The sequence below is a fragment of the Planococcus sp. SE5232 genome, from assembly GCF_050686535.1.
Classification (GTDB): domain Bacteria; phylum Bacillota; class Bacilli; order Bacillales_A; family Planococcaceae; genus Planococcus.
Map to the genome: position 1 here is coordinate 169,520 of NZ_JBOGCP010000005.1, position 56,819 is coordinate 226,338.

Annotated in this window: 65 protein-coding genes and 1 riboswitch (2 of these 66 running past the window's edge); of the genes, 50 read left to right on the top strand and 15 right to left on the bottom strand. The window is 44.1% G+C overall.

Features of this window, described 5'->3' with window-relative positions; all coding sequences use genetic code 11:
* The 27 genes from ACRC6Q_RS16720 to ACRC6Q_RS16850 form a co-directional block, all read left to right on the top strand.
* Positions 1-47, top strand: partial view of a hypothetical protein gene (locus ACRC6Q_RS16720; protein ID WP_431467085.1) — the 3' end only. It extends 409 nt beyond the left edge of the window; 47 of the gene's 456 nt are visible here — the last part of the coding sequence; its start codon lies beyond the left edge, outside the window; it ends in the stop codon at positions 45-47.
* Positions 48-696: 649 nt separating this feature from the next.
* Positions 697-873, top strand: a complete 177-nt coding sequence (locus ACRC6Q_RS16725; protein ID WP_431467086.1) for a hypothetical protein — start codon at positions 697-699, stop codon at positions 871-873.
* 380 nt (positions 874-1,253) lie between these two features.
* Positions 1,254-1,508 carry an HNH endonuclease gene (locus tag ACRC6Q_RS16730; RefSeq protein WP_431467087.1) on the top strand — a complete coding sequence of 85 codons (255 nt, stop codon included), beginning with the start codon at positions 1,254-1,256 and terminating at the stop codon, positions 1,506-1,508.
* Positions 1,509-1,656: 148 nt separating this feature from the next.
* On the top strand, positions 1,657-2,007 hold the full coding sequence (locus ACRC6Q_RS16735) for a hypothetical protein (protein WP_431467088.1): 351 nt from the start codon (positions 1,657-1,659) through the stop codon (positions 2,005-2,007).
* Positions 2,004-3,638, top strand: coding sequence for a terminase TerL endonuclease subunit (locus tag ACRC6Q_RS16740; protein WP_431467089.1), 1,635 nt, complete (start codon positions 2,004-2,006; stop codon positions 3,636-3,638). The genes ACRC6Q_RS16735 and ACRC6Q_RS16740 overlap by 4 nt, the downstream gene beginning before the upstream one ends.
* Positions 3,639-3,661: 23 nt before the next feature.
* Entirely contained in the window at positions 3,662-4,795 is a 1,134-nt protein-coding gene (locus ACRC6Q_RS16745; RefSeq protein WP_431467090.1) for a phage portal protein, read from the top strand.
* Positions 4,796-4,847: 52 nt separating this feature from the next.
* Positions 4,848-5,618, top strand: coding sequence for a head maturation protease, ClpP-related (locus tag ACRC6Q_RS16750; protein ID WP_431467091.1), 771 nt, complete (start codon positions 4,848-4,850; stop codon positions 5,616-5,618).
* Positions 5,619-5,631: 13 nt separating this feature from the next.
* The gene (locus tag ACRC6Q_RS16755) at positions 5,632-6,771 is read left to right on the top strand and encodes a phage major capsid protein (protein ID WP_431467092.1); all 1,140 of its coding nucleotides are present in this window, start codon (positions 5,632-5,634) and stop codon (positions 6,769-6,771) included.
* A gap of 17 nt (positions 6,772-6,788) precedes the next feature.
* On the top strand, positions 6,789-7,085 hold the full coding sequence (locus tag ACRC6Q_RS16760; protein ID WP_431467093.1) for a phage gp6-like head-tail connector protein: 297 nt from the start codon (positions 6,789-6,791) through the stop codon (positions 7,083-7,085).
* Complete coding sequence (locus tag ACRC6Q_RS16765; protein ID WP_431467094.1) at positions 7,082-7,450, top strand: phage head-tail adapter protein; 369 nt, start codon at positions 7,082-7,084, stop codon at positions 7,448-7,450. The genes ACRC6Q_RS16760 and ACRC6Q_RS16765 overlap by 4 nt, the downstream gene beginning before the upstream one ends.
* On the top strand, positions 7,447-7,839 hold the full coding sequence (locus ACRC6Q_RS16770; protein ID WP_431467095.1) for a hypothetical protein: 393 nt from the start codon (positions 7,447-7,449) through the stop codon (positions 7,837-7,839). The genes ACRC6Q_RS16765 and ACRC6Q_RS16770 overlap by 4 nt, the downstream gene beginning before the upstream one ends.
* Complete coding sequence (gp17, locus tag ACRC6Q_RS16775; protein ID WP_431467096.1) at positions 7,840-8,232, top strand: tail completion protein gp17; 393 nt, start codon at positions 7,840-7,842, stop codon at positions 8,230-8,232.
* 42 nt (positions 8,233-8,274) lie between these two features.
* On the top strand, positions 8,275-8,886 hold the full coding sequence (locus tag ACRC6Q_RS16780) for a major tail protein (protein WP_431467097.1): 612 nt from the start codon (positions 8,275-8,277) through the stop codon (positions 8,884-8,886).
* A gap of 3 nt (positions 8,887-8,889) precedes the next feature.
* Positions 8,890-9,111 (top strand): hypothetical protein, encoded by a 222-nt coding sequence (locus ACRC6Q_RS16785; protein WP_431467098.1) that lies wholly within the window; start codon positions 8,890-8,892, stop codon positions 9,109-9,111.
* Between the two features lie 55 nt (positions 9,112-9,166).
* Positions 9,167-9,490, top strand: a complete 324-nt coding sequence (gene gpG, locus ACRC6Q_RS16790; RefSeq protein ID WP_431467099.1) for a phage tail assembly chaperone G — start codon at positions 9,167-9,169, stop codon at positions 9,488-9,490.
* Positions 9,491-9,537: 47 nt separating this feature from the next.
* Positions 9,538-9,681 (top strand): phage tail assembly chaperone GT, encoded by a 144-nt coding sequence (gpGT, locus tag ACRC6Q_RS16795; protein WP_431467100.1) that lies wholly within the window; start codon positions 9,538-9,540, stop codon positions 9,679-9,681.
* Between the two features lie 40 nt (positions 9,682-9,721).
* Complete coding sequence (locus ACRC6Q_RS16800; RefSeq protein WP_431467101.1) at positions 9,722-13,792, top strand: phage tail tape measure protein; 4,071 nt, start codon at positions 9,722-9,724, stop codon at positions 13,790-13,792.
* Positions 13,792-14,610, top strand: coding sequence for a phage tail domain-containing protein (locus ACRC6Q_RS16805; RefSeq protein ID WP_431467102.1), 819 nt, complete (start codon positions 13,792-13,794; stop codon positions 14,608-14,610). The genes ACRC6Q_RS16800 and ACRC6Q_RS16805 overlap by 1 nt, the downstream gene beginning before the upstream one ends.
* A 12-nt stretch (positions 14,611-14,622) precedes the next feature.
* Positions 14,623-16,476, top strand: coding sequence for a polysaccharide deacetylase family protein (locus ACRC6Q_RS16810; RefSeq protein ID WP_431467103.1), 1,854 nt, complete (start codon positions 14,623-14,625; stop codon positions 16,474-16,476).
* Between the two features lie 135 nt (positions 16,477-16,611).
* Positions 16,612-17,730 carry an EpsG family protein gene (locus tag ACRC6Q_RS16815; RefSeq protein WP_431467104.1) on the top strand — a complete coding sequence of 373 codons (1,119 nt, stop codon included), beginning with the start codon at positions 16,612-16,614 and terminating at the stop codon, positions 17,728-17,730.
* A 315-nt stretch (positions 17,731-18,045) separates the two neighbouring features.
* Positions 18,046-19,911: a prophage endopeptidase tail family protein gene (locus ACRC6Q_RS16820; protein ID WP_431467105.1), complete on the top strand. Its 1,866-nt coding sequence runs from the start codon at positions 18,046-18,048 to the stop codon at positions 19,909-19,911.
* Positions 19,912-19,913: 2 nt separating this feature from the next.
* Positions 19,914-20,105, top strand: coding sequence for a hypothetical protein (locus tag ACRC6Q_RS16825; RefSeq protein ID WP_431467106.1), 192 nt, complete (start codon positions 19,914-19,916; stop codon positions 20,103-20,105).
* Positions 20,106-20,146: 41 nt separating this feature from the next.
* The gene (locus ACRC6Q_RS16830) at positions 20,147-20,548 is read left to right on the top strand and encodes a hypothetical protein (protein ID WP_431467107.1); all 402 of its coding nucleotides are present in this window, start codon (positions 20,147-20,149) and stop codon (positions 20,546-20,548) included.
* Complete coding sequence (locus tag ACRC6Q_RS16835) at positions 20,538-20,915, top strand: hypothetical protein (RefSeq protein ID WP_431467108.1); 378 nt, start codon at positions 20,538-20,540, stop codon at positions 20,913-20,915. The genes ACRC6Q_RS16830 and ACRC6Q_RS16835 overlap by 11 nt, the downstream gene beginning before the upstream one ends.
* 11 nt (positions 20,916-20,926) lie before the next feature.
* On the top strand, positions 20,927-21,193 hold the full coding sequence (locus ACRC6Q_RS16840; protein WP_431467109.1) for a phage holin: 267 nt from the start codon (positions 20,927-20,929) through the stop codon (positions 21,191-21,193).
* Positions 21,193-22,227, top strand: a complete 1,035-nt coding sequence (locus ACRC6Q_RS16845; protein ID WP_431467110.1) for a M15 family metallopeptidase — start codon at positions 21,193-21,195, stop codon at positions 22,225-22,227. Before ACRC6Q_RS16840 ends, ACRC6Q_RS16845 begins: the two co-directional genes overlap by 1 nt.
* A 694-nt stretch (positions 22,228-22,921) precedes the next feature.
* Positions 22,922-23,110, top strand: coding sequence for a hypothetical protein (locus ACRC6Q_RS16850; protein WP_223641890.1), 189 nt, complete (start codon positions 22,922-22,924; stop codon positions 23,108-23,110).
* Between the two features lie 216 nt (positions 23,111-23,326).
* Here ACRC6Q_RS16850 and ACRC6Q_RS16855 read toward each other — a convergent pair whose 3' ends face one another.
* Entirely contained in the window at positions 23,327-24,004 is a 678-nt protein-coding gene (locus tag ACRC6Q_RS16855; protein ID WP_431467111.1) for a DNA alkylation repair protein, read from the bottom strand.
* A gap of 221 nt (positions 24,005-24,225) precedes the next feature.
* On the opposite strand from ACRC6Q_RS16855, the gene ACRC6Q_RS16860 reads away from it, so the two are divergent.
* The 10 genes from ACRC6Q_RS16860 to ACRC6Q_RS16905 all read left to right on the top strand — a co-directional run bounded on the left by ACRC6Q_RS16860 (position 24,226) and on the right by ACRC6Q_RS16905 (position 33,778).
* Positions 24,226-25,086, top strand: coding sequence for a DUF72 domain-containing protein (locus ACRC6Q_RS16860; protein WP_223641894.1), 861 nt, complete (start codon positions 24,226-24,228; stop codon positions 25,084-25,086).
* Complete coding sequence (locus ACRC6Q_RS16865) at positions 25,086-25,913, top strand: sulfite exporter TauE/SafE family protein (RefSeq protein ID WP_431467112.1); 828 nt, start codon at positions 25,086-25,088, stop codon at positions 25,911-25,913. The genes ACRC6Q_RS16860 and ACRC6Q_RS16865 overlap by 1 nt, the downstream gene beginning before the upstream one ends.
* A gap of 12 nt (positions 25,914-25,925) precedes the next feature.
* Positions 25,926-27,269: a bifunctional metallophosphatase/5'-nucleotidase gene (locus ACRC6Q_RS16870; protein WP_431467113.1), complete on the top strand. Its 1,344-nt coding sequence runs from the start codon at positions 25,926-25,928 to the stop codon at positions 27,267-27,269.
* Between the two features lie 71 nt (positions 27,270-27,340).
* Positions 27,341-27,522, top strand: a riboswitch (Lysine riboswitch).
* 107 nt (positions 27,523-27,629) lie between these two features.
* Positions 27,630-29,204 (top strand): Na+/H+ antiporter NhaC family protein, encoded by a 1,575-nt coding sequence (locus ACRC6Q_RS16875; protein WP_431467114.1) that lies wholly within the window; start codon positions 27,630-27,632, stop codon positions 29,202-29,204.
* A 196-nt stretch (positions 29,205-29,400) separates the two neighbouring features.
* Positions 29,401-30,921: a sodium-dependent transporter gene (locus tag ACRC6Q_RS16880; protein ID WP_223641909.1), complete on the top strand. Its 1,521-nt coding sequence runs from the start codon at positions 29,401-29,403 to the stop codon at positions 30,919-30,921.
* A 15-nt stretch (positions 30,922-30,936) separates the two neighbouring features.
* On the top strand, positions 30,937-31,068 hold the full coding sequence (locus tag ACRC6Q_RS16885) for a methionine/alanine import family NSS transporter small subunit (RefSeq protein WP_223641911.1): 132 nt from the start codon (positions 30,937-30,939) through the stop codon (positions 31,066-31,068).
* Between the two features lie 143 nt (positions 31,069-31,211).
* A complete protein-coding gene (gene lipA / locus ACRC6Q_RS16890; protein ID WP_223641927.1) occupies positions 31,212-32,135 on the top strand; it encodes a lipoyl synthase in 924 nt (307 codons plus the stop codon).
* A gap of 15 nt (positions 32,136-32,150) precedes the next feature.
* On the top strand, positions 32,151-32,477 hold the full coding sequence (locus tag ACRC6Q_RS16895) for a YutD family protein (protein ID WP_223641929.1): 327 nt from the start codon (positions 32,151-32,153) through the stop codon (positions 32,475-32,477).
* 82 nt (positions 32,478-32,559) lie between these two features.
* On the top strand, positions 32,560-33,015 hold the full coding sequence (locus ACRC6Q_RS16900) for a DUF86 domain-containing protein (RefSeq protein ID WP_223641932.1): 456 nt from the start codon (positions 32,560-32,562) through the stop codon (positions 33,013-33,015).
* Complete coding sequence (locus ACRC6Q_RS16905; protein ID WP_223641934.1) at positions 33,005-33,778, top strand: TIGR01457 family HAD-type hydrolase; 774 nt, start codon at positions 33,005-33,007, stop codon at positions 33,776-33,778. The genes ACRC6Q_RS16900 and ACRC6Q_RS16905 overlap by 11 nt, the downstream gene beginning before the upstream one ends.
* Positions 33,779-33,908: 130 nt before the next feature.
* On the opposite strand, the gene ACRC6Q_RS16910 is transcribed toward ACRC6Q_RS16905, so the two are convergent.
* The gene (locus ACRC6Q_RS16910) at positions 33,909-34,145 is read right to left on the bottom strand and encodes a YuzB family protein (protein ID WP_223641936.1); all 237 of its coding nucleotides are present in this window, start codon (positions 34,143-34,145) and stop codon (positions 33,909-33,911) included.
* 152 nt (positions 34,146-34,297) lie between these two features.
* Here ACRC6Q_RS16910 and ACRC6Q_RS16915 point away from each other — a divergent pair, with 152 nt between their 5' ends.
* Complete coding sequence (locus tag ACRC6Q_RS16915; RefSeq protein WP_223641938.1) at positions 34,298-35,365, top strand: NAD(P)/FAD-dependent oxidoreductase; 1,068 nt, start codon at positions 34,298-34,300, stop codon at positions 35,363-35,365.
* Positions 35,366-35,398: 33 nt separating this feature from the next.
* Here ACRC6Q_RS16915 and ACRC6Q_RS16920 read toward each other — a convergent pair whose 3' ends face one another.
* Positions 35,399-35,725 carry a YuzD family protein gene (locus tag ACRC6Q_RS16920; protein WP_223641940.1) on the bottom strand — a complete coding sequence of 109 codons (327 nt, stop codon included), beginning with the start codon at positions 35,723-35,725 and terminating at the stop codon, positions 35,399-35,401.
* An 83-nt stretch (positions 35,726-35,808) separates the two neighbouring features.
* Here ACRC6Q_RS16920 and ACRC6Q_RS16925 point away from each other — a divergent pair, with 83 nt between their 5' ends.
* From ACRC6Q_RS16925 to ACRC6Q_RS16950, 6 genes are all read left to right on the top strand, one after another.
* Complete coding sequence (locus ACRC6Q_RS16925) at positions 35,809-36,045, top strand: NifU family protein (RefSeq protein ID WP_142828952.1); 237 nt, start codon at positions 35,809-35,811, stop codon at positions 36,043-36,045.
* 199 nt (positions 36,046-36,244) lie between these two features.
* A complete protein-coding gene (locus ACRC6Q_RS16930) occupies positions 36,245-36,607 on the top strand; it encodes a HesB/IscA family protein (protein WP_223641942.1) in 363 nt (120 codons plus the stop codon).
* 176 nt (positions 36,608-36,783) lie between these two features.
* A complete protein-coding gene (locus ACRC6Q_RS16935) occupies positions 36,784-37,998 on the top strand; it encodes an NAD(P)/FAD-dependent oxidoreductase (RefSeq protein ID WP_431467121.1) in 1,215 nt (404 codons plus the stop codon).
* Positions 37,999-38,136: 138 nt separating this feature from the next.
* Entirely contained in the window at positions 38,137-38,634 is a 498-nt protein-coding gene (locus tag ACRC6Q_RS16940) for an NUDIX domain-containing protein (RefSeq protein ID WP_223641944.1), read from the top strand.
* Between the two features lie 141 nt (positions 38,635-38,775).
* Positions 38,776-38,901, top strand: a complete 126-nt coding sequence (locus tag ACRC6Q_RS16945; RefSeq protein WP_223641946.1) for a YuiA family protein — start codon at positions 38,776-38,778, stop codon at positions 38,899-38,901.
* 281 nt (positions 38,902-39,182) lie between these two features.
* The gene (locus ACRC6Q_RS16950; protein ID WP_223641948.1) at positions 39,183-39,512 is read left to right on the top strand and encodes a YuiB family protein; all 330 of its coding nucleotides are present in this window, start codon (positions 39,183-39,185) and stop codon (positions 39,510-39,512) included.
* A 51-nt stretch (positions 39,513-39,563) separates the two neighbouring features.
* On the opposite strand, the gene ACRC6Q_RS16955 is transcribed toward ACRC6Q_RS16950, so the two are convergent.
* A complete protein-coding gene (locus ACRC6Q_RS16955) occupies positions 39,564-40,040 on the bottom strand; it encodes a divergent PAP2 family protein (protein ID WP_223641950.1) in 477 nt (158 codons plus the stop codon).
* 151 nt (positions 40,041-40,191) lie between these two features.
* On the opposite strand from ACRC6Q_RS16955, the gene ACRC6Q_RS16960 reads away from it, so the two are divergent.
* Complete coding sequence (locus tag ACRC6Q_RS16960; RefSeq protein ID WP_431467115.1) at positions 40,192-41,685, top strand: leucyl aminopeptidase; 1,494 nt, start codon at positions 40,192-40,194, stop codon at positions 41,683-41,685.
* 39 nt (positions 41,686-41,724) lie between these two features.
* Here ACRC6Q_RS16960 and mnhG read toward each other — a convergent pair whose 3' ends face one another.
* The 8 genes from mnhG to ACRC6Q_RS17000 form a co-directional block, all read right to left on the bottom strand.
* On the bottom strand, positions 41,725-42,144 hold the full coding sequence (gene mnhG / locus ACRC6Q_RS16965) for a monovalent cation/H(+) antiporter subunit G (protein ID WP_223641955.1): 420 nt from the start codon (positions 42,142-42,144) through the stop codon (positions 41,725-41,727).
* Entirely contained in the window at positions 42,092-42,373 is a 282-nt protein-coding gene (locus ACRC6Q_RS16970) for a Na(+)/H(+) antiporter subunit F1 (protein ID WP_223641957.1), read from the bottom strand. Before ACRC6Q_RS16970 ends, mnhG begins: the two co-directional genes overlap by 53 nt.
* Positions 42,370-42,849 (bottom strand): Na+/H+ antiporter subunit E, encoded by a 480-nt coding sequence (locus tag ACRC6Q_RS16975; protein WP_223641959.1) that lies wholly within the window; start codon positions 42,847-42,849, stop codon positions 42,370-42,372. The genes ACRC6Q_RS16970 and ACRC6Q_RS16975 overlap by 4 nt, the downstream gene beginning before the upstream one ends.
* Positions 42,850-42,856: 7 nt before the next feature.
* Complete coding sequence (locus tag ACRC6Q_RS16980) at positions 42,857-44,338, bottom strand: Na+/H+ antiporter subunit D (RefSeq protein WP_223641961.1); 1,482 nt, start codon at positions 44,336-44,338, stop codon at positions 42,857-42,859.
* Positions 44,331-44,678 (bottom strand): Na(+)/H(+) antiporter subunit C, encoded by a 348-nt coding sequence (locus ACRC6Q_RS16985; RefSeq protein WP_223641964.1) that lies wholly within the window; start codon positions 44,676-44,678, stop codon positions 44,331-44,333. Before ACRC6Q_RS16985 ends, ACRC6Q_RS16980 begins: the two co-directional genes overlap by 8 nt.
* Positions 44,678-45,100, bottom strand: a complete 423-nt coding sequence (locus ACRC6Q_RS16990) for a Na(+)/H(+) antiporter subunit B (protein ID WP_223641966.1) — start codon at positions 45,098-45,100, stop codon at positions 44,678-44,680. Before ACRC6Q_RS16990 ends, ACRC6Q_RS16985 begins: the two co-directional genes overlap by 1 nt.
* Complete coding sequence (locus tag ACRC6Q_RS16995; RefSeq protein WP_431467116.1) at positions 45,087-47,501, bottom strand: Na+/H+ antiporter subunit A; 2,415 nt, start codon at positions 47,499-47,501, stop codon at positions 45,087-45,089. The genes ACRC6Q_RS16990 and ACRC6Q_RS16995 overlap by 14 nt, the downstream gene beginning before the upstream one ends.
* 213 nt (positions 47,502-47,714) lie before the next feature.
* A complete protein-coding gene (locus ACRC6Q_RS17000) occupies positions 47,715-48,947 on the bottom strand; it encodes an MFS transporter (RefSeq protein ID WP_223641970.1) in 1,233 nt (410 codons plus the stop codon).
* A gap of 127 nt (positions 48,948-49,074) precedes the next feature.
* Between ACRC6Q_RS17000 and ACRC6Q_RS17005 the strand changes: the two genes are divergently transcribed.
* The gene (locus ACRC6Q_RS17005) at positions 49,075-49,776 is read left to right on the top strand and encodes a peptidylprolyl isomerase (protein ID WP_431467117.1); all 702 of its coding nucleotides are present in this window, start codon (positions 49,075-49,077) and stop codon (positions 49,774-49,776) included.
* Between the two features lie 170 nt (positions 49,777-49,946).
* Entirely contained in the window at positions 49,947-50,207 is a 261-nt protein-coding gene (locus ACRC6Q_RS17010; RefSeq protein WP_223641974.1) for a DUF1871 family protein, read from the top strand.
* A 56-nt stretch (positions 50,208-50,263) separates the two neighbouring features.
* Here the strand turns inward: ACRC6Q_RS17010 and ACRC6Q_RS17015 are convergent, their stop codons facing one another.
* The gene (locus ACRC6Q_RS17015; RefSeq protein ID WP_223641976.1) at positions 50,264-50,476 is read right to left on the bottom strand and encodes a helix-turn-helix domain-containing protein; all 213 of its coding nucleotides are present in this window, start codon (positions 50,474-50,476) and stop codon (positions 50,264-50,266) included.
* Between the two features lie 99 nt (positions 50,477-50,575).
* Positions 50,576-51,916 (bottom strand): sodium-dependent transporter, encoded by a 1,341-nt coding sequence (locus ACRC6Q_RS17020; RefSeq protein ID WP_431467118.1) that lies wholly within the window; start codon positions 51,914-51,916, stop codon positions 50,576-50,578.
* Between the two features lie 149 nt (positions 51,917-52,065).
* Between ACRC6Q_RS17020 and ACRC6Q_RS17025 the strand changes: the two genes are divergently transcribed.
* Together ACRC6Q_RS17025 and yugI are read left to right on the top strand one after the other, a co-directional pair.
* Positions 52,066-54,678: a hypothetical protein gene (locus ACRC6Q_RS17025; RefSeq protein ID WP_431467119.1), complete on the top strand. Its 2,613-nt coding sequence runs from the start codon at positions 52,066-52,068 to the stop codon at positions 54,676-54,678.
* A gap of 86 nt (positions 54,679-54,764) precedes the next feature.
* The gene (yugI, locus tag ACRC6Q_RS17030; RefSeq protein ID WP_142828969.1) at positions 54,765-55,139 is read left to right on the top strand and encodes a S1 domain-containing post-transcriptional regulator GSP13; all 375 of its coding nucleotides are present in this window, start codon (positions 54,765-54,767) and stop codon (positions 55,137-55,139) included.
* Between the two features lie 25 nt (positions 55,140-55,164).
* On the opposite strand, the gene ACRC6Q_RS17035 is transcribed toward yugI, so the two are convergent.
* Entirely contained in the window at positions 55,165-56,478 is a 1,314-nt protein-coding gene (locus ACRC6Q_RS17035; RefSeq protein WP_223641982.1) for a sigma 54-interacting transcriptional regulator, read from the bottom strand.
* A gap of 139 nt (positions 56,479-56,617) precedes the next feature.
* Here ACRC6Q_RS17035 and pruA point away from each other — a divergent pair, with 139 nt between their 5' ends.
* Positions 56,618-56,819, top strand: partial view of an L-glutamate gamma-semialdehyde dehydrogenase gene (pruA, locus tag ACRC6Q_RS17040; RefSeq protein WP_223641984.1) — the 5' end (the start) only. It continues 1,343 nt past the right edge of the window; 202 of the gene's 1,545 nt are visible here — the first part of the coding sequence; it begins with the start codon at positions 56,618-56,620; the stop codon falls past the right edge of the window.

A 56,819-nucleotide genomic window follows, 5' to 3' on the forward strand; every position in this document is an offset into this window, starting at 1 on the left:
TGAAAGAAATTATAATTGATTTCACTAACAACTATTATCGTAAGTAGAGAGGGCGGCCGGATATGGCAAATATGAAGTTCGTAAAAATAACTTGTCCATATTGCGAAGGTACTCAAAGGTCTCTTAATCATTTCGATCCATTAGAACAGCAGTTGCCAGAAAGATATGTAATCGATCGTGAAGAACGAGCGCCATCCGGAAGAATTATGTACAGTTGGAAATGCGAGGCTTGCAAGGACGGAAAGGTATTCGTTCCTGATTTAATAGCATCATCTGAAATATAAACTATTACCGTAACTAACATAAAGCATTCAGCTTAATTGCTGGGTGCTTTTTCTTATGCGTTGAAAGGGGTGAACTTATGAGAGTTCTGCAATTGATTACTAACATTCACAAAGTACATCATATTTATTTTAGTTACGGTTATGCATTCAAACCTTTAAACATTGGTTATTTCAAAGGTATTGGATTTAAGAGGATTGACAGAAGCGAGTATCACGACTGTACATCTTCCGGAACATATTAATTAGGCACAACTATCGAAAGGGGTGATGGTAATTGCTAGACCATAAGCAGGCGACACGCCGGAAAGGTTAAGGTGATCCATCACATCTGCCAGCTCAGGCTTACGAGCAATAGCATCAGGCGCTTGGCTGTTACGGCTGGGCGCTTCTTTATTATGTGGAGGTGTAAGGGATGAGCAAAGAGGTTGAACTAAAGGATGCAAAGTATATGGTGTTCAATGATTTCTTTCCGGATCCATATATACGAGGATATGCAAACGCAGAGGATGCAGAAGAGGAACTGAACAGCATTACTTATAACGGCGAATCTTACATGGTTGAAGTACTCAAGCAAAGGGACGGAAGCTAATGGCTGAACTCCTAATCCTAACAGGCGCAATCATAACCGTAATCATATCCATACCGACTCTGTTCATCTTCATCTACCTAAGTAGAGAGAGGCGTGATTAACTATGGAATTTTTAACACTGCTATTCGCTATGTTGATATGGGTTCTTTATATGGTAGTGCTTGCCTTCGTTATAGCTTTGCCGTTGTCTTACTTACTTACATGGATGGTAGAAGGATATATGAAAGCCGCCAGTCATTACAACAGAAAGCGTACTTGGAAATAACGACCTGCGAAAGGCGTGACTGATCATCGAACCTAAAGACAAACCATATGCAACAGAGAAAGATAAGAAGCGATTCTATTGCAGTCCGAAGTGGGAGAAGCTTAGGCAAGTCGCATTGAACCGTGACAACTACGAGTGCCAGGCATGTAAGCGTGAGGGTAAAGTCACAGTCGACTCTATCAAAGTAGATGGAGAGAAGAAGAAAGTCCGAATGAACGTTCACCATCTAAAGGAAATTGAAGATTATCCGGAATTAGCACTCGATTTAGATAATCTTGAGAGTCTTTGCATACGACATCATAACGATATACACGGGAAAGTATTAAAACTGAATCGAAAGAAAAAAGAGTGGGCCGATGAATGGTGGTAAAAATAATTTGAAATAAAAAAATAAATTATTTTCAAACACCCCCCGGTCAAAAACTTTTGGATTTATTTTCAGCTCAGGAGACCGAGGAGTGGGGTCGTAATTTCAGATTTAGGTCAAAATAGCGCGTTATAGGGGGGGTGAACAGAAAATGGCCAAGCTCAGCAGACCGAAACAAAACGAAATGATTGAAATCGAGATACGAAAATGGAACAAAGTTTTCTCGAAATTGTCTGAAGAAAAAAAAGAGGCAGCCAGCGACCTCATTAGGCGCGTGGCATTTATGACCATCACCTTGGGGATACTTGAAGAGGACATTAAAATAAAAGGTCCGACTTACAAAATGAAGAACGGCCAACAAGAAATGTTCGTAGAAAACCCCTCTCAAAAATCCTATAACACGATGATCAACAGATACACGGTTGCATGCGATAGATTGATTAGTTTGCTGCCAAAGGATGCGGGGGATCCGCCTAAAAGAGATGCGAGTGGATTGACATGATTGCAAACAAATATGTGGATGAATATATTCACTTATATGAAACAGGTCAAATTAAATTAAATAAAGAACGGATAATGTTGCTCGAGCATTTACAAAAGCGAGTGTTAATTCGTGACGATATTTATTTTGATGAAAAACTAATAGGCGACTTTATAGCATTTGCAGAAAAATGGTATTTTCCACTAAATTCATTCCAGAAATTCATAGCAGCGTTCGTCTTCTTATTCTATAAAGAGGACGACGCTGTTTTTTATGACCAGTTTTTATTGTTGATGGCGAGGGGTGCCGGGAAGAACGGTTTGATTTCTGTATTGATCCACTTCCTCATCAGTCCACTGCATGGCATCCAAAAATATAATGTTTCAATTGTGGCCAACACTGAGAAACAGGCAAAAATGTCATTCGTGGAAGTCTACGACACCATAGAAACCAAAGAAGGTTTGAGCGATTACTTCTATCCAACCAAAAAAGAAATCAAAGGGTTGGATACGAACAGCATCATTCAATACCACACTTCAAATGCATCTTCTAAAGATGGTTTGCGTGACGGGGCAGTTATCTATGATGAAATTCATCGTTACGAAACTGCCGAGACGGTCAACGTCTTTTCAAGTGGTTTAGGTAAGGTCAAGAACGCAAGAGAGTTTTTCATTGGTACGGATGGCTTTGTGCGCGAAGGGTTTCTGGACAAAACAAAAGAACGCGCTCTAAGCATTTTGAAAGGTGACGAGCCGGAAGATTCTTTATTTCCCTTCATCTGTCGAATCGATGAAGCAAAAGAAATCGATGATCCGGATATGTGGGAGAAAGCGAATCCGATGTTCAGCAAGCCAATGGGCGAATACGGAAGAGGATTGTTTAAGAAGGTCCAAGCACAGTATCGCCAATTAAGCAGCAACCCATCCGGTTATTCCGAGTTCATCACAAAGCGAATGAATCTACCAGAGGTTGATTTAGCAAAGGACATAGCAAGCCGAGAAGAAATCATGGCTACTAATAGAGAAATGCCGGATCTAAAACATAAAACATGTGTCGGCGGATTAGACTTTGCATCCATCAAAGACTTTGCGGCTGTCGGTTTGCTGTTCAAAGTCAAAGATGAATACATTTGGAAAAGCCATTCCTTTGTTCGCAGAGGGTTTTTAAATAGCGTAAAAATGAAAGCTCCAATTCGCCAGTGGGAAGATGAAGGATTGCTGACCATCCTGGACGAGCCAGTAATTGATATCAAGCACATTGTAAATTGGTTTGTAGAAATGCGGGAGATATACGGTATCACAAGTATTGTGGCCGATACATTCCGGCTGGACTTAGTAAAGTCGGCACTCGAAGCCGAAGGATTTCATATTCTTTATATCCGGAATCCGAAAGCGATCCACTCTCTCTTAGCTCCAAGGGTGGAAACGATGTTTGCCAATAAGAAAATCATCTTCGGCCCTAATGGGTTGATGCGTTGGTACACAAACAATGTATATGTCCATATTAAGAAGGACGGGAACAAAGAGTATTTGAAGAAAGATGAAGTTATGCGAAAGACAGATGGTTTTCAAGCCTTCACTCATGCATTGTGGCAGGCGGACAACTTACTGGAAGACGAAGTGGAGTTCGTTCTGGATGCAATTGATTTCTAGCCTAGAGGGAGGTGAAAAAATAAATGGGAGTATTAGATTTATTCAGATCACGCAACAGTGAGCTGGCGGATATGTTCGACTTTGATTTAATCGTTGACCAACAGGAAAAAATCCACATGAAGCGTTTGGCTATTGAAATTTGCATTAACATGATTGCCAAAACAATCAGTCAGTCTGAAATTGTCGTAACGGAAAGCGGACGAAGCATCCAGGATGAATTTTATTACAAGTTTAATCTGAGGCCCAACAAGAATATGACTTCTAGTTTCTTCTGGCAGTCGGTGGTACACAAATTAATTTATGACAATGAATGTCTGATTGTTAAAACCGATGACGATGACTTCTTAATTGCGGACAACTTTGTCCATACGAAATACGCCATGTTCGATGATGCTTTTTCGGAAGTGGAAGCTGCAGGCTATTCGTTTAAGCGGACGTTTAAAATGTCGGATGTGATTTACATTCCGTATAACAACGAAAACATGACGGATATTATCGGAGAGTTGTTCGGTGACTACGGCAGGTTGTTCGGTCGCTTGTTAGAGTATCAGATGCGAAAGAATCAGATCCGTTCTGTTGTGGATATGGAAGCACTCACTGGTACTGATGAAAAGACCCAAGCCAAGATTCAGAACTTCATCAACAAGATTTACAAGAGTGTCGAGACTAACGGGCATGTAGTCGTGCCGCAGCAAAAGGGTTTCAAGTATAGCGAATATACCACGCCGGGCAGCCCAGTTACTGTGGACGAGATAAACAAAGTGACCGATGGCTTCCTGGACCATGTAGCGAGAACGTTAGGTATTCCAATTGCTATGATCCGTGGAGAAATGGCGGATGTTGAAGGGCAAACGAAAAACTATATGCTGTTTTGCATTAATCCTCTCTCTCGAAAAATCAGCGATGAACTCACTGGCAAGTTTGTTGAGAAAGCCGATTACCTAAGAGGCAAACGAATTAAAGTGAAGACCTCTTCTTATGAAAGCATTTTCGACATTGCCACCAGCGCCGATAAGTTGATTTCAAGCAGCTTGTTTACACCAAACGAATTGCGCGAGGAATTAGGCTGGGAGCGTTCGGAAGATCCTATGTTAGATCAGCACATGATAACCAAGAACTACGAAGCTACGGCATCCACAGAAGAAACGCCGGAATGATGAATACACTTTGAAGGGTGGTGAGAAAATGAAAAAAGGGAGCTATTTCACAATGGCTAAACTAGATGGCCCAAAAGCGCAGATTGATATTTACGGCGACATTGTGAGCGAGAACTATCGCTGGTATGAGGATGAGACAAGCGCAGTATCTTTCCGAGACGCATTAGCAGGGTTGGGAGATATCGATGAACTGGAGATTCACATTAACAGCGGCGGCGGCGATGTATTTGAAGCTGTGGCTATTTTTAATATGATCAAACGCCACAAGGCGAAGGTGAGCATCCACATTGACGGGCTTGCGGCTTCGGCTGCATCAGTTATCGCAATGGCAGCAGACACACTTTACATGCCAGAAAACAGCATGTTGATGATTCACAATGCGTGGTCAGTGTTCATGGGAAATCACCACGAATTGCGCGACTATGCGGATCAGTTGGAGAAAATCAATAATACGACCGTCAAACAGTCGTACCTTGAAAAGAATCCAGACATTGACGTTGAAGCATTGTCACAGCTTATGGATAAAGAGACTTGGCTTAGTGCCAGTGAAGCTTTTGAAATGGGGTTAGTTGATGAAGTTATCAGTGCCGTACCAGTTGCCGCATCGATTACGAAAGATCAGATGGCTCGCTATGAAAATGCACCAACCACCTTGAAAGATTCGGTCGAAGAAGAACCTGCAGTAAAGCAGAATACAGGTATCGATAAAGAATACCTGGACAACGCTATCCAGCAGTTGAAAAACGAACTTGCAGAACTAAAGAAACCTGCCGAGCCTGTCAAAGACAGTTCACTTTGCGCATTTTTCCTAAATATAAACTAATGGAGGTTACACAATGACGATTAAATTTTCAAACTCAGACACTATGAAAGACGCTAAGGCGGCACTCGCTAAAGCGATGACAGAAGGCAAGCCAGAAGAACAACAGGGCGCTTTCGAATCTTACCTGGACGCTCTTCACATGGACGTATCCGCTAAGATTTCCGCACAAGCAAACGATGAAATCATGGATCGTTCGATTTTACAAAACCGTGGCCAGAACGTTCTAACATCTGCAGAAACAAAATTCTTTAAAGCGGCAATCGATAAGCAAGGATTCGATGAAGATTCTATCCTTCCTGTAACGACTCAGGAGCGTATCTTCGAAGACTTGACGCAAGAGCATCCACTACTTAACGCTTTGCAATTGCAGGACATGGGCGCAGTCACACGCATTATCACTGCTGATCCATCGGGTGCGGCTGTATGGGGTCCATTGTTTGGAGATATTCAAGGACAAATCGGCGCAGCGTTTAAAGAAACTACTATCTCTCAGTTGAAACTTACGGCTTTCGCTGTTGTTCCTAACGATATGCTGGAACTTGGTCCAGTATGGGTTGAACGTTATGTCCGTACATTGATCGTAGAAGTTCTTTCTGTCGGTCTTGAGCGAGGATTCGTAGCTGGAACTGGAGTTAATCAGCCAGTCGGTTTGATTAAAAACGTTGATCCAGATACAAACGCAATCTCTGACAAAGTTCCTGCAGGCACTCTTACGTTCGAACCAGGACGCACGACTGTACAGGAACTTAAAGGAGTGGTCAAAGCTCTTTCTGTGGATGCTGCTGGTAAATCTCGCCGCGTGGCAGGGAAAATCGTTATGGTCGTCAACCCAGTTGATAACTTTGACATTCAGGCATCAGCAACGATCCAGAACGCAAGTGGCGTGTATGTAACTAACTTGCCATTCAATCCTCAGATCGTCGAATCTGAATTTGTGACTGCTGGAACGGTGGTATTCTTTGTGCAAGGTCAATACTTGGCTGTTATTGCTGGCGGATACAAGCTGAACAAATACAATCAGACGCTTGCGATGGAAGACGCAATGCTTTACACGATCAAGCAGTTCGCAAACGGTAAACCAATGGACAACAATGCAGCTGCAGTTTACACATTGGCTATCGCTGATGGCGTATCGGAACCAGCTGGCGTTTAATAACGGAGGTGTTTTAAATGAACGAGGTTACTCCGGAACTGATTCAAGAGTTTAAAGACAGTTTGCATATATCGCACGGGTCAGAAGACAGTAACCTTAAACGGATGCTGTCTTCTTCTGTTTCCTATGTAGAAAGAGTATGCGGGCCGTTTGATATCCTCACCCATGCAGAAGCGAAGGAACTTGTCATTGAGCGTTCACGCTATGCATACAATGACAGCCTGGAGTTTTTCGAAGAGAACTTTCTCAGCATGATACAGGGGTTGAGTTTATCTCTACTCCCTGATGTTGCGGAAGAGGATGTGATTGTTTGATTAAGTTTGAACATCGCGGATCGAAAGTAAATAGCGGCGACTTACGCACTCCGGTTTCTTTCTATGAAGTAGCACCGAATGATGGTCCAGAAGCAGGAGAAAGCGTCACGCGCGTTCTATATGAATGCTTCGCTGAAATCGTAAAGGTTTGGCGGAGTGATATGGAACAAGCGAAAGCGAATAACACGCTTGAGGATATAACGGTGAAGATACGGGATCCATACGAAAGTTTCACGCCGGATAATAAGCACTACATCGGCATCAATGACCGCAATTATTTCGGCAAGGAATATCACATCAAATCAGTACAGCCGGACACTCAAAATGTCGGTTTTATTCTGGTTATTGCGGGGCTGGTTGAATGAGTGTAGAAGTTAGAGGCATATCCGAAATGCTGGCAGACTTAGAAAGCCGATTAGGACCGGAAGCAGTCGGGCGGATTAGTGACGCCGCTTTGATTGAAGCTTCTCTTGTATTTAAAGAATCCTTGACTGCTCAGTTGTCCTTATTTAAAGACACAGGCGCAACGATTGACGAGTTGACATTCTCTGAACCTAAATTAGTTGATGGTGTGCGAACAATAACCGTGTACTGGAAGGGTCCGAAACGCCGTTATGCAGTTATCCACTTAAACGAATTTGGTACAGTGAAAAATCCGAACCCCAATGGCAAGGGAGCTATAGCCAGAGCGTTGCAACAGTCCGAACGCTCATATAAACAGGCAATCAGAAACGCTATTGAGAGGGGGCTTTAAATGGATATCATAATGAACCTTTATAACGCACTGATGGCAGATCCGTATATTAATCAGCATGCAGCTGGTCGGATTAAATTCTACGAGTACCCGGCCACATCCAGCGTTACTCAGCCTTTCATTATCATTGATCCATTGAGTCCACCACTCGATACGGACTATGCAGATGATGATTCACTTGCTGAGGAATATTTATATCAAGTGGATGTCTGGACGAAAGACCGCAAGATAACAAAAGAATTGGCGAGCCGGGTGAAAAAAGCATTGAGAAATAATGGCTTCTATTACTATGCCGGCGGCGTTGATGAATACGATGCAGCAACAAAAATCTACCGGGACGCTCGCAGGTTCCGGAAAAAAGTATACAGCGAAGATATTGAGACGCTCACTTGAGTGTCTTTTTTCTTTGACTAAAATTGATGGAGTGATTTTATAATGCCGAAAAAGTACAGATCATCTACAGGTATTGACGAATTTTACTATGCACCACTATTGGCTGAACCTGCAGTAGACGTTTACACAGGACCAATTGAGCGCGTGAAATGGTTGCAAACGATTGAAATTGAGAACCCGCAAGAAATTACACGCGCATACGGCGATAACAAAACGGCAGAATTGGCAGTGTCAAACGGTAACACGACTGTTTCCGGCGGATTCCACACACTTCCACAGGAAGATAAAGATGTGTTGTTCGGATTGGAAGTCGTTGATGGTCTTTCTGCATACGGTTCAACCGATACCTCTCCATATGTGGCTTGTGTATTCGCTAAGACGTATGAAGATGGCAGCAAGCAGTGGGTCGGCTTAACTAAGGGCATGTTCATGAAAAACAACATTGCTGGAGCGACTAAAGAAGACGGGACAACATTCACGACTGACGAAATCTCTGCAGAGTTCATGGAGCGTGAAGTTGCTGGGTTCACTACAGAGAAAACAGTTATTACGGCAGCAGACGAAAAAGGTTCTACCGTAAACCGTGACGCTTTGTTCCTAGCTGTATTCGGTCTTCCGTATCCTGTGGAAGCAGTAGTACCGGAAGGAGTGTAATCGATGCCAAGAACTAAGAAAAGCACTCCTGACGCGCCGGTGAAAGCTGGTCCAGTTAAGTATGAAGCAATTCAAGATTTCACTGATTTAAAAGATGGCGGCAAGGTTTATTTTGTTGGTGATCGATATCCGAATCCAACAAATAAGAAAATTCCAGAAGAACGCCTGGAACAACTTTTGTCGAAGAATAACACAAGAAAATCAGCAGTCATTAAAGAAATTTAACTGAGAGGGCTTCGGCTCTCTCTATATTAATAAAAAACATACTGGAGGAATAGAAATGGCTAAATCAATCGAATTAGTAGTGGATTTTAAAACAGGGGAAAAGAAAGAATTTTTCCAACCATCTTACATTAAAGGTTCTGTAGCGTTAGAAGCGTTGGTAATTGGGAAGAGTGTCGAAAAAAAGGGGAACGATCTTGAACCAGCAGACATTAAAAAAATGGCGGACTTTGTTTCTAAAAAAGTTTATGGCGGAGAATTTACTGCTGATCAACTAATTGACGGAATCCATGCACCTAACTTATTTGAAGAGATTATGGCGCACTTAGGTTCAGTTATGGGTGATGAATCGGGAAACGCTACGAAGGCGAAGAAGAATTAAAAGAAGAAGATTTCTCATACGAAAAACAAAAAGAATACTTTGACTCAATGGTCCGTGAGCTGTTAAAGGCTGGATGGAAACTGAATGACATTCTGGACTCTCCAATGTACTACTTAGTGGAAGTCGCAAGTGACAAGAAGGTTGAGCCGACAAAAGAAAAGTCCTTAATTTCCGCATTCACCGGAGGTTGAGGGTATTTTTTTGAAGTTTTTGAGGAAAGGAGGAAACTGAATGGCAGATATGATTCAAGGCCTTTCCATTGGTTTAAACCTTGATACCAGTGGCATTGAGCAAAGTTTGAAAGGATTAAAAGGACAGTTAAAAGCTGTAGATTCCGAAATGCGTGTAAACATGTCGGCATTTAGCAGAAGTGAAAAATCTGTTGGAAAATACGAAACGCAAATCGGAGGACTAAATAAAAAACTCGATGCACAAAAGGCGGCCGTTAATGCAGCAAGACGGGAACATGAGCAAATGGTCGCGCAGCATGGCGAGGGTTCACGGCAGGCTCAAGTATCTGGTGCAGCATATAACAATCTCAGCGCAGACTTCAACAATCTTCAACGTCATATAGGCGATTTGACTGATGAATTTCAGCAATTCCAAAGAGAACAGGAAATTGCGGAAAGCCGATTCGGTAAACTAAGCAGTTCGCTTGAAGATGTAGGCGGTAAATTGTCGGCCGTAGGAGACAAGGTGAGCACTGCAGGAAAAGGACTAACAATCGGTCTTACAGCTCCTATTGTTGGATTTGGTGCTGCAGGAGTAGCGGCATTCAATGAAGTTGATGAAGCGATTGATACAGTTATAACCAAAACAGGCGCCACAGGTGAAGCGGCCGAAGTGCTGACAGAAAACTTTAGAACCGTTGCCAAACGTGTTCCGGATGACTTGCAAGCTGTCGGCGACGCAATCGGCGAGGTCAATACACAATTCGGATTTATGGGGAAAGAATTAGAAGATAATTCGCAATTGATGTTAGAGTTCGCCAATATCAACGGAACCGATGTCACTTCTTCTTCTATCGCATCTAAGCAAGCCATTGAAGCTTATGGCTTGGCCAATAGCGATTTAGGGAATGTTCTCGATGCCGTAACTCAAACTGCACAAGATACAGGGCAATCCGTAGATGATTTGTTCGACAAAGCCACGAAAGGCGCTCCGCAAATCAAAGCGCTAGGGTTGAACTTCGCCGAAGGTACAGCGTTAATTGGTGGATTTGAGAAAGCTGGTGTTGATTCCGGTGCAGCGCTATCAAGTTTGAGCAAAGCGCAAGTGATCTTTGCCAAAGACGGCAAGACACTAGAAGAAGGATTAAACGGCACTGTGAAATCCATCTTGAACGCTAAAACCGAAACCGAAGCACTCACAATCGCCTCTGAGGTATTCGGAACTAAAGGCGGTCCTCGAATGGTAGACGCTATCCAGCGAGGAACGTTTAATCTGGAAGATTTCACCGGCGCAGGTGAGAAAGCTGCTGGGGCCGTAAAAGAAACATTCAATGAAACTGTTGATCCTATTGACCAGGCAGCTATAGCCATGAACAACGCTAAATTGGCAATGAGTGAAGTTGGAGAAGTTCTGCAAGTCGCTGCATTGCCATTTATGCAAAAAGCTACAGAAATCATGGGAAATCTGGCTGATAAATTCAGAGCCATGAGTCCTGAAGCGAAACAAACGTCACTAGTCATTGCCGGAATCGCTGCAGCAATCGGCCCTGTTCTTGTTGCTGTCGGTTCAATGATCAGCATGTTTGGCGGAGCTATGACAGCACTCGCACCACTGGCATTGAAAATAGCACAAGCAGGTGGGATGCTGAAATACTTACGTGGCGCAATGCTGGCCTTTACCGGACCGGTCGGAATAGCAGTTGCAGTTATAGCTGGACTAACCATTGGATTTATAGCTCTTTATAAAAATTCCGAAACGTTCCGGGACATGATCAGCACGTTAATTACGAAAGTGAAAGAACTGGCAAGTCAGGCACTTGCTGCTTTAAAACCTGCAATTGCAACGGTAGTTGGATTCTTTAAGGATCAGTTAAAAGTTATACAAGATTTCTGGAGTCAGAACAGTGCAACGATACTTTCAGCTCTTGAAAACATTGGTGGGTTTGTTTCGAAAGTATTTAATGGCATTATGGCCGTCATCCAATTTGTCATGCCTGCGGTATTGGCGTTAATAAATGCCGTGTGGGGCAACATCAAAGGAGTCATTACAGGTGCGCTTGATGTCATTATGGGCGCAGTAAAAGTATTCTCTGGGTTGTTCAGTGGTGATTTCAGCAAGATGTGGGAAGGCGTTAAGCAGATGTTTACAGGTGCGATTACTTTCCTGTGGAACTTTATCAGCCTAACATTCTTCGGCAAGTTACTCGGTGGAGCGAAGCTGTTTGTCGGTGCATTTAAAGGAGTATTCACAAGCTTATGGGCGGGTTTAAAAACACTGTTCACCGGTTCCCTGAATGCTTTAAAGAGTTCGGTGTCCACTTCATTTAGTGCGATTTCTTCTACTACATCAAGAATATTCAACGGCATCTGGAATTTCTTGAAGAGCATTTTCAATTCAATTCGCACCTCTATTGATAACGCGGTACTTACAATTTACACAAAAGTAGTCACATCCTGGACGAATATCTTCAATAAAACGTCTTCTATCTTCAACAGCATCTTTAATGCAATCCGGAATATTTTCAATTCCATCAAAAACGCTATCTCTACAGCGGTCGGTAATGTTCTAACCAAAGTAACGAATACGTGGAACTCCCTCAAGACTACGACTTCAAACGTATTCGGAAGCATCTTCACAGCAGTCAAAGGAAAGTTTGACGATATCGTAAACGCGGCCAAAGCTTTACCGCAGCGAATCGGTGACGGCATCGGATCCATGGCATCGAAAGTGAAATCCGGCGTAACTAGAGTTATTAACAATTTAGCTTCCACACTGGGCAAAGGAGTCAACGGCGTCATCGGCGGCATCAACTGGGTGCTCGGTAAAATCGGCGCGGATAAAGACATTCCGAAGTGGACTGTTCCTCAGTATGCACAAGGCACAAAAGGGCATGTCGGCGGTTTGGCTGTGGTCGGTGATGGCAAAGGTTCAAACGCCGGTAGCGAGTTAATTAGAACGCCAGACGGCGAAATGCAACTAAGCCCTTCCAAGGATACATTAGTGAACTTGCCGAAAGGTACACAGGTATTTTCTGCTAAGCAAACGCGCGAATACATGGAATCAATTCCGCACTATAAAAATGGGGTTGGCGGTAAACTTAGCGATCTGTGGGAAGGTACGAAAAACCTAGCAGGAAAAGCGTGGGAAGGTACAAAAAAAGTCGGGAACAAAGTGAAAGATGTCGCGGTCAATGCATTCGATTACATCAAGTCTCCAGGCAAGTTCCTTGACCTCGCACTGAAGACTCTCGGCATTGAAAAGCCGAAGGGCGGCAGTTTTGTTGGGAATATGGCGGTTGGTGGATGGAACAAGGTAAAAGAAGCAGCACTCAGCTATGTGAAAAACAAAATGTCCGACTTTGGATCTTCTCAGAGTGGCATTTCACTGACCGGCGGCAATGGTGGCGGATTTGGTTCTCCTTTCAGATTCACAAGCGGACCGGGACCACGTAACACAGGTATTCCGGGCGCGTCACGCATGCACAAAGGATGGGACTGGGCTGCACCTATAGGGACAAAAATTCCCTCCGTCACAGACGGTATCGGGTACCGAACAGGATTCCATCGTCTGAGTGGTAACTTTGTAGAGGTTAAGTCAGGCAATAAAATACACAGATACCAGCACAACAGCCGGAACATTATGAAAGTCGGCCAGAAAGTTAAGAAAGGCCAGACACTCGGATTAGTTGGTGATACAGGCGTTGGTTCAGGAGCTCACTTGCACTATGAGGTGAGAGGGCTTGAAACAGGTGGAATCGTGAAGAAAGAACAAATGGTTCGTGTGGGTGAAAAGAATCGTGAAGAGGTTGTTATTCCGATGCATCCTTCACGCCGCACGGATGCCATGAAACTATTGGCTCTTGCTGGTAGGAAAATATCGGGCGGCAGTGATAAAGGCATCATACGTCCGAATCAGATACCGAACGTTGGTAGCGGCTCGAATAACGACAGTGTATTGAAATCATTGCTTGCAGCTACCATTAAGCAGAATGAAATATTGATGCAGTTGTTGAACAAAAACACTGACGTTTATATGAATACGGGCGAATTGGTCGGGGCTATCGGTGATCCAATCGATTCCCGTCTTGGCAATTCGTCACGGAATAACATGTACATGAACGGGGTGAGATAATGGGCGGCGTAAAGCTGTACGACATGAGTATGAGAGAAGTAAGTTTGCGCGGTGTGAAATGGCTAGAGTTCACACCGGATCCGCCGACTGCGGAAGAAACCACAGAAAAAGTTTACAACGGAGATATTCCGATGGGCAAAACACGGAATAGCCGATTGATTCAAGCGAAGCTCTGGTACAAAGCCTACGATGTTCTGGATTATAAACTGCTGCGTGACGAATTGTTTTCATTCCTCAGCCCATTCCAGGAGTTCTATGTTGTGGATGAAGATGTTCCGGGCAAGCGATGGAAAGTATCGGTTAGAGATATTCAACCAGAACGAATAAACAGGACGACTGCTGAAGTGGCGGTCGTTTTTTATTGTCCAAGAGGACTATCAGAATCAATTGCAATGACGATGGACGGAATAGATACAGTATATGGCGACTGGGCGAGCGGCATGGGGCTGGAATCAGATGTAGGCACGCAAGATTATACACATTCCTCTGATTTTTTCGGGATTCACAACGCCGGAAACGTGATGGTCGATCCAAGAGAATCAGAATTAAGCATCCGGATTGACGCAAACAATGGCGGCTCCGGTAAATTAACGGTGCGGAACATGTCCACATCAGAGGAATGGATATACACCGGCCCGCTGAATGCGGGAGATACTATCACGATTGATCGAATGGAATCTAAACGAAACTATTCGAACATCGTTGGACAGACGAATCTAAACTTAATCAGCCTTGTACCAGGACAGAACGCATTTTTATTATCGGGCATTAATCAGGGATTCGAGATTTCTTTTAACTTTCGATACCTGTATGAATAAGGAGGGATTTAGTTGGCCATAAATTTAAATAGAGAAGGCGTTGCTTTAAATGCCGAAGAACGGAATAAGCGAAACCAGAACTGGACAGCTATTGAACAAGAAGTTGCGGGTATTGGCTCTAATATTGCAGATTTGGATGAAATAAGTTCCGGCGCAGTTGGGGAGATCAATACGCTCAAAACTGAAACTGCCAAACAAAAAGAAGGATTAACGGCCGTCAATACAAGAGTCGATAATGTGGTTATTGAAGCAGGTGAGGCTGCATTCGATAAAGTCATCGATGCTTCAAAACTCGAATGGCAAGAACCCGTTGCCACATTTGCAGACTTGGCTACTACGTATCCAGATGCAACAGAAGCATTCACATCACAAACAACATCGGACGGATCTGTGTATCGTTTCAACGGCTCTGAATGGAAGAAAATTCAGCAGGTTGATGCGGGTCCAATCAATGAAGTTGATACACGTCTTACCGCACAGTTGGCTGAAACGGGCAGTCAAATAGGCGGTGTGAATATTGATAAGTTGAAGGATAACACATCTTCAAACTCCCTTCTCCAAATGTCAGCTAAAAAGCCTAAACAACCATTAGTAACATTCATAGATGATGATGGGAAATCAGAAGTTTGGACGCGCTTAAAACCCATCTTTGAAAGCAGAGGTGTCCCCTGTACACTTGCAATTGTTAGTGATTGGGTGGGTACAACAGGAAACATGACTCAACAGCAAATACTATCACTGCAAAACGATTTGGGTTGGGAAATGGCATCCCATGAAAAAACGCATATGGCAATGGGTAACGTGTTAGACGATGCGACAATCGAAAGAGAAATTGTACAATCCAAAAAAGAATTATTGGAAATGGGAATGAATGTCACTAATATCGTTTACCCATTCGGACAGTCAAACCCCACAATGCTTGCCAAGGTTGCAGAATATTACAATATGGGCGTAACAACAAATAGCGGAACGCTACCACAAACGAATAAGGCACCACTTAACAGGACGTATTTATTCCGTACCGCTTTAGGAAGTTTTGCAGGTGAAGCCAATACGCTTGCACACTACAAAGCAGCGATTGATAAAGCAATTGCAGAAAATTCATGGCTGATTTTTATGACACATGTGGCACAGCATGATTTAACACAAGATGATTACTTGGCGCAAACCATTGACTATGCGATTGAGAAAAGTGTTAAGGTGGTTAATTTCCGTGATGGATTGGAATACTTCGGGGATCGGATGGATATTGAAGGATTGATGAAAGTGGATGTAGATGGTAAGTTTACATCGGATAAATTTGTGGTTGGTGTTAGAGATAGGCTTATTGATACGAACACAAAGGCAAACGATATATCCTTTATAAAAGCTAACTATTCGCAACATCACATTCTGTATACTTCATTTTCCTTCGCAAATAGTTCGGGAATGCCTGGAAATACAGCCGGCTTACTCAAGACTAATTTAGAAAGGTCGGAAGTTGGGTATATTACGCAAGAATACCGTCTTTATAATACTGGCGAAGTCTTCAAAAGAACCTATACAGATGCAAACACATGGACAATGTGGGAAAGCGCCGATTCATGGAAATTGATAAAAAGACCAACTCGTAAAGCTGTTGTTGTTCCTGATTTAGTTTTCGCCCCTAACGAAACGAAAGTCATTGATATTGATTTATCGGGGATGGGGGCATTATTGACAAGAACGCCGATAATCGCCACTTGTCGAAGTTTTCAGGTTGATGGATTTAGCTATAACATACGGGTTGCGAGTGCGACTACAGGGAAATTAAGGCTTACTAACCTTTCAAGCACAAGTGTAACTTTCTTTGCCATTGATTGGGACTTTACGATTGTTTGGGAATAAGTAAAAAACGGTTGAACGTATTGTTAAGTGAGGATTTACTAGGCTACTATTTCTAACTTATTACAATAAGATGTTTCTCTTTACCAATGGTTGGTATATACTTTTACTTATCTATAGTGTAAAAGGAGACAACTTATGTTTTTGGGAGTTTTATTTACTGGTTCTGTTTTTCAAATATTTAACAAAAGATTTTTATTTTTGACTTTTGCAGCTATATTAATGGTATTAGGCTTTTTTAGGTATGGTATAGGCATAGATTACTTTTCTTATGAATATTTATACCATGGGTTAGCATTTTCGGTAATGGACGAGATAAGGTATGGATCAGGTACACAAGAAATAGGTTTTAGAGCAGTAGGAGCGTTTCTGAAGAGTTTAGGATTTACGTATCAGCAGTATTTAATGGTTTTCGTAGCAATAAATATAATATACATTGCTAAACTATCTAATAAATATAGCAAGAATCCAACTCTTTCGCTTCTGTTGTTCTTTTGTTTTTATTACATTACTTGGACATTTAGCGGAATTCGTCAAGGAGTCGTTATTGCTGTTGGGTTATATTATCTATTAAAATATATCGAAAAAAATAAGCCTGTTAAACTGATTGTTGTTTCAATCTTACTATCAACAATTCATGCGTCAGCTATAGTTTTAATTGTTTTTTACTTTCTATCAAAAATTGATTTTAAGAAAAATACACTAATAATTTTATCTCTATTAAGTTTAGTTGTTTCTGTTTTACCTACGGGAATTGTTATAAGCAAATTAACATGGTTGCCTTTTTTTGATAGGTTTATTGTGTACACCGATTTATCATACTCATTGAATTTTTTAGATTTCGCAACCATAGGAAGAATTTTCTTCCTCATTTTAGCTTTCATCTTTTATGACTATTATTCTCAGCAAGGGGATATGTCCAGAAAGATTATTAATCTTTTTATTTTGAGTATAATCTTGTATTTTTGTCTTCAGTTTTCAGAGGCGACCGCTGCAAGATTAGCTATTTACGGTAAATATCTAGATATAATTATTTTTGCAAACATTTTATATTTATGGAGAGAACCGATCAATAGGTTACTGTATGTATATGCTATTCTCGTTTTATGTAATTTGTATCTATTTAAAGAAACGGAATCTCAAGTTAAACCTGCTATACAGACCGATTCAATAATCGCCCCTTACGTAAGTATATTGAACAAAGACGACCATTCTTTTAATATGACATATGATTTTTTGAAAGGTCCTCCATTGTAACTAAAAAATAGTAGGAACAAGAGATCAAGTTTAAGAAGCTTCCTTAAACGCCCCTTAGTGGGTGTTTTTTTATATTCATAGAAAGGAGCTGTTGTGAGATGATGAGATGGATAGACGATGGAGATGTGACATATAAAGATTTAAAACCTATTTATTCATTTGATGTACCTTTTTTAGTAAAACAGTGGGAAATCTTTATAAAGCTTTGTTCTATTAAACCTTAGGAACATACTGTCCGGTAACAAAAACTAAATAAACTAACCAAAGAGTGTCCATTCGGGCGCTCTTTTTTCTATGCAGAAAAGAGGTGGACGAATGATTTCAATAACGGATATCGGCGGAGAAGTTCATTTATTGAATGGCATCAAACAGATCAACCGAGCCAAAAAGGTCAACGGAGAAAAAACACTCAGCTTTGTAGTGGTCCCGACTGAATCGAATAAACACGCTTTCGATGTGGTCATAAATGAATCACTCATTAAATTTGAAAATGAAAATTACGTGATTAAAAAAACGCAGGAAAAGAATGTCGGCAATACGTACATCAAATCTGTGGAAGCTGTTCATGTTTTCTTCAATGATATGATAAACAGCTTTCAATACAATCTGCATAATGGCTCACAAACATTCTTTGCGGCTCTGACCAGAGTATTCGAACCGACTCCATATTCCTTTTCGATTGTTGACAGCTTCACTGCTGAGACGTTCGAGAACTTCGGAAGGGATAACTGTCTGTCATTGTTTAAAAACGTGCTGGAGCGTTATGAAGCAGAGTTCGAGGTTATCGGCTATCAAGTGTATTTGAAACGGAAAATAGGTGCAGATACAGGCTTTCAATTGCGCTGGAAAAGCAATATCAAAGCAATCGACAAAGAAGTGGATACACAGGGATTGTCCACAGTGATTAAAGGATTCGGCGGCACACCTTCAGAGGCTGGCGTTTATCCTATCCAGCGCGAGTATCGTTCCAATGTCGAGTTTTTCGGAGAGAAACATGCGGCAGCTGTATACGATGAAGCGACTTCCACAGCGGCAGGTATGGATGCTCGGTTGCGCCGGGAGTTAATCGATGAACCACAGCTTTCCATAACTGTGGATATTGCTGCAGTTGAAGGTGAAGTGAAGAACGAAGGAGATAGAGGGTTCATTGTCTATGAGCCGATGAAGATTACAGTAGAAGCCAGAGTCGTAGAACTCACAGAAACATTCGAGTATATCAACAGACGGTGGCGGGCAGTTAAGACAGCCGTAACCTTATCAAACTTCCGGAATCGCCTGACAGACGTACTGACACGCTTTGGACAGACGACCAAACGGGTTGACCGGCTATTCGACGGAAACGAAAAGCTTCCATATAATGTACTCCCTGAAGCGATGCGAATTGCGGCCGAAGCAATCAATAATAGTTTGACTGAAATCAAGTATCCTCCGAATCAAGGGATTGTGCTGCAGGATCCAAATAATCCGAGCCGCATGGTCCGTTTAACTTCTGCCGGAATCGGTTTATCGGATGATGGTGGGACAAGTTATAGAACAGCTATGACAGGTGCCGGAATTGTCACGAATGAATTAGTTGCTGGTGTGATCCGTACGAACAACATCCAGATTATCGGAAATGATGACTTGTTCTACTGGGATGGACAAGGGTTGTTTGCTTATAACCCGAATGATTTAAATAAATTCGTAAGGCTAAACTCAAGTGGCTTATATATTGCCAGAGGAGCATTCTCTATGGAACGTCCAGACGGATATGTAGCTGTAGAGAACGGGCTTTCTAAAGCGGATTATGCCATCACTGGCACGATTCCACCGTACACATCCACAGCGATCCAGATTTCAGGTGTATTCATGCGAACGCGCTCGACTGTTCCGGTCAGCATGGACTATATCAGCTTTAGACATGAATCGCGTTATCTGAAACTACGGGTAGCACAATTCAGCGAGATTGCCGGATCACATTCGATGTTCAGTGTCGAACCTGTAGGCGGTCAATCTCCGTTACTCACTTATAATACGTTGAACTCCAATTCGCAAGGTGATGAAGCAAATAACGGTGTCACGCTCACTGTGGATTTGGGCGTACCGACAGGGAACACAGTCAGCCTGTATCTACGAATGAGAAGTGGCAATTCAGAATCATATGCACACGCTCGAATTTTAAGAATGTGGAAAGAGGGATGAGCATGGAAAAGAAGATACAACTATATTGCAATGTGGATGATCAAGGGAATATTACACAGTCAATTTACGGCATGAATATCATCCCCTCTGAAACGTTCGATTTCTTCTTTATGATTGATGATGAAACGGCGGAGAATATCGAAAATTACAAAGTAGGAATTGAAGGGTTTAAGGCTGCATTGATTTTGAAATAGAGAGAAATTGCTGTGTATCGAAAAAGCGAGGAAGTGTAAGGATGATAAATTCAAGAGTCGAACGAAAGAAAAAAGGGCCAATACCCATTGTAGAAGTAGGATTCTCTATCCTTTCCCTCTGTTTGGCGATGGTGCTATTAGGTAAGCCAACAATGTTCGATAGATTGCCAGGGACGTATGAGTTTTTCAAGGCATTTGCCCCAGAATACGCATGGGCTGGCTTCTTTCTGGTAATGGCCGCAACGAAACTAATAGGATTGGCGACAAAGAACCAACTTATCCGGAAAGCTGGACTGATCGGTTCCACTTTAATTTACGGACTGATTGCATCGGCTTACTTTCTGGGTTCCGGATGGTTTAGTATCGGGTTTTTCACTTACGCGGTGCTGTCATTCATGGCTCTTTTCGCAGTAAGGGAGGTTAGTTTATCGAATGGGGAATGATGGATCTGCGGGATATGCCGTATTAGACTTGCGAGTTTCGGAATTAGAAAAAGACGTAAAGGATATTTCACAGGATTTCAAAGCACACGTCAAACAGAATGACATGGACCATAAAGAAATGCGGGCAGGAATTACGGAGGGCGCTTTGTCTCTGCGTGAATCAAAACTTATGTTTTCTCAAATTTCATCAAACATTGACGATTTGAAAAAGACTTTGGAAAAGAATGATAAAGACATTCGAGAAGATTTGAAGTCCCTTAACAGCAAGCATGACAAGGAAAAAGGATGGCGGGCAATAATCATCGACATTCTCAAAGTAATGGCCATGATTATCGGATTCATTGCCACGGGAAAAATTATCTTTTAGGAGGAAATTATATGAAAATCAACTGGAAAGTAAGATTTCAGCACGGGCCATTCTTAGTGGCTCTTTTTTCGTTAGTATTAATTTTAGCGCAACAAGTTGCAGCAGCATTTGGATATGGAATTACCGAAGCATTCTCTGAACAGGCTACTGGTATTTTCAACACAGTGTTAAGCATCTTAGTATTGCTCGGCGTTGTATCCGATCCAGTAACAGAAGGTTTGTCAGATTCAGAACAGGCATTGAATTATAGTAAACCGAAGAGTGGGGGATATCGATAATGGCCAGAGTATCAGTTTTCACCCTCATTGAGCGTTCAGTAAATAACATGGGCGCCATCAATCCGAAAGTAAAAGATTTAGCGGTTGAATTAGTCATCCGTTCTTACCATATCGGCATTTATGTGCAAATAACCTCAGGACTACGGACATACGCACAGCAAACCAAACTTTACAATCAGGGCCGCACAACCTCAGGTAATGTCGTCACAAATGCAAAAGCTGGTCAGTCCATCCACAACTTCGGCCTTGCCATTGATTATGTACTTGTTTCTGAAGACGGAGATACGGCTTACTGGGACATCAATCGGAATATGAATGGGAACCAAGTACGTGATTGGTTTGAAGTCGCTGCCATCGGTAAGCAATTAGGGTTCGCGTGGGGTGGCGACTGGAAGTCTTTCAAAGATTATCCTCACTTGGATATGCAAAAGGGATACTCTCTCGCCACTCTGCGCAGCGGCAGTCGCCCTAGTATTCCAGGAGTACCTAAACGCGATTATCAAGGCGTAGGTGATTCTGGCTCTGACGTAATGAAGACGCAACAGAACTTGACTAAGGCTGGGTACAAGTGTACGGAAGATGGATACTACGGAGAAGGCACGGAAGAAGTTGTGAAGAAGTTTCAGCGAGCGAACGGGTTAACAGACGATGGGTTTTACGGCAGTTCATCTGTATCTAAAATGGCGGCAGTGCTAAGGAGTCCTGCTACGCCGTCCGTACAGAAGCCACCAGCAAATGTATCTACAAAACCAGAGGAGGAAATTTATATGGCAGAATTATTGAAATTAACAACAGGTGAAGGCAAGAACGCACAACTACGGGTATTGAAAAGGTTCGAGAAGAAAGACCCGGCCTTGTCCGATTCGTGGCGCAAAAAAGTTGAAGAGGGCACACTAACTATCAATGAAGGTCTTGAAATTATTTACGTTGCAATTGATCGAGGATATATTACAGGATTGGTAGATACAACAGCTTTGCAAGAGCGCGTGGAATCTTTGGAAGAGACGGCGAAAGAGAAAATAGAATTGAAATAACATCTTTTAGTTATTGCTCCAAATGTAAGAAAAGTCTATGATTAAACTACCCCCATATGGAGTGGGCACTGGTATTACTTCAGCCGATTGACTGTGGAAGGTTGACCGGCACAGTATATAATAGAAGAAAACCTCTCAGCTGCGGAAAACAGTGTGAGAGGTTTTTTGTTTGCCTATTTACACACAATAAAAATTTTTCTACACAAATTCTACACAAGGAAGAAGGGGAATGCTGTTATATCAACGTTAAAACGGCTTAAATAATGTCCTCCTGGGACATTATAGTTAGGAATTTTCTAATTCTTTTAGCAAACGATTTAATATACTATATTCACAGGTCATATAATAGAAGGAAAATGATTTTTGATACCACCTATGATACCGATAAGTGGTGAAAACAACGAAAATGACGAAAATAGACGTTCGTATATTTCAAGTTCCTTCTATTATACTCATTTCTTTCATAGCGTTCGCGAACTAATAGTCGAAATGGAAGGCTCTATCGGTTAATAGATTACTACCAAACCCTTGGCGTGACATTGTTCATGCCAAGGGTTATTTTTATGGATTTTTATCTAGAGCATGAGACTTCATCCACTATCTGCAAAAGGGGCTAGTTAACCGGGTACAGGTTTAGAGTCCTCACAAAGGGTATAGTAATCAAGAAAATCAATTTAAAGGAGGAATGCTATACATGAGTCAAACATTCGATGCATTAAAACAAAAGCTTAGTAACGCGGACCTGGGTCAAGCAAAAGAAGTCATGGAGCAAGCCAAACAAGCTTACGATGATGGAAAGATCGATGAAAATGAAAGAAATGAACTGCTGGAATCTGCTAAATCCGTTATAGGCGGCGGCAAAGGGCTCGGCGGATTATTTTAAAACACTAAACAAAAAAGTTCAGTCTGCTTGTTCAAATAATCTTTAGCGTACAGGAGGTACGCTAAAGATTATTTTTTTTGGTTAAATATGGAGAGCTCATGAAAAGCTGCGATAGACAGTGTTCTACGCTTAACCTTTAGTTAAAAACAATCAAATGTGATTTTTTATGCAGCTGAAATATACAAGCGTCCAGTAGGAGCAGCATATGCTGATTTTTTATGTTTTACTATTTTTTAGTGCCTCCCGTTTGCTGAGAGGCATCAATGCATGTTTTGTAACAAAGGATCGGACCCATTCGGCGTCGGTTTTCGCATATTCAGGCAAAGCCCAGCCGATTGATTTTTGGATGAAGAATTCTGGAGATGCAGCATGCTGCAGAATAATCATGCTCAGGACTGTTGTGTCGGTCTGTTGTTTATATTTCAATTGATGAAGAATGGCTGCGCGGTTTGTCCACATGTTCGGGGCTAAAGACCACTCGATCATGGCTTTTATGCCGGCAGTCCGCTCTGTCTGGATAACGTAGCCAAGTGTTCGTGGAGCAATGGAATCGACACTGTCCCACCAGGACTTTGTTTCAATCAACTGGCGAAGAAAAGGCAGCACTTCAAGGTTTAACTCTTTTTTCTTTTTTTCGAGCAATGCAATGGCCGCATACTGGTATTCGCGTTCCGGCAACCCGTAAATCTTCCACACTTCTTCTGCAATACATTCCGGTTCCGGAAGTTCATACTCCGAAAAAAACTCTTTCAGCAATGCTTTCCGCAAAGGCGTTTTAATACCAAGAAAGTCAAATTGATTTCTCATATAGGCGGCCATCGGAATAGCCAATTCTTCGTTTCGATGAGCTTCAAATTTCTGGATGAGTGCTTTGTGATCCCATGTTTTCTTCATTGTCGTTTCATCTCCTCTTCTTTTTAAAAAGTGCAGTACAGCCTAAAGTACACTATGAAGGAGCAATTGTCTTTTTTTCTAACCAAAGCGGTTTAGTATACATGCTTTATTACTGTTTCCTGAATAATGATGTCATTTCTGCTAAAGGAAATCTCTTAAAAAAAGACGTTCCTTTTTTTCTATGCTATCATAAAATAATAAAGAAAAATGGAGGCGGGACAATGATTTATGTAGGTTTGACGGGTTGGGGAGACCATCCGGATGTCTATAGCCCAGGCTCAAAGAAAACGGAAAAATTAATTGATTACAGTGCTCATTTTCCAATCGTCGAATTGGATTCTTCTTTTTATGCGGTTCAACCTGAACGGAATATCCGCAAGTGGATCGAGGAGACACCGGAACAGTTTCAGTTTATAGTAAAAGCCTACCAAGGGATGACAGGCCACCAGCGCGGAGAAAACCCCTTTGAAACGCGTGACGAAATGTTTGAAGCGTTCAGTAAATCGATACAACCATTGAAGAAAGCTGGTAAGCTCGGGATGGTACTGCTTCAGTTTCCGCCTTGGTTTGATTGCCAAAAGGACAATGTCGACCAGCTCCGGGAAATTACCGGGCGCCTGGAGGAATTTGATCTGGCGATCGAGTTTCGCCATCAGTCCTGGTACGCCAATGGCATGAGCGAAAAAACGCTGGATTTTCTGCGGGACAATAATCTGATCCATTCGGTCTGTGACGAGCCGCAAGCAGGAGACGGCTCTGTTCCGCTGGTTCCGATCTCGTCAAGAAAAGATAAGGTATTGCTGCGTATACATGGCCGCAATGTCCATGGCTGGCTGAATCCGGGGCATGGACAGAAGTGGCGGGAAGTCCGTTATCTCTATGATTACAATAAAGAAGAACTTGAGGAAATCAGCCGAGCGGTAAAAGCATTGGCTGACACGACTGAAAATGTCTATGTAATCTTCAATAATAATTCTGGAGGGCATGCAGCAGGCGATGCCAAAGAGTTCCAGAAAATGAATGAACTTTCGTTTGATGGGCTTTCGCCGAAGCAGATGGATCTATTTGAAGGAGGATTTTGATGGTTTTTTTGATCATGGCGCTTGTTGGAGTGATTTCCGGCATCGTTGGCGCTTTGATAGGTCTTGGTGGAGGCGTTATACTGGTACCGGCTTTACTGTTTCTGGGCACCAGCTTTGCATTTTTTCCAGAGCTTTCACCTCAGAAAATTGTCGGCTTGTCCGTCATCATGATGATTTTTACTGGCCTTTCTTCTACATTAGCTTATATGAAAGTCCGGACGGTCGATTATAAAAGTGGACTTATTTTCTTTGCAGGCAGTGCACCGGGCACAGTGATTGGTGCTTTCGTCAATAAAAACCTGGATTTGCCTTCATTTAATCTGTATTTTGGTATTCTTTTAGTATTGCTGTCCCTGCTCTTGCTTATGCGTGATCGCCTCAAGGCTGTTCACTGGTTTGTTGACAATGGGCGTAAGACAACATTCACCGATAAACAAAATGAACAGTTCATTTACGGTTATCCCATCTGGTTTGCCTTGCTGCTGACCTTTTTTGTGGGATTCGCTTCAGGATTGTTCGGGATCGGCGGCGGATCGATTATTGTACCTGCCATGATTCTCTTGTTTCTCTTTCCGCCGCACGTGGCGATCGGCACTTCCATGTTTATGGTCTTTTTATCAGCCATTGTCAATTCTGCAACGCATATTTCACTGGGGCATGTGCCGTGGGTCTATACGCTTGCCGTTGTTCCCGGCGCGTATATCGGTGCAAAAATAGGGGCCAAATTAAACAAACGCCTCAATTCGGAAATGCTGGTGACGATTTTGCGCCTGGTATTGCTGGTACTGGGATTGCGATCGATTTACGAAGGAATATTCAGTTCTTAAAGAGGTGTTTTCATGAGCGAAACTATTCATATTTACCATACGAATGATCTGCATAGCCATTTTACAAATTGGCCGCGCATCAAGTCTTTTTTAGCTGAGCGGAAAAGGTGGCACGAAGAAGAAGGGGACGTCTGCCTGATTTTGGATATCGGAGACCATGTCGACCGATCGCATCCTTATACGGAAGGCACATCTGGGAAAGGCAATGTGCTGCTATTGAACGAAGCGGAATATGATGCCGTTACGATCGGCAATAATGAAGGCATCACGCTGTCTAAAGAAGAACTGAACGACTTGTATGTCCAGGCTGATTTTGAAGTGGTGGTATCGAATCTATTCGATTTTCAAGGCAACCGGCCGGATTGGGCAAAGCCTTCCCATATTATTCGTACGATGAATGGAACACGCATCGGACTGGTCGGGGCGACTGCAGAGTTTACTCCATTCTACCGCAAATTGGGCTGGCAGATAACAGACGCTAAAGAGTCGATCATCCAGGCAGTGAAAGAGATTGAAGGACAGGCTGATCTGATTATCTGTCTTTCGCACCTTGGCATCAAAGAAGATGAATTGTTGGCAGAGCTTTGTCCACAGATCAACATCATCCTGGGAGCCCATACGCACCACGTTTTCCATGAAGGAAAATGGCTGGGAGATACACTGCTAGGGGCTGCAGGGAAATTCGGCTTTTATATTGGCCAGATTACTGTAGATGAGAAGTTCGGTAAATCCTCAGCGCAGCTGATTGAGACTTCCGGATTGCGTGAAGTGGAAAAAGGCTTCGATGATTATTTGGTAGAGCAAGGGAAAAACCAGATGGATGAGCTGGTTTTTCAAAGTACAAAAATTTTGAAAGCTGAGTGGTTTAAGGATTCCGAACTTGGCGCTTTATTCGGAAAAGCGCTGATCGAGTTTGCCGGAGCGGATTGTGCTTTGTTCAATGCAGGGATCTTTATGGAAGACATGCCGGAAGGCGCCCTGACACGCTACGATTTCCACAAAATGCTGCCGCATCCTATCAACCCCTGCCTTGTCGAGTTAAGTGGAGCGGAATTGAAAGAGATTTACCTGCAATCCCTGAATTCGGAATGGCCGCAGCTCGAATTGAAAGGAATGGGTTTCCGGGGTGTAGTATTCGGCAAAATGATTCATATGAATATGGAGATCATCGACCACCGATTTTACATCAATGGACAAGTGGCGGTGCACGATCAAATTTATCGCTTGATCACGTTGGACATGCTGACGTTCGGCTATTTCTTCCCAAGCTTGAAAAGAGCTGCGAAAACGTATTTCATGCCCGAGTTTCTGAGGGATGTCTTCAGTCAGTATTTTCATAGCAAAGCCTTGAAGTAGAGAGAATGTTCAGAGTATATCCGCATTTGATTTTGTTTTAATTTTGAGCTATGCTAACAAAGAACTATATATTGGTGGGTAGAGGCTGCAGAACTGATCAGTAGGATGCGCGAGTTTGACCGCGTGGAACGCATCTGAAAGGGAGTTTTGCCGAAATTCATTTTCCGAGGTCTAAGGAAATGGATTGGGGTCATTCTGAACAAGAATGTCACTGTCATTTAAGCGCAAGCTAAAATGGAGAGCTACAGGGTTGTTTGATGTTTACCGCACAGACGAATTGTAGAAGGCTGACTTATCCAACTGGAGAGGTCGGCCTTTTTTTTCTCATTTTTCACCCATCAAAAACAAGGAGGAAGATTCATGGAGAATACGATTTTTTCGATTTTGCCGCCGATCATCGCCATCGTAATGGTGTTGCTGACTCGCCGCGTATTGTTGTCGCTCGGTACGGGGATTGTTGCAGCAGCGGTGATTCTGACATGGTTTGCGCCAATTGCAGCCTTGCAGGAGCTTGTCACATCATTCGCGATCATTTTTTGGGACGGAGGCTTTAACGCCTACAATGTCTTTATCATTCTTTTTCTGTTATTGCTGGGCATCATTACAGCATTCGTCAGCCTGTCGGGAGGAAGCCATGCTTTTGCTGAATGGGCTTCGACACGCATTAAGTCCCGCAGAGGAGCAAAAGTTCTGACAGTGGTTTTGGGCATGGTCATCTTCATCGATGACTATTTCAATGCACTCGCAGTCGGGCAAGTAGCGCGTCCGATTACGGACCGTTACAAAGTATCACGTGCGAAACTTGCATACTTCATCGATTCGACTGCTGCACCGGTCTGCGTGGTTTCTCCAGTATCAAGCTGGGGTGCTGCCATCATCGGCATCATTGCAACCATCTTAGCCGGCCAGACCTTCGTGGAATATTCCGCGCTGGAAGCTTTTCTTTGGATGGCACCGATGAACTTCTATGTTGTCGCTTCATTGGCCATCGTCTTCTTTGTCGCCATACGTGATGTCGATTTTGGAGAGATGAAGAAACACGAAGTGTTGGCAATTACCAAAGGGCAGCTTTTTGATCCTGAAAAAACGATCCCCGGTGAAATGAAAGAAGATTTCCCGTCGCATAATCATGGTCATATGAGAGACTTATTGCTTCCGATCCTGTTGTTGATTGTCGGGACTGTAGGTGCGATGGTTTGGACTGGCTATCAGAATGCCGGACAAGTGTTCGATATCTGGCTGATTTTCGAAAATACCGATGTACCTGCTTCTTTATTGGCCGGAGGGATATTAGGGGCACTGACTTCGATTATTCTTTATGCGATGCAAATCAAGAGCAATAAAAAAGCTAATGCCGGTTGGATCGGCAAAGGCATTTGGGCAGGCATCAAATCAATGATGGGCGCGGTGCTGATTTTGATATTTGCCTGGTCGCTGACTTCTTTGATCGGATCGCTCGAAACGGGTACGTATTTGGCTGGTGTGGTTTCTGAAGGTAACGTTCCTACAGCCATTCTGCCTGTGCTATTATTTGTCTTAGCTGGTGTTATGGCGTTCTCTACAGGAACATCATGGGGATCATTCGGTATCCTTTTACCGATTGCCGGAACCATCATGATCGAAGCCGAACCATCATTGCTGTTGCCGGCATTATCAGCTGTTCTAGCCGGTGCTGTCTTTGGAGATCATTGTTCACCGATTTCCGATACGACGATCCTTTCATCAACTGGAGCCGGGAGCAATCATATGGATCACGTGTTGACACAGATCCCTTATGCTTTAACGGCTGCTGGGATTGCTTCCATAGGGTATATAGTCATAGGTTTCACGGGTTCCTTGCTGATTTCTTTAGGTGTGGTCTTAGTGGTACTCGCAGTGCTGTTCCTCGTCTGGTCACAACGGACAACTATTATTGAAAAACAACAAAATGCATAAAGAAAACAAGGCAGAGAAGCTAATTCTCTGCTTTTTTACTTTCGTCGCAATAGTTTTTTTGAAATATATCGCGAATTCATCTTTACTTTGAGGGTGCCGCTCGGTATACTATTTTTAGATTAACTAATAATCTGAAAACATTCAAAATTCCTATTTTTATGTAAATAAAATGGGAAAAAACAAAGGGGGAAGAGAGATGGAACGTTCGCAATGGGGTACACGTGCCGGCTTTATTATGGCTGCCGTTGGCTCTGCAGTAGGTTTAGGGAACATTTGGCGTTTTCCATATGTTGCGTATGAAAATGGCGGGGGTGCATTTTTCATACCGTATCTTTTTGCATTATTGACTGCAGGGATACCGATACTAATACTTGAATTTACCATTGGCCATAAGTACCGTGGCTCAGCACCGTTATCATTCTTCAGAATGGGCGGAAAGAAATTGGAATGGCTTGGATGGTGGGCCGTTTTCGTGTCCTTTGTCATATCTGTATACTATGCCGTCATTATCGCCTGGGCAATGCGCTATACTATATTCTCATTCAACCAGGCATGGGGTACAGATACACAGGACTTCTTGTTCAATGAATTTCTGCAGCTGACAGTTCAACCAGGACAAACTGGTGGAATTGTGTGGGGTGTATTTATTCCTTTAGCTCTGGTATGGATCATTACATTAGGAATCCTGCTTGCTGGAGTCAAAAAAGGTATCGAAATGGCTAACCGCATTTTCATACCGACCTTACTGATCATTTTCTTCGCAGTAGTGGTTCGGGCTGTTACATTAGATGGAGCTTTAGTAGGATTGGAAGCGTTCTTCCAGCCGAATTTCGAAGCTATAATGGATCCAACGGTTTGGGTGGCAGCCTATGGGCATATTTTCTTCAGTTTGTCTGTAGCATTTGCCATCATGATCACGTACTCCAGTTATCTGCCTAAAAAGTCGGATATCACGAACAACGCATTCATCACCGGATTTGCCAACTCGAGTTTTGAGCTGCTTGCCGGTATCGGTATTTTTGCCGCTCTTGGTTTTATGGCCTCTCAACAGGGAGTGGCGGTCGGTGACGTTGCTACAGCTGGTGTAGGACTAGCATTTGTGGTTTTCCCACAGATCATCAATGAGTTTCCCGGCTTTAACGGCTTGTTCGGATTCTTGTTCTTCTTGTCTTTAACGCTGGCCGGATTGACATCACTGATTTCAATTACGGAAACCTATGTTGCTGGATTCTCTGAAAAGTTTGGTATTTCCCGTAAAAAGGCAGTGCTTTTCGGAGGCGGTCTAGCGGCTTTGATTTCCATCCTATTTGCTACACAGGGTGGTTTGTACTTCTTGGATCTTGCGGATTACTTCATCAACCAATTCGGTGTTGCCGCAATCGGTCTTGTGGAAGTTGTACTGGTCATCTGGGTATTCCGCAAAGCGGATCTTCTCAAGGGACATGCCAACGAAATCTCAGACATCCACTTGGGTGCTTGGTGGAAGTTCAGTCTGGGAATCATCACGCCAATCGTTTTAGGCTACATGATGTTCGGGTTGCTTAGACTCAATATCCTGAAAGAGTTTGATACAGAAACCGGAAACTATGAAGGATATTCTGATATGTTTACTTTATCAGGCGGTGTAGCAGTAGCTGCAGCTGCACTGATCTTCGGAATTATCATCTCTCTTGGCAAATGGCATAAAGAGCAGGGAGAATACGACGAACGCAATTAAAAGGAGGAGCTTCATATGACTATGAGTTCAATTGTAGTAATGATTATCGGTATGGTCATCATTTGGGGCGGCTTAGCTGCCAGCATCATTCATGCAATCAGCAGCAGCAAAAAGAACAAAGCAAGAGACGCTGCAGATAACGTATAATTTACAAGCCCGGAAACTTCTAGTTTCCGGGCTTTTTCATGTTTTTAGAGTTATAGGGGAACTTGTGAGGAGTAGGTTTATATGATACATTTGGAACAGAACCGGATTCCATACATAAATCAGATAGATAGGGGACGATGTGCGTGTCAACAAAGCAGGAACATCTTAGAAAGCCCGATTGGTTAAAGATTAAACTCAACACCAATGAAAACTATACGGATTTAAAAAAAATGATGCGGGAAAACAACCTCAATACGGTTTGCGAAGAAGCGAAATGTCCGAATATCCATGAATGCTGGGGCACTCGGAGAACGGCTACATTTATGATTCTCGGCGCTGTTTGTACGAGAGCCTGCCGTTTTTGTGCAGTAAAAACAGGATTGCCGAATGAATTGGATCTCCAGGAACCGGAACGTGTAGCGGCTTCTGTAAAAATGATGAACCTGAAACATGCAGTCATCACAGCGGTAGCGAGAGACGATTTGAAAGACGGAGGTTCAGCGGTCTTTGCCGAAACCATCCGGGCGATCAAACGCGCCAATCCGTTTACAACTGTTGAAGTTCTTCCGTCTGATATGGGTGGAATCTACGAAAATCTGGAACGGTTGATGGATGCAAAACCGGATATTTTAAATCACAATATCGAAACAGTCCGTCGCTTGACTCCAAGAGTAAGAGCACGCGCTAAATACGATCGTTCACTTGAGCTTTTGAAGCGTTCGAAAGAGCTGCATCCGGAAATTCCGACGAAATCTTCTCTGATGATCGGTTTAGGCGAAACAAAAGAAGAGATTATTGAAGTTATGGATGACCTACGTGCAAATGATGTCGATATTATGACAATTGGCCAATACCTCCAGCCTTCTAAAAAACATTTGAACGTACAGAAATATTATTCGCCGAAGGAATTTAAGGAATTCTGGGAGATTGCGATGACTAAAGGGTTCTCGCATTGCCAGGCAGGCCCTCTAGTCCGAAGCAGCTATCATGCGGATGAGCAAGTCAATGCAGCTGCGAAAGAGCGCCAGCGCCTCGGAGAAGAGCAAGCAGCTGCTATAAACAGCTAATGGATGGTGAGATAATTGATCACATTGGATCAGTGGAATTATGACATATTAATCGATTACCGGGAAGGCTTCCAAGAGGAGGCAATAACCGCGCGCTTCAGCGAAATCTTATCCAAATATGATTATATTTTGGGAGATTGGGGCTATGGACAACTGCGGTTAAAAGGCTTTTTTGAAGATACCAACCATAAAGCGACTTACGATACAAAAATCAGCACATTGCAGGACTACCTTTATGAATACTGCAATTTTGGCTGTGCTTATTTTGTCATAAAGAAAGTCGGTAAAGCAGCACCACCGATCGAAGTAATAGAAGAGCAGGCCCCCGAAGCGGATGTTTAATCCGCCGGGGGTTTTTTCGTGCATTATGATATGATAAAGGAAGTAATGAAAGATTTTCAAACGCCTATTGGAGGGTATTTTTATGTATTTTATTGACCGCAGCAAAATAACTGAAACGATTCAGTACATGAATTCCTTATTGGAATTTTACGAAAGCAACGAGCAATGGACAACAGTCGGGGAGCAGCTTGCATTGGAGCGTGCAGGCGCCAATCTTATCGAATCGATGATCGATGTCGGGAACTCGATGATTGACGGTTTCATCATGCGCGACCCTGGAAGCTATGATGACATCATCGATATTTTAGTGGATGAAAAAGTGATTACAGAAGAAATGGACCAACCGCTGAAACAAGTTATTGCCTTGCGGAAAATGTTGGTTCGGGAATTTATGAAAGTGGATCACCAGGCAATTATAAATGCAATCGATGAGAATCTGGAGTCGTTGAAGGCATTCGGACCAAAAGTTGAGCATTATCTAGTTCACGAGTTAGGACCGGTTTCGGCATTTATACCGGAAGCGAACGATGGCAACTAGAAAAGAATATCGAGCCTATTGCCTGGATTTGGATGGGACAGTTTATCGGGGAACTGAAGCAGTTGAAGAGGCGGCAGACTTTATCGGACGTCTGCAGCAAAAAGGGATTGAACCTTTTTTCATCACCAATAATGCTTCGATGACCCAGCAGCAATTGCAGGAGAAGATGGCTGGTTTCGGAATTACAGCAAAAAGAGAACGCATCATGTCTTCAGCCATTGCTGCGGCAAAATACATCAACCGTTGGTATCCGGGGCGCACAGTCTATATGATCGGGTCGGAAGGGCTGGATCAGGCGCTGCGCCAGGAAGGGCTAGAACGAGTTGAAAAGCAGGCTGGCATCGTGTTGATGGGAATCGACCGGAACATCACCTATGATAAATTGGCGACTGCCTGCTTGGAGATTCGAAAAGGGGCTGTCTTCTTATCGACTAACCAGGACTTGGCTTTTCCTTCTGAAAAAGGCTTTTTGCCAGGCAACGGAGCATTTACCACATTGGTGTCCGCTTCGACAGATGTGGATCCCATCTATATCGGCAAACCTGAAATTCATATGCTGGAAGCGATCCAGCACGAGTCTGGATTTCAGAAGAGCGAGATGGTGATGATCGGGGACAATTACGATACGGATATCCAAGCGGGAATCCGTTTTGGAATCGACACGATCCATGTCAACACGGGTGTCAGCCGAATGGAAACCGTATTGGAAAAAGAGCATCCTCCGAGCTTCGCGATTGAAAACCTTGGATTTTGGGAATTATAAATTGAGACTGAAGTTATAAACATAAAAGCCCGGCAGAACGACAAAAAATCGTCTTGCTGGGCTTCGTGTTATCAACAGGCTATAGCGCTGTCTATTCTTCGGACAGCAAAAAAAGCCGTTTTTCAACGGCTTAAAATAAGGGGTTTTCCTCTATGAATTCATAGACTTTTTTTGTCAGCTCTTCAGGGGATTCCGCTTCAACGATTTCTCCATTTACCAATGCATAGAGAGACTCGGAACATTTTGTGCAATAGCTTAAACAGCCGTATTCCAAAACATCAAGATTTGGGTCCCGTTCGAGTTTTTCAAAAGAATCTTGTGCGCCATTGGCGATATTACTGATGCAAAATTCAACAATCGGTTTCATTCTAAGTCACCTCACTACAACGAAATCCTACCTTTTTTCGAGGCTGGAGTCAATTAATTGATTTCTAGCGAAAGCATTGTGAAAGTTATCACAATCAGCTATACTCATATGTGAGAAATTGATGAGACAGATGAAAGTTAAAGGAGATTTTTATGCGAAAATTAGTCTTACTTGGTGGCGGTTACGGCAATATGCGGATTTTGCTTCGTTTGTTGCCAACCAGCCTTCCACAAGATGTAGAAATTATTTTAATTGACCGTACGCCCTTCCACAGCATGAAGACAGAATTCTATGCGTTGGCAGCCGGTACAGAGTCGGACCAGGAAGTCCGCGTTCCTTTCCCGGAGCATGAGCGGTTGACGGTCGTAAACGGTGAAATACTGGAAATTGGGCTTCAGGAAAAATGTATTTTCATGGAGAATGGTGACCGTATTGCATACGATGATTTAGTGATCGGCTTGGGTTGTGAAGATAAGTACCACAACGTACCGGGAGCGGATGAATTTACTTACAGCATCCAGACCATCGGGAAATCACGTGCTACTTATCAGGCTCTGCTTGGCTTGCCTTCAGGTGCGGTGGTAGGCGTAGTGGGAGCAGGGCTCAGCGGAATTGAACTTGCCAGCGAATTGCGAGAAAGCCGGAGTGATTTGAAAATCAAGCTGTTTGACCGAAGCCCACGGATCCTTCGTGACTTTCCAGAGCGCTTGAGCAACTTCGTCAAAAAATGGTTTGAAAATCATAATGTCGATGTGGTCTCGAATTCCAATATCACACAAGTGGAGCCAAATATGCTTCATAACCACGAAGAGACGATTCCAGTGGATGCTGTTGTTTGGACAGCTGGTATCCAACCGGTCAAGCCAGTGCGTGACCTAGGTCTTGAAAGTGATGCCAGCGGACGTGTGGTCATCAACCAATACCATCAGTTGCCGAACGACGAGCATGTTTATGTAGTGGGCGATTGTGCGGCATTGCCGATGGCGCCTTCTGCACAGTTGGCGGAAGAACAGGCAGAGCAGATCGTCAAAGTATTGAAATCCACATGGAAAGGCGAGGAATTGCCTGAAACCATGCCGGAGATCAAGCTGAAAGGTTTCCTTGGCTCTCTTGGCAAAAAGCAAGGCTTCGCTTATTTGGCGGATCGTACCGTTACGGGCCGCATCGCCCGTCTGATGAAATCAGGCGTATTATGGATGTATAAATGGCATAACGGATAATAAGAAAAAGCGCTCAATTACGAGCGCTTTTTCTTATTTTACTTCTGCAAATCCATGCTTTTCAAGTTCACGGTAGACTGGTTTCAATTGTACGTAGCCTTCACCGACAACTTCTCCTTCGACCAATACCAGCGGATAAAAGAATTCGTCGTCCAATATGCGCTGTGCATAGTCTTTCTGGTGCTCAAGTGTGAGAGGTTTCTCAATGTCGATATAGGTAATTGAAAATGGCTGATCTTTGTATTTCCTTGAGATGGCGGCTTCCAGCCATTCATACGTGTCGATTGAAGAGGGTGCATTGACACAACTAGCACAGATCACATCGGTTCCATAGACTTCAATGGATACTTCTTTCTGCATAATTTTGAACCTCCTGTGAATTCATTAGTGGCTTTTTCTTTCTAATCACATTATAATGATTATAATGAAAGGAGTCGATATAAATGACTGAAGCTTTGATTGAAGATCAAGTAATGGAAGTCTTAGATAAATTACGTCCATTCCTTTTGCGTGACGGGGGAGACTGTGAACTTGTTGATGTAGAAGATGGTATCGTAAAACTTCGTCTGCTCGGTGCATGCGGAAGCTGCCCAAGCTCGACAATTACATTAAAAGCAGGGATTGAACGTGCGTTAGTGGAAGAAGTTCCTGGTATAGTAGAAGTAGAACAAGTATTTTAATGCCAAGGGACCTTTTAAGGTCCCTTTTTCTGTATAAAGTAAACACACTCATGCTAAGGCAATAGATTTTGGGGAGTAACCAAAATCGGATGATGCAGCTCCAAATTAAATATTTCACTTAACCTGGCTGTTCGAAGGTGGACGACTTGAATAATAGTGGAAATGATTGCTATGATAAATGATAAGGATGGTGATTGAATTGACAGAAGTAGTTGAAATTACAGAAGCAGCCTCATTCCAGGTAAAAGAGATGATGCGCCATAACGAGGAGGAAGGATCCTTCTTGCGTGTTGCTGTAAAAGGCGGTGGATGCAGCGGTTTAACATACGGAATGGGATTTGAACAATCTAAAGGTGAAGAAGATGATCTTTATGAGCAGTTCGGAGTCCCGATACTTATCGCGAAAGAAGATGCTCCGATTTTAAAAGGGACAGTCGTTGACTATAAACAGTCATTGATGGGAGGCGGCTTTACGATTGAAAATCCGAATGCCATCGCTTCATGTGGCTGTGGAACTTCATTCCGTACCGCCAAAAAAGCAGGAACTCCAGAGAATTGTTAAAAGTCGGTCACAAACCGGCTTTTTTGTTGTGGATAAGTCTGCGATAAACGCAATAACCGGTTGAAATCATGCGGTATAAGGTCTAATATAGAGTGTAGATGTTTATCGGTGCGCCAAGGTTTTACCGCTTTGTCGATAATCGATTAAAAAATGACTTGAAGGTGGTTGCGATTGTATTGAAAAGACCGTCAATATTAGTATTAGGAGCAGGTTATGGTGGATTGACTACTGTAGTGAACCTGCAAAAAGTTCTTGGCACAGATGCTGCGGACATAACATTGATCAATAAAAACGAATACCATTATGAGAGCACATGGCTGCATGAAGCAGCAGCAGGAACTTTGCTTCCTGATCAGGTGCGTTACGATATTAAAGACGTTATCGACAGCGTCAAAGTGAAGTTTGTACAAGCGACTGTTGAAGCAATCGATGTGGTCGGCAAGAAAGTCACTACAGACAATGGCGAATTTACATACGATTACATTGTCATTGCACTAGGCTTTGAAGGCGAGACTTTTGGCATTGAAGGCCTCGACAAATATGCTTTGTCAATTGCGAACGTAAAAGCCGCACGTTATATCCGTGAGCACATTGAATTCCAATTTGCTACATGGTCTGCAGAACCAGTAAAAGATGACAGCCGTCTGACAATTATCGTTGGTGGAGCTGGATTCACTGGGATCGAATTCCTTGGGGAATTAGCTAACCGTGTACCTGAACTGTGTAAAGAGTTTGATGTGCCACGTGAAAAAGTGCGGGTTGTTTGTGTGGAAGCCGCACCAATGGTATTGCCTGGCTTCGATCCGGAGCTTGTCAACTATGCAGTAGGCCATTTAGAATCTAAAGGAATCGAATTCTCCATCGGTACACCGGTTGTTGAAGCGACTCCAGAAGGCGTTAAAATCAAAAAAGGCGATGATGAGTTTGAATTCATCAAAGCTGGTACAGTCGTTTGGGCTGCAGGCGTACGCGGCAACCGATTGATTGAAGCGACTCCAATCGAAAATATGCGTGCCCGCGTGAAAGTCGAAAATGACTTGCGTGCTCCAGGTTACGATGATGTTTTCATTATCGGTGACTGTGCATTGATGATCAACGAAGAAACGAATCGCCCGTACCCACCAACCGCACAGATTGCTATGCAACAGGGTGAAAGCGTTGCGAAGAACTTAAAAGCATTGATTAATGAGGAAACAACGATTGAATTTGTTCCTGATCTAAAAGGAACGGTTTGCTCCCTTGGTGATGACGATGCGATCGGTGTTGTTTTCGGTAAGAAAGTTACAGGCAAACGAGCGTCATTCATGAAGAAAATGATCGATAATCGTGCATTGCTCATGATCGGCGGACCTATGCTGGTATTGAAAAAAGGTAAATTCAACGTTCTGTAAGCTGGATGAACCAAGCTCCCTTAGCGGGGAGCTTTTTTGATAACTTCAGTATAATATTTTAAATCGCTTCATAATTTACCATTCAAGCCTCCGGTGCATTTGCTGGAGGCTTGTCTGTTTTAAAAGGGGGATAGCGTTGTGGCAAATACGAAACGTGGAAATGTTTGGCTGGGAGCAGCTGGACTGGTGGTGAATTCCAAAGGGCAATGGCTGGTGGTCAAAAAAAGATACGGCGGCTTGCATGGGAAGTGGTCTCTACCCGCTGGATTTGTACAAGGTTTTGAAACGATTGACGAGGCAGTTCTAAGGGAAGTAAAAGAAGAAACTGGGATTGACTGTGAGCTGATGGGAATGATCGGTTTTCGTTCAGGAGTCATTCGCGAGGAAATCAGCGACAATATGGCGATTTTCTTATTGAAGGCAGAGAGCGAAGAGCAGCCCATTGTTGCGCAATTGTCCGAGCTCTATCTGGCGGACTGGGTGTCGCCGGCAGCCTTATCAAGCGATGCAGAAGCTTCCGTCATGCTGCATGAAATGGCTTCTTATGTTCTGGAAGAAGGGCTGGAGGCGATCGAGGATGTAGATCCCGGCAAAGTCTTCGGCTATTCCGCATACAAACTGTTTTTTAAAAAATAGAGGATTAAAAAGAAATAAAGAGTAAATAAAAGAAAAAAGCTCTTGTTACCGTTTACATTTCTATCTTTTCAGTTGCGCTCAAAAGGGTCCTGTGCTATATTATCAGAATATTACAAACAAGAACAGAAGGAGGTGTTTCGGATGACGATCTTCAAAAAGGTTAAAAACGTCAATCAATGCCCTTATTGCTCAGGACAAGGATATTTTCAATTGCGACTGGGCGGTTCAGAAACGTGCTCCTGCTGTTCGGGTTCAGGGAAAAAATAAATTGAAAAGTTAGAAGCGATCGGGTCTAGTAAAGCCGATCGCTTCTTTTTATTTGGAGTGGATTTCTGAGAAGGCTTTTTCCGCTTTTCGGTGTCCAGACTCCGGCGCCCAACTCTTTGGGTCATAAGCCAACTCAGCTGCGTGGCAAAGAACGTCACTCTGCTATTGGCTGCCTTCGCTTTTCTAGTATAAGTGACAAAGCGATGAACTCTGTTCTGCTGGATTGAAAGCCTTTGTTTTTTCGGGTAAACTGATGGAAGGAATAACGGAGGTTAGAGTTCATGAACAGTTCATTCACGATTGTGCAATTGATTATTTCCATGTTGCTTTTTTATGTTATGTTTTTCGGAATCGGTTTTTTATTGAATATGTTGCTTCGGATGACCTGGCTGATGGCTGTGGTTTATCCGGTCGTTATCTTACTCGTAGTGGATGATGTAGGCGTTTTCGATTATTTCACGAATCCAGGGGAATCCTTCTCGATGTTGGGGGACACCATTACTTCCATGACAGGCAGTGATATCGCCGTCTTGCTTGCTGGCTGGGCTGGTGCCATCACATCAGGTTTTGTCATGAAAATCCTTCGAAAAATGGGTTATCAGATGTTTTAATAAAAAACGCCGATCCGGTCATCCGGGTCGGCATTTTTTGATTGGTTATTGTTATGGGAGCATACCGTAAAAAATAAAGGAAATGGCTATACCTGTTAAAGCACCCATAAAAACTTCACTCGGTTTATGGCCAAGCAGGGTCTTCAGTTCCTGGATCTTTTCTTCTTCCTTTTTCTTTGGCCATTTTCTGGTTTCATCCATAAAGAGATAGATGTCCTGGCGCATCTTGTTGATGGTCAAGGCTTGCTGGCCTGCTTGAAAGCGGACACCGGTGGCATCGTACATGGTAATGACGGCAAACATCGTCGAGACCGCGAATATTGTGGAGGAAACACCGTGTTCAAAAGCTACGGCAGTCGTTAAAGAAGTGACCGCTGCTGAATGTGAACTTGGCATGCCGCCAGTCGATGAAAAGAGCTTCCAGTCAAGCTCACGTGTTACGGCATACTGGATGGGGATTTTTACGAATTGGGCAAATACGATCGCGAATAGGGCGATCATAAGAGGGAGGTTAGAGAAAATTTCCATACGGGGCCACAGCCTTTCTGTTAAAAATATGTTCCCATAGTATAACATAGACGGTAAATGTTCCGTGCTTGCATATTCCTTCGCTACACGAACTACTCGAACTTCGGATTAAATGCTACACTTAAAGAGAACAGATTAAAGGAGGAATTTTATGCAAATCAACCTACAACAGCATTCACAGGACAGCACAGCTGAAATCCTCATTGTTGGCCTAAGCCGGCATCCGGACAACAGCAAAGGGTGGGGCGAATTCGCCCAGCGTTTTGAAGGCAAACTGGAAAGCTGGATCAAGCAGGACCTATCATTCGATTTAAAATCACTGATTACCTATCCAACACTTTCCGGAGATATTCCACGGGTCTTGTTCATCGGGTTAGATGACCGTAAAAAATTGACCGAGGAACACCTTCGCTCCTGCTTCGGGTTGGCAGGCAAAGAATTGGCGAAGAAGAAAGTGAAGCATGCAGCAATCTACATGGAGTCGTTTGAAAATGACAGAATCTCGTCAGAGGATGTCGCTTTTTTGGCTGCAGAAGGCATCACAATGGGAGGCTACCGCTTTGACGATTACAAGACCACATCCAATGAGGCGCAGGTCAAACTGGAGTCTCTGACTTTATTGGCAGAAGAGGCTGCAGAGGATGTCGAATCGGCAGCAATCGTTGGCTCTGTTTTCGGTCAGTCCGTCAATGAAGCCCGGACACTTGTCAATATGCCGGCAAATATTCTAACTGCAACTGCAATGGGGGAATATGCGCGTGAACTTGGCGAAACCTATGGCTTTGAAACGGATATCTTAGGGAAAGCGGAGCTTGAAGAACTGGGTATGGGCGCAATTCTTGCAGTCAACCAGGGTTCTGTCGAAGAGCCGCGCCTGATTGTCTTGAAGTACAAAGCGACAGAAGGCTTTGAAGACCCGTTAGCGCTTGTCGGTAAAGGAGTCACCTTCGATACTGGAGGTTACTCAATTAAGCCGAAGGACGGCATTGTAGGCATGAAGGGCGATATGGGCGGTGCCGCCGCCGTACTCGGTGCCATGAGAATCATCGGTGAACTTCAGCCGGAAAAAAATGTGATGGCAGTCATTGCCTCAACGGATAACATGATTTCCGGTAATGCCTTTAAACCGGATGATGTCATTACGTCCATGAGCGGAAAAACCATTGAAATCCTCAATACGGATGCTGAAGGGCGCCTGGTGTTGGCTGATTCCGTCAGCTACGCGAAGCAATTGGGGGCAACTCGAATTGTGGATGTGGCAACGTTGACCGGCGGCGTCATTGTCGCTTTGGGCAAAGACAAAACGGGAGCTTTGACCAATGACGAAGCATTTTTCGAGTCCTTCCTGGAAGCTTCTATGGAAAGTGGAGAATTTGTCTGGCGTCTGCCTTTAACGGAAAGCGATAAGAAACGCATCCGGAAAAGCGACGTTGCCGATTTAAATAATTCGCCGGGCCGTGATGGCCATATGATTTTCGGCGGTGGATTTGTCGGCGAATTTGCCGGTGACACACCATGGATCCACTTGGATATTGCCGGTACTTCCGATGCGGAGGGACCTCATGATCTGGGGCCGAAAGGCGGGACTGGTGCCATGGTCAGAACATTGGCGATGCTGGTTGAGAAGATGGCGGACGAACAATAGAGAGAAAAAAACCTGCAGACAAAGTGTCTGCAGGTTTTTTTAGTGTTCAGTGGTTTTATTGTCCATCAATTTTTTCTTTTGTTCTTTTAACGCACCTTCCATGTCGTCACGCACTGTTTCCTCGGCGACTTTGATGCCGGACATATAGGCTGCCCGTCCAATCAAATGTCCCCCAACGGGTGCGGTGATGAACAGGAAGGCAATGGCGATGATCATCTGTGTATTGAAGATACCTTCGATGAGCCAAAAGTGGATGAAGGCGGCCATCAACACGCAGAGAACACCGAGCGTCGAGCTCTTGGAGGCAGCGTGAGTGCGTGTATAGACATCGGGCAGACGGATCAGGCCCAACGCTGTGACAAGGCTGAAAATGACTCCTGTGCTCATTAATAGGATGATGAGGATATTAACGATTGTTGTTTCGATCGAAAATCTCTCCTCTCTCAAGGAATTTGGCAAAAGCAATAGTGCCGATAAAGGACAGGATGCTCAACAATAAGATGATTTCGAGAAAAAACTCAGTCTCGATGATCAATGACAACAAGGCGACGATTGAAACCAACGAGATTCCGATGGCGTCAAGTGCGACTACACGGTCGGCAATAGTCGGCCCTTTGACCAGCCGGAACAGAAGCCCTGTAAAGCCTATACTGACGATGATAAGGGAAATCCAGTAAAACATCATCATGGGCGGCTCACCTCCAGAATGGCGCGTTCGAATGTGTCTTTGATTGAACTGACGGCATCATCGATATCCTCAAAGTCGAGCGCATGGATATAGAGTCTTTTCTGATCGTTTGAAATGCCGACAACCAGCGTTCCAGGCGTCAACGTGATCAGAGCAGACAAGAGGGTGATTTCCCAATCCTCTTTCAGCTCGGTTTCCAGCTCGAAAATAGCGGGCTTCAAGTTCATATTCGGTTTGAGGACAATCCGCAAAACCTGAATGCTCGACAAGAAAAGCTCCTTAAGGAACAGCAGGACCAGATAAATGATAGCCCATGCCCGCGAAGTATAAAGACGGTAAGAAAAGAAACGGCGCATCAGGATAATGATGCCGAGACCTACCAGGAAGCCGATAGCGAATCCTGCGGGGCTGAAGGAAACGGTCATGAACATCCAGACAAAGGCCAGGAAGAAATTCAATAAGATTTGTAAAGCCATATGTCATCTACTCCTTTAAGACCGCATCAATATAGATGGATGGATTCAGCAGCACTTCACCTGCGCCTGAAATGAACGGCATGAAGAGTTCCGCACCGACCCCGAATACCACTGTAATGGCAACAAGGATGACCGTCGGGATAAACATTTGATTAAAAACGGATTTCTTTAAGGGAACGGTTTCAACCGGTTCTCCCCAGAAAGCGTAGATGAAGATGCGCACAGCACTCAATAATACGATCAGGCTGGTTGCAAGAATGACGATGCTGCCCCAAAATTGCGGGCCTTCAAAGCCACCCTGGACAATCAGCAGTTTGCCCGGGAATCCACTGAGCGGCGGTATTCCCGCAAGCCCAAATGCGGCAACCAGATACGTCCAGCCAAGGAATGGATAGGTTTTGATCAATCCGCCCATTTTGCGAAGGTCTGACGTGCCGAACAATACGGCGACAATTCCGACCAGGAAGAACAGGGAAGCTTTAATCAGCATGTCATGAAGCAGGTAGAAGATGGATCCATCGACACCTGGCTGATTTAATTGAGCGATTCCGAACAGGATTACACCGACCGCAATGATGATGTTGTAAATGATGATCTTTTTAACATCGAAATAGGCAAGTGCACCGACGCAGCCGGCAAGAATGGTCAGGATCGCGATGATTCCCAGCAACTCGTGGGTAAATGCGATGTCCATTGTAAAGAACAACGTATATGTACGCATGATGGCATAAACGCCGACTTTTGTCAGCAAAGCTCCAAACAGCGCCAATATTGGAATAGGTGGTGAGTAATACGATCCCGGCAACCAAAAGTATAACGGGAAAATAGCAGCTTTGAAGCCGAAGACCATCAGGAACATGACAGCTATGACAGTCAGGATGCCGGTTTCTTCAATCTGTGGAATCTTCACTGCCAGGTCGGCCATGTTCAACGTTCCAGTAACCGAGTAGAGGAACGCGACAGCGGCTACAAACAAAGCGGATGAAATGATGTTCACCAGCAGATATTTGATGGATTCACGCAGTTGAGGTTTTTCACCGCCATGGACAATCAAGGTATAGGAAGCCATCAGCAACACTTCGACAAATACGAACAAGTTGAAGATATCGCCTGTTGTGAAGGCACCATTGACGCCGACCATCAAAAATATAACAGCCGGGTAGTAGTAGGATTGCTCACGTTTCACACCGATGGTCGGGAAACTGTAAAACACGACAAACAAGGTAATGATCGAAGTAGTGACCACCAATAGGGCGGACAGCGGATCCGACACCATGGAAATCCCGAAAGGTGCGGGCCAACTGCCCAGCGTCACAGCCTGAACTCCATCTGCATTGACTTTAGCCAATAGGAACAATGCAGCAATCAAAGTCGTGCCCGCAGCAATTGCAGCAATTATACGCTGAAACTTCAGTCGCTTCGGAAAAATCATCAGGATAGTAGCAAAAAACAAAGGGATGATGATCGGAAATAGAAGTAAATTACTCATAGTCTTCAGTTCCTCTCAGCAGATCCATATTATCGGTACCGAGCTCCTGATAAGACCGGTAGGCGAGCACTAGGAAAAATGATGTTACAGCAAATGAAATGACGATAGCTGTCAAAATCAAAGCCTGGGGCAGCGGGTCTGCGTAATCGCTGACGCTGACCCCTTCAGCCACGACGGGCGGCGAGTTTCCGCCAAGCCCTCCCATGGTCAACAGCAATAGATGGGCGCCATGGCTCAGCAGCCCTGTCCCGATGATGATGCGAATCAGGCTTTTTGAAAGCATTAAGTAAACAGCTGCCATAAAGAGAAATCCAATGGCAACCGACATAATTATTTCCATTATTCATCCTCTCCAATCGTTTGAATAATGGTCATCGTTACACCGACAACAACCAGGTAAACGCCTATATCGAAAAGTAAAGCCGAGTGTAAGGACGTTTTACCGAAAAGCGGTAATTCAAAATAATCATAAGCATGTGTGAAAAAAGGAACATCGAAAATGATGGATGCAGAGGCAGTGGCAAGAGCTAGCAGTAAGCCGACTGCTGTCATCGTGACATAATTGAGCGGCAATATCTTTTTGACCGTTTCAATGTCGAACGCAAGCATCAGCAAGACGATTGCGCTGGTAGTCAATAGCCCCCCGACAAATCCGCCACCCGGCGTATAATGCCCTGCAAAGAAAATGTGGACAGCAAACATCAAAATGATGAAGGTCACTACTTTTGTAGCCGTTTGAAGCATGACATCATTTGTTCTCATGTTGACCCTCCTTTTTGGTCAACCGCAATTTGATCATGGTGATGATGCCGATACCGGCAATGCCCAGTACAGCAATTTCAAACAATGTATCAAATCCACGATAATCGACTAAAATAACGTTGACGATATTTCCGCCTCCTGCTTCCGAGTAGACCGTTTCCTTATAAAACTCGGAAATGGAAGGGAGGAACTTTTGCGAATGTGCGGACAAGGCGACCAAAGTCATCGTGACTCCGACACCGAGCGCAATCACCGCATTCCCCAGACGGAAACGCATACGTTCTTCTTTCCGGCTGATCTGCGGCAAATGATAGAATGCCAACAGGAACAGCGCGACAGAAATGGTCTCGATCACCAGTTGGGTCAATGCCAGATCCGGTGCACGGAAAATGACGAAGAACAAGGCGACTGAATAACCGACTGCACCTAACGCGATAATGGCGGTAAGCCTCGATTTCGAAAACAGAATCGTCAGAGTCGAACCGATCAATGCGATCAGGATGACAATTTCATAAAAACCGATCGGCGCCAAGTTGGTGACATCATAAGCGAATGCCTCGGTCAGGAAGAGTGTTCCGAGAACGATAATGACGACAAAGCTGAACATATAGACCAAGTAGGAGCGGATAAAGCCGGTCATGTACAGTTTAGAGAAACGGTTCGCACCGGTGTCGCTCAAGAACATCAAGTTGTCGTATAACGCGTTCAACGACACGGAATCGGGGAACCGGTCATAGCTCCTCTGCCATTTATGCAGTGTCCAGAACATCAAACCGCCGACGGCAAAGATGCCGAGGGTCATAAAGAGTTCAGTATTGAACCCGTGCCAGGCTGAAACATGAACATCCACCTCTCCAGGTGAACTATACAGGAAGGGCTGGATCGCCATGACGGCAGGTTTGACGAGCCAGTCACCAACGATGTTCGGAATAAAGAAAATCACGATGACGAGCAGCGCCAGAAATACCGGCGAGATCAGCATGCCGATCGGTGCTTCGTGTGCAGGCTTCGGCAATTGATCCGGCTTATGTTCGCCAGCAAATGTATGGAAGACGAAATAGAAGCTGTAGATAAACGTGAAAACGGAACCCAGCCACGCGACGATCGGGAATAACACACCCCAGACATCCATGGAGAATAAGTCGAATTCAGTTAAAGAAAGCATCGCTGTCAGGAACATTTCCTTGCTCAGGAAGCCGCCGAATGGGGGCAAGCCCGCCATGGAAAAGGCGCCGATCATGGCAACAGTGAAACTGATCGGCATCAAGCTCATGAGTCCGCCTAATTTGCGGATGTCCCGCGTACCGGTTTCATGGTCGATGATCCCGGCAATCATGAACAGACTGCCTTTAAAGACCGCATGATTGATCAAATGGAAGATAGCAGCGAATCCCGCATATTTGAATGTGGTTTCCGCAATATTATCGATATGGTATCCGGCAGCCGAAGCTCCGAGCAGAGACATGATCAAGCCAAGCTGGGAAACTGTGGAAAATGCCAGAATGCCTTTCAGGTCCTTTTGTTTCAATGCGAAGAAGGAACCCCAGAACATCGTGAACAATCCGACCCCTGCAACAAGCCACATCCACGTTCCAGATATCGCAAAGACAGGCGTCAAGCGAGCAACCAAGTAAAGGCCGGCTTTGACCATCGTCGCAGAGTGCAAGTAAGCACTTACAGGAGTGGGAGCTTCCATTGCATCCGGAAGCCAGATATAGAATGGGAACTGTGCCGACTTCGTAAATGCACCAAGCAGCACAAGAACGAGCGCCCAGATAAAGAAATCATGAGTCGCAAGTTGAGGCGCTTGTGGGATCAATTCACGTATTGAATATGTATTCCCCATGATGCTCAGCAGCACAAAGCCCCCGAGCATCATCAATCCACCAAAGACAGTGATCATCATTGATTTTAATGCACCGAATCTCGAACGGTCGCGGGTATACCAATAACCGATCAACAGGAAAGATGAAATCGATGTCAATTCCCAGAAAAGGTAAAGTGTGATCAAATGGTCACTTTGGACAATGCCGAGCATAGCCGTCATGAACATCAATAAATAAACGTAGAAATTATGTAATTGTTCTCGGTGTTTGTCCAAATAGAAAATGGAGTACAGCACCACTAAAGCTCCGATGCCTGTAATCAGCAGTGTGAACAGCAGGCTCAGCCCATCAATATACGCAACAAACGCGATATCAAGTGAAGGGATCCATTGGAATTCAGAAACCAGATTGCCGCCAGCGATCGTGGTAGGGAGCAAAGAGGCATAGTAAATGAATAAAATAACGGGAACAATCAAAACAAACCAGCCCGTATGGATCTTTCCTACTTTCTTAAATAGCAGCGGAATGAAGAGGGCTGCAAACAAAGGTAAAAAGATTAAAAATACAAATGACAAATGAATCCTCCTTCCAGCATAAACGTGATGAGTTTCTAATTAGAAATTATAACGTAAATCTGATGGATTTGCACCGTTCACCGATTAACGCTGTTGAATCCCTGTAGATTTTCCAGTGCTTTTCAAATAGGAAGAAACCTGATTATGTTTATTTTGTGAATAGGGTAAAAAACAGCAAAAAAGCAGGCTTTCGGATGTGAAAGCCTGCTTTTTTTAAATATTCTTCAATTCCTGCTCGAGCAGTACATCTTCGAAATCCTGTTCAGGTTTTGCCAAGGTATAGCGAAGGAAAGCAAAAGCGAGAACGAACAGTACTCCTGTCACGATAAAGACTGAGGAGATGCCGATAAAGCCGCTGACAATCCCACCGAACATGGGACCGATAATGTTTCCAAGAAAACGGAAGCTGGTGTTGTAGCCCATGATTTCCCCTTGGATTTCAATCGGTGCCTCCCGGCGCATCAAAGCGGTGGTCGTCGGAATCATTCCGCCGACTGCAACCCCGAACAACAGCCGCAAAATGATTAATTGCCAAAGTTCAGTGACGAAGGCCTGTGGAATGATGAAAACAAATGCCAGCAGCAGCAGGAAGCCGAGAACTTTCTCGTAGCCGATGGAATCACCCAAGCGGCCCCAGCGACGGGCAAACAGAAGATTTCCGACTCCCGTTGCGCTGAAAGTGATGCCGGCCAGGAATGCCACTTGTCCGCTGCCTTCCGTCAAATGCGCAACATACAACGACAATAACGGCTGGATGCTGAAATTGCCGATTTGAATCAGAGCCGTGATAATCATGACATTCAGTATCAGTCGATGGCTCAAAATACCGGTGATGATGGTTCTGGGGGCATAAACATGGGCATCTTTCTGTTTAACCCGTTTGATTTCATGCAGCCCGAAGACCACGAACAAGGCAGCAATCGAAATGACGCTGGCTGTAATCAGGAAAGTGTACTGGAAGCCGAAAGCGTCGGCCATCAAGCCGCCGAGAACCGGACCGAACAGCGTGCCGGAGACGCTGCCCATCTGAAGTGTGCCAAGTGTTTTTCCTGCCGTCTCCTTAGAGGTCTGTGAACTGACAAAAGCAAGTGAAGTCGGGATGAAACCCGTCACAACGCCCATGAACAGACGGATTAAAAACAGTTCTGTTACAGAATCTGCAGTCCCCATCATGAAGATGCTGATGGCGATGCCGAATCCATTGATGATTAAAATCGGTTTGAAGCCATATTTATCGGCAATGCGGCCCCAAATCGGCGACATGATCAATGCAGCGACAAAGGTGATTCCGAATACGAGGCCAGACCAGCGCTGTACGTATTCATCTGTGAAGTTGCCAAGCGATTCGATATAAAGAGATAAGAATGGCATAATCATTGTGGTACTGCCGGCCACCAGGAAATTGGTGAACATGATGATGAAGAAATTCTTTTTCTGAGTATCCAACTGGACCCCTTCTTTCTTAATGGAGCAACTGTTCTTATTATAAGATATTTCGTCTTACGAAGAAAGTGTTGTATCTTACCAGTGAATTCAAAAAAATTCTATGCTAAAATAAGGCGGGGTGAAAAGGATGAAAAAAGCGATTATAACACCGATTTTATTGGCATTTTTCCTGGGTGCATGCTCAGAAGAAGAAGCGGGGACCGGAACTGAAGATGCGGCCGCACCAACCGAAAGTGAAGCAGTTGAAGTGGACGGTTATCCTCAGCTCTCTACAGAAGTCGCTGATGACGAAGCGCTTGTTGAGCTTACGACTTCCATGGGATCCATGCAGATCAAACTGTTTCCGGAAATTGCACCAAAAGCAGTGGAAAACTTTTTGACGCACGCAGAGGAAGGCTATTACGACGGCTTGACTTTCCATCGTGTGATTGAGGACTTCATGCTCCAGACAGGTGATCCGACCGGCACGGGCGGCGGCGGTGAAAGTATCTACGGCGCTCCGTTTGAAGATGAATTCAATGACCATCTCTTCAATATCCGCGGTGCTTTGTCGATGGCGAACGCGGGTCCTACGACGAACGGCAGCCAGTTCTTCATCGTCCAAGGACCGGCAGTTGCAGAAGCGGATTTGACCGGCGAATATCCGGAGGAAATCCGGGAAGTCTATCTGGAACAAGGTGGTGCGTTTTGGCTTGACGGCAAGCATACGGTGTTCGGACAAGTGATCGAAGGCATGGATATCGTAGATGCCATCGCGGCAGTTGAAACCGAGCAGGATAAACCGGTCGAAGACGTGACCATTGATTCCATCGAAATACTGGGGCAATGACAAAAAATGCAAGTGCCAGCTACTCCGGTAGATGACTGTAGAAGTGACCGGCCATCTCAACACTTAAAATGAATTGCAGAAGCTCCCTTTTACCGGGTTCTTCTGCTTTTCTTTTTGTGATTCTGTGCTATTATAGCCCTTAACGCTGCAGAAATGTTAGGTGAAAACAAATGAATACAAGTGAAATGAACAGAAGAGCCGTTGCAGTCCTGGAAGACTGGGATCCTTTTGCAATCGGTTCAGAGCTGTATGGCACCGAAATCGAAAAAGTCATCGTCCAATTGCATGTTCTGGATCATCCTTCTGAACTCGCGAAGCAAATCCAGAGCATCTATGAAATCTCCTTCGATAAATGGATTCCATTGGAGCAGTGTGTGGAAATTTCCTACAAGTTAATTGCGTTCAAGTATGAAGCGAAACACATTATCTGAAAAACAAAAAGAGCTTTCGGCGAATAGTCGCCGAAAGCTCTTTTTTTGATGATGGCTTATTTTGAACCTAAGCCATCTACTAAGTTAGATGCGGGTACTTCCAATGCATTTGAAAGGATTAAAATGGTTTGGTTGGAAGGGACTTCTTCGCCGCTTTCGTAGGCTTGAAGCTTGGCGACGCCAATTCTTGTCTTTAAGGACAATTCGTCCAATGATAAGTTACGCTCTACGCGAAGCGCTTTTAATTGGTCGTGTAACTCATTTTTCATTTTCCTGCACTCCTTCTTTAATGGAACTTTCTTCTATTTATATACTATCATGCACAGAATTTTTCCGATAGGATAAGTTATGGCATTTTTCGAACAGTTTCATCCTTGGAAAATAGCAAAGATGCCTTGGATAAAAACAACGATGATTGCAATCGGTGCCACATAGCGGACCAGTATACGCCAAATATCAACCCACAGATTCTGCTGGGACAGCTCTTCGTGCGCATCTTGCTTTGTCAGAACATAGCCCGCAAATAGTGACGTGAATAAGGCGCCGAGCGGCAAGCCGATTCTGCTCGTCAATGTGTCGACGAAATCGAAGAATGTCATCCCGAAGAATATCTCTTGCGGCATGACGCCGAAAGACAAGGCACTCGGAATTCCGACGATGAAAATCATCAAGCCGAAAATCAACGCGACACGGCGTCGGCGATCGTATTTATTCTTGACACCGATGGAAACCGTGATCTCCAGCATGGAAATGGAAGAAGTCAAGGTTGCAAACAGCAACAGGATAAAGAAGATGATCATCAGGAACTCACCCATGAACAATTGATCGAAAATAGCTGGAAGAATGATGAACACCAGACCAGGCCCCTGATCGGGTGTATAGCCCAAAGCGAATACAGCAGGGAAGATGATCAGTCCTGCCATGATTGAAATGATGATGTTCAAGGACACCACACTGACAGAAGAGCGCGTCAGATTTTCAGATTTCGACAGGTAGGATGAATAGGTAATCATTCCGGCAACACCGACGCTTAACGAGAAGAAAGCTTGGCCAAGTGCCACCAATGCTGTTTCAAAATTAAAGAATGACCAATCAGGGACGAACATGAAACGTACGCCTTCCATTGCCCCGTCCAGTGTCAACGAACGAATCATCAACACCAGGAAGAAAATCAATAATGCCGGCATCATGATTTTGCTGGCGCGTTCGATGCCGCCCTTGATGCCGCCTTGTACGATCCAAATAGTCAATCCCATGAAAGCGGCCTGCGCAAGCAGAACTTCCCATGGATTAGTAATGATGCCGGTAAACAGCTCGGCAAATTCAGCGTCCCCTAAATCGGATAACTGGAACAGGATAGAGCGGCCCAAATACGATAAGACCCAACCGCCAACAACACTGTAAAAAGACAAAATCAGAAACGAAAAGATAAATCCGGACCAGCCGATTAAATACCACGGTTTACCGGGAGCTTGTTTTTTCAATCCGCTGACTGCATCAGCCTGGCCTCTGCGGCCGATGACAAATTCAGCCAGAAGAATCGGCAATCCGATGGCTACTGTACTGATGATAAACAGTAAGATAAAGACACTGCCTCCATTAGCGCCAGTTTCGTATGGGAATTTCCAAATGGCCCCCAAGCCGATTGCGCTCCCTGCAGCCGCAAGAATAAAGCCTAGCTTGGAACTCCATTGATCACGTTTTTTCAACTTCTTCACTCCTATCTCATGTAGATTTCCTCATTTTACACGAGCAGCACTAAAAAAAATAGCAGTATTTGAAACGCTGGGAGGATTAGAGCGTATAATACTTAGTAACTTAAAAGAGTGATTATTCCAAAAGGTTGAGAGGTGGAGCAATGGCATCTGCAAATGATCATTATGGACAAGGCCAAAAAGGGGAAGAATCCGCATTCTCTTCTTGGGTCGGTGAAATCCAGCCGGATCTCGGCCGCTTTGTTTACCAATTAGGTGTAACTATAGAAGAACTGCCGAACTTCCAACAGCTGGTCCTGCTCCAACTGCGTGAACAGTTTGAGCAGCTGACACCAGAGCAGGCAAAAATTCAGCTATACAAAATAACGGTTCAACAAATACAAGAGCACTCTCTCCACTTTGAAAACAACAGTAAACCTCAAGTACTTGGGTTTCCAGAGGATCAGGAACTGCACACGCAGCTGCAAAAATTGGACTTGGCTAAGCGTGTCCCATTTGCTTTAACTCGCTTTCACAGCTTGTCACCAGCAGAAATCTCTATCATTACAGAAATGCAGGACCATCAGCTACATCAGGTGATGGAAGAAGGGACGCGGGAGTTACAGCAGCATCTGCAAGTGGACGAACGACAGATGCAGCAGCGGCTGGTTCTGCTTGAGAAATCCTATCGCCGCTTAGTGCCCCCTTTGCCAGTTGATCGTGAGCTTCAGCGTATAGATAGAAACCCTTCTTCTCCAGAAGAATCCCCTAAAATCACAGAGCCTCCACTGCAGAACCGAAAAAAACCGTTCATTGTAATGGGGGCGGCGGGTCTGTTTCTGGCAGCGGTCATCGGAGCAAGCTTTACGAAAAACGACCAGCAGTCCGAAACAGCGGGTACAGCAGAATATCAAAAAGCTGAGAAAGTGACGGATGAAATGGTTGCAGACTGGCAGAGCCGATACAAAACCATCAAAGAAACTTCGCCAAAGCGATTAGGAATGTCGATTGAACAATACAGTCAGCTGGATTATGTCAAACAGGCAGATGCCGAAATGGCAAGGACGTTCAGTGATGAATCACTCCGTTCGCTGGAAGATGATCCCATAGAAATGCAGCTGGCTATGGATCACCTTTTCAGGCAAATTGAAACTCCGCGAGGCATGACGGAGTCCTTAACGGGTCCCAATGCAATGCCAAGCAGCGAAATAGAAGACTTTCTCCGCAATTATGCAGCCAAAACAGACGAGCTGCGTGTGTTTGCGGACAGCGTGCTGTTGAAGTATCAGGAGGAATTGGAATCGACGATCGTGATGGATCAGTTATCTCCCGAAAAACTGTTGGCGGAGTCAGAAAACTATCCTGAAAAATTGCGTTTGCTTGTGGAATCCCTTCCCGAATACAACCTGCTCGCAGTCGTACACCCAAACGGTGAAAAGTTCAGAACGGTCCGGGATGTCCATATCCTTAATCAGCAGCAGCCGATCGCAAGTGACCCTTATGCCTGGCAATATTTAAACCTGTTGAGCAATGAACCTTATTTTGATGGCAGCGGATTTTTAATGCCAATCGAAACCATCCCTCAGCACTTGATGATCATGGAGCAGGCTTTAGTGGAGGAAGGAGATGGGACTTCCTTATTTGATGGAATCGAAGTGGCCTATCAGCAAGTCTTTTGGCAGTTGGTGAAGGGAAGCGAAAACTCTTCGGTCTATGATACAGAAGGCAAAGTCAAAGATGATTACCGCAAAGCCTGGAATGGATTGGCTACATCCAATCCGATGGCCTTTTTGATGCTGCCGATCCTTGAGGAAATGGAAGCCAGTGATTGGACGGCTTCGGCTCATTACGATGAATTGAAATTCCAGGATCTCTTGAATGCTTTAGCAATGGAAAAGTCAGGTGACCTTGCCGAGAAGCTGCCCAATGGCAATTTGATGATTGAAGATGAGTTTGTCGACATGCAGGATTTTGACTGGAGCCGCATACAGCCTTTATACGAATCATTCAAATCCACCTATGACCTCCAGCTTTTAGCGGACGTCCCGCCACTGGATGTTTTGTTCATGTACCATTATGCCAATAAACTCGGAGATACTGAGACGCTGTGGCATCTGTTGGCAGACAGTCCGTTAAAGCCGCCACTTACGGAATTTGAAAAAGAATGGAAGCCAATTCCCGATATTGCGGAAACCGCACAATGGGTTGAACTTTCGGGTGACTTCTCTAAACAGCGGGTAAAAGACAAGGTCTATATCTACCCTCAAGTTCAATTGGATGAATACGATCAACGATTAGATCTCCTGTTGGTGACTGAGAAAGACCGGATATGGCAAATCGACTACCAGCAGTATGAAAGCTATGACTTGCTGGGTGCAGATCAGCAATTTAAAGAAAATGTCGACTCGCTGTATGCGGCATTTACGGCCGGTCAACAAAACCAGCTTCCTGCTGACACCAAACCTGGAGAAGTGGCAGCGGTGTTCTTCAAAGCTGTAGAAAACAAAGATATTCAAGCAATGAGAAAATTGAGTACAGAAACTGAATGGACAGATGAAGAATACGTTTATTTTTTGGAATTGCATAGTTTTCGCCCATTTTCCGAATTGGCACAATTGGCGTTCGCGACCAATTTCAGTGCATGGAATTCAGGGGACCTTACCGGCAGAGCCGAAATAGAATACGCTTCCGGACCTCAGGACAGCCTGTTTAAAGAAAGCTTTTTGATGAAAAAAACCGAGGATGGCTGGCGTATGGTTCACTCAAATAATTACTGATTTTACTCTGGGCATATACCTGTGCTATAATATACAGATGCCAATAGGTGTACAGGACAATTAGATATGACTAGGAGCGGGTAAACATGACAAAAACATACCAAACAGGCGATACGGTTTCAGGTAAAGTTACAGGAATCCAGCCATACGGCGCATTCGTAGCTTTAGACGATCAAACACAAGGTTTGGTCCACATTTCAGAAATCACTCACGGTTACGTGAAAGAAGTAAGTGAGTATTTGGCAGTAGGACAAGAAGTTGACGTGAAAGTATTGGAAGTTGATGAGAAATCTAAAAAAATCAGCCTTTCAATCCGCGCACTTCAAGAGCAGCCACCAGCAGCTCAAAGAACTGAAAAACCAAAACAATCTCTTCAGTCACATGTGAACGAAAGTGATTCTGAAGGATTCAACTCATTGAAAGACAAAATGCAAGAGTGGATCAAACGCTCTGGACAGTAACAAAACAAAAAACGAAGCGCAGACATCATGTCTGCGCTTCGTTTTTTTTGATTTTCCGTAACCGGTATTGCAGGTTTTGCCGGCTCATGCCGAGGGCAGCAGCTGCTTTCGTGACGTTGCCGCCATGAAGATCCATCGCTTTTTGAAGGTAATACATCTCGGCCTCGAACAAATATTCATCGAGCGGCAACAGGTCTGCATTGGATTGAACGATGAAGTCTTCGGGCTGATGCTCACTTTTCAGGTCTGTCTTCAGCTTGAAATGATGCGGCAGCATGTCGACCGTCACTATTTCCTGTGTTGTCAACATCGATGCAGTTTCATCGAGCAGCAATTCGAGTTCTTTTAAATTTCCTGGCCAGTCATATGTGTGAAGTAAATCCGTGACTTCCTGATCCAACCCCTGGACGATCGAACCGACCATCATCCGATGACGTGAAAAATAATCGTTTACAAACGGCAGAATGTCTTCTTTTCTGGACCGCAGGGGTTCCACTTTGATGGTCATCGATGAAAAGAAATAATACAGATCTTTCAATAACTGATTTGAAGCGATCAATTCCACGGGGTCGTCACCGACACTGGCGATAAAATACGTATTTCCCTTCGAGCGTTCTTCAGCCATCTCCAATAATTGCTTCTGCAGCGGCAGCGGCAACAAGTCGATTCGCTCACAGTATATGGTGCCATCGTCAATTTGCTTGATGTCTTCCCCTAATTGATCGATGATCATGCCGTCTGTTCCATGACAATAGAGTGTGTACATTTGCCTGTCAGAGGATTGGGCCGAGTGCATCGCTTCAGCAATCAATTCTTTGCCGGTCCCCGATTCCCCAACCAGCAGCACCGGCAATTTTGCCGTCGCCGCTTTTTCAGCAGTTGCAATGACTTTCTTCATGCTTTTGGAAACTGCGGTAATCGTCGAAAAGGTAATGGGTTCTTCGTATTTTTTCAAGGGCTGATAAATCACTTTTTCAAGCGTCGTAACATCCCGTGATAATTCGATGGCCCCAATCAGGTTCTTTCCAGTAAAGACTGGATACGTATCATTGATGGTGGTGATTTCCTGGCCTTTTCGGTTCCAATAAGTTTGTTTAACGTTGAAAACAGGCTTGCCACTTTGCAGAACTTGCAGAAGGGTGCTCTCGGATTGGTCGAAACGGAACATCTCCAGCAGGGAGCGGTCCGCCAGCTCGTCAAAATCGAAGCCTTCAATTTCCCTCATCTTTTTGTTGTAAAGAATGGTTTTCCCTTTGGTGTCAACTGCGTGAATCCCAATGGCCACGTGCTCTCCGGCAAATTTATAGAACGGGGATAAATCGATATCTTCCGGTTTCAAAACGCTCACTCCAAAATTATTTTGATTTTTTAAATAAAAACACTTGAATTATGCAACAATCTTTTGCATTATTATATATGGAAGCAGATATAAAGTGCAAATTTTTTTTGCGCTTACTTAAAACTCAAGGAGGATTTACATGATTCCCTATAAACACGAACCATTCACAGATTTCTCGATCGACAAAAATCGCACAGACTACCTGGAAGGCTTGAAAACAGTTGAAGCTTACCTGGGTCAGGACTATCCGTTGATTATTGGTGGAGAGCGTGTAACCACTGAAGATAAAATCGTTTCCTTCAATCCTTCAAATAAAGAAGAACTAATTGGCCGCGTGTCAA

Bases quoted from the DNA above. Each gene is read 5' to 3' on its own strand.
- ACRC6Q_RS16910 (WP_223641936.1), bottom strand. From the start codon at position 34,145: ATGAAACCGATTGTTGAATTTTGCATCAGTAATATCGCCAATGGCGCA.
- ACRC6Q_RS16755 (WP_431467092.1), top strand. From the start codon at position 5,632: ATGACGATTAAATTTTCAAACTCAGACACTATGAAAGACGCTAAGGCG.
- ACRC6Q_RS16855 (WP_431467111.1), bottom strand. From the start codon at position 24,004: ATGAAGAAAACATGGGATCACAAAGCACTCATCCAGAAATTTGAAGCT.
- ACRC6Q_RS16860 (WP_223641894.1), top strand. From the start codon at position 24,226: ATGATTTATGTAGGTTTGACGGGTTGGGGAGACCATCCGGATGTCTAT.
- ACRC6Q_RS16745 (WP_431467090.1), top strand. From the start codon at position 3,662: ATGGGAGTATTAGATTTATTCAGATCACGCAACAGTGAGCTGGCGGAT.
- ACRC6Q_RS16835 (WP_431467108.1), top strand. From the start codon at position 20,538: ATGGGGAATGATGGATCTGCGGGATATGCCGTATTAGACTTGCGAGTT.
- ACRC6Q_RS16900 (WP_223641932.1), top strand. From the start codon at position 32,560: ATGTATTTTATTGACCGCAGCAAAATAACTGAAACGATTCAGTACATG.
- ACRC6Q_RS17025 (WP_431467119.1), top strand. From the start codon at position 52,066: ATGGCATCTGCAAATGATCATTATGGACAAGGCCAAAAAGGGGAAGAA.
- ACRC6Q_RS16800 (WP_431467101.1), top strand. From the start codon at position 9,722: ATGGCAGATATGATTCAAGGCCTTTCCATTGGTTTAAACCTTGATACC.
- ACRC6Q_RS16920 (WP_223641940.1), bottom strand. From the start codon at position 35,725: ATGCAGAAAGAAGTATCCATTGAAGTCTATGGAACCGATGTGATCTGT.
- ACRC6Q_RS16825 (WP_431467106.1), top strand. From the start codon at position 19,914: ATGGAAAAGAAGATACAACTATATTGCAATGTGGATGATCAAGGGAAT.
- ACRC6Q_RS16960 (WP_431467115.1), top strand. From the start codon at position 40,192: ATGCAAATCAACCTACAACAGCATTCACAGGACAGCACAGCTGAAATC.
- ACRC6Q_RS16725 (WP_431467086.1), top strand. From the start codon at position 697: ATGAGCAAAGAGGTTGAACTAAAGGATGCAAAGTATATGGTGTTCAAT.
- gpG (WP_431467099.1), top strand. From the start codon at position 9,167: ATGGCTAAATCAATCGAATTAGTAGTGGATTTTAAAACAGGGGAAAAG.
- ACRC6Q_RS16840 (WP_431467109.1), top strand. From the start codon at position 20,927: ATGAAAATCAACTGGAAAGTAAGATTTCAGCACGGGCCATTCTTAGTG.
- ACRC6Q_RS16770 (WP_431467095.1), top strand. From the start codon at position 7,447: ATGAGTGTAGAAGTTAGAGGCATATCCGAAATGCTGGCAGACTTAGAA.
- ACRC6Q_RS17015 (WP_223641976.1), bottom strand. From the start codon at position 50,476: ATGAAAAATGAGTTACACGACCAATTAAAAGCGCTTCGCGTAGAGCGT.
- ACRC6Q_RS16945 (WP_223641946.1), top strand. From the start codon at position 38,776: ATGACGATCTTCAAAAAGGTTAAAAACGTCAATCAATGCCCTTATTGC.
- yugI (WP_142828969.1), top strand. From the start codon at position 54,765: ATGACAAAAACATACCAAACAGGCGATACGGTTTCAGGTAAAGTTACA.
- ACRC6Q_RS16925 (WP_142828952.1), top strand. From the start codon at position 35,809: ATGACTGAAGCTTTGATTGAAGATCAAGTAATGGAAGTCTTAGATAAA.
- ACRC6Q_RS17010 (WP_223641974.1), top strand. From the start codon at position 49,947: ATGAATACAAGTGAAATGAACAGAAGAGCCGTTGCAGTCCTGGAAGAC.
- ACRC6Q_RS16850 (WP_223641890.1), top strand. From the start codon at position 22,922: ATGAGTCAAACATTCGATGCATTAAAACAAAAGCTTAGTAACGCGGAC.
- ACRC6Q_RS16865 (WP_431467112.1), top strand. From the start codon at position 25,086: ATGGTTTTTTTGATCATGGCGCTTGTTGGAGTGATTTCCGGCATCGTT.
- ACRC6Q_RS16815 (WP_431467104.1), top strand. From the start codon at position 16,612: ATGTTTTTGGGAGTTTTATTTACTGGTTCTGTTTTTCAAATATTTAAC.
- ACRC6Q_RS16975 (WP_223641959.1), bottom strand. From the start codon at position 42,849: ATGGCTTTACAAATCTTATTGAATTTCTTCCTGGCCTTTGTCTGGATG.
- ACRC6Q_RS16970 (WP_223641957.1), bottom strand. From the start codon at position 42,373: ATGATGATGTTTTACTGGATTTCCCTTATCATCGTCAGTATAGGCTTT.
- ACRC6Q_RS16805 (WP_431467102.1), top strand. From the start codon at position 13,792: ATGGGCGGCGTAAAGCTGTACGACATGAGTATGAGAGAAGTAAGTTTG.
- ACRC6Q_RS16880 (WP_223641909.1), top strand. From the start codon at position 29,401: ATGGAACGTTCGCAATGGGGTACACGTGCCGGCTTTATTATGGCTGCC.
- ACRC6Q_RS17005 (WP_431467117.1), top strand. From the start codon at position 49,075: ATGAAAAAAGCGATTATAACACCGATTTTATTGGCATTTTTCCTGGGT.
- gpGT (WP_431467100.1), top strand. From the start codon at position 9,538: ATGGTCCGTGAGCTGTTAAAGGCTGGATGGAAACTGAATGACATTCTG.
- ACRC6Q_RS16885 (WP_223641911.1), top strand. From the start codon at position 30,937: ATGACTATGAGTTCAATTGTAGTAATGATTATCGGTATGGTCATCATT.
- ACRC6Q_RS16785 (WP_431467098.1), top strand. From the start codon at position 8,890: ATGCCAAGAACTAAGAAAAGCACTCCTGACGCGCCGGTGAAAGCTGGT.
- ACRC6Q_RS16875 (WP_431467114.1), top strand. From the start codon at position 27,630: ATGGAGAATACGATTTTTTCGATTTTGCCGCCGATCATCGCCATCGTA.
- ACRC6Q_RS16905 (WP_223641934.1), top strand. From the start codon at position 33,005: ATGGCAACTAGAAAAGAATATCGAGCCTATTGCCTGGATTTGGATGGG.
- ACRC6Q_RS16950 (WP_223641948.1), top strand. From the start codon at position 39,183: ATGAACAGTTCATTCACGATTGTGCAATTGATTATTTCCATGTTGCTT.
- ACRC6Q_RS16980 (WP_223641961.1), bottom strand. From the start codon at position 44,338: ATGAGTAATTTACTTCTATTTCCGATCATCATCCCTTTGTTTTTTGCT.
- ACRC6Q_RS16870 (WP_431467113.1), top strand. From the start codon at position 25,926: ATGAGCGAAACTATTCATATTTACCATACGAATGATCTGCATAGCCAT.
- ACRC6Q_RS16780 (WP_431467097.1), top strand. From the start codon at position 8,275: ATGCCGAAAAAGTACAGATCATCTACAGGTATTGACGAATTTTACTAT.
- ACRC6Q_RS16750 (WP_431467091.1), top strand. From the start codon at position 4,848: ATGGCTAAACTAGATGGCCCAAAAGCGCAGATTGATATTTACGGCGAC.
- ACRC6Q_RS16915 (WP_223641938.1), top strand. From the start codon at position 34,298: ATGCGAAAATTAGTCTTACTTGGTGGCGGTTACGGCAATATGCGGATT.
- ACRC6Q_RS16830 (WP_431467107.1), top strand. From the start codon at position 20,147: ATGATAAATTCAAGAGTCGAACGAAAGAAAAAAGGGCCAATACCCATT.
- gp17 (WP_431467096.1), top strand. From the start codon at position 7,840: ATGGATATCATAATGAACCTTTATAACGCACTGATGGCAGATCCGTAT.
- ACRC6Q_RS16955 (WP_223641950.1), bottom strand. From the start codon at position 40,040: ATGGAAATTTTCTCTAACCTCCCTCTTATGATCGCCCTATTCGCGATC.
- ACRC6Q_RS16990 (WP_223641966.1), bottom strand. From the start codon at position 45,100: ATGAGAACAAATGATGTCATGCTTCAAACGGCTACAAAAGTAGTGACC.
- ACRC6Q_RS16985 (WP_223641964.1), bottom strand. From the start codon at position 44,678: ATGGAAATAATTATGTCGGTTGCCATTGGATTTCTCTTTATGGCAGCT.
- ACRC6Q_RS16845 (WP_431467110.1), top strand. From the start codon at position 21,193: ATGGCCAGAGTATCAGTTTTCACCCTCATTGAGCGTTCAGTAAATAAC.
- ACRC6Q_RS16740 (WP_431467089.1), top strand. From the start codon at position 2,004: ATGATTGCAAACAAATATGTGGATGAATATATTCACTTATATGAAACA.
- ACRC6Q_RS16760 (WP_431467093.1), top strand. From the start codon at position 6,789: ATGAACGAGGTTACTCCGGAACTGATTCAAGAGTTTAAAGACAGTTTG.
- ACRC6Q_RS16820 (WP_431467105.1), top strand. From the start codon at position 18,046: ATGATTTCAATAACGGATATCGGCGGAGAAGTTCATTTATTGAATGGC.
- ACRC6Q_RS16735 (WP_431467088.1), top strand. From the start codon at position 1,657: ATGGCCAAGCTCAGCAGACCGAAACAAAACGAAATGATTGAAATCGAG.